Source organism: Pseudomonas sp. R1-6 (assembly GCF_051132115.1).
In the GTDB taxonomy this organism is placed as follows: Bacteria; Pseudomonadota; Gammaproteobacteria; order Pseudomonadales; family Pseudomonadaceae; genus Aquipseudomonas.
The window spans coordinates 5,051,773-5,109,443 of sequence record NZ_CP071662.1 but is presented as its reverse complement, the minus strand read 5'-3'; the positions used below and the strand labels follow the sequence as shown (position 1 = coordinate 5,109,443).

50 protein-coding genes (2 of these 50 only partly in view) are annotated in these 57,671 nt (G+C 62.3%); 18 read left to right on the top strand and 32 right to left on the bottom strand.

Annotated elements, in window-relative coordinates; genetic code table 11:
* A protein-coding gene (locus tag J3P81_RS22910; RefSeq protein ID WP_434561078.1) for a primosomal protein N' crosses the window boundary here: on the bottom strand, positions 1-1,718 show its 5' portion. Its footprint begins 502 nt before the window's first position; only the first 1,718 of its 2,220 coding nucleotides appear in the window; the start codon lies at positions 1,716-1,718; its stop codon lies off the left edge, out of view.
* 272 nt (positions 1,719-1,990) lie between these two features.
* Here J3P81_RS22910 and rpmE point away from each other — a divergent pair, with 272 nt between their 5' ends.
* The 3 genes from rpmE (at position 1,991) to J3P81_RS22895 (ending at position 4,493) form a co-directional block, all read left to right on the top strand.
* On the top strand, positions 1,991-2,215 hold the full coding sequence (rpmE, locus tag J3P81_RS22905) for a 50S ribosomal protein L31 (protein WP_305497356.1): 225 nt from the start codon (positions 1,991-1,993) through the stop codon (positions 2,213-2,215).
* A 41-nt stretch (positions 2,216-2,256) separates the two neighbouring features.
* The gene (locus J3P81_RS22900; protein WP_420767037.1) at positions 2,257-3,039 is read left to right on the top strand and encodes a thermonuclease family protein; all 783 of its coding nucleotides are present in this window, start codon (positions 2,257-2,259) and stop codon (positions 3,037-3,039) included.
* 185 nt (positions 3,040-3,224) lie between these two features.
* On the top strand, positions 3,225-4,493 hold the full coding sequence (locus J3P81_RS22895; protein ID WP_420767038.1) for a malic enzyme-like NAD(P)-binding protein: 1,269 nt from the start codon (positions 3,225-3,227) through the stop codon (positions 4,491-4,493).
* 662 nt (positions 4,494-5,155) lie between these two features.
* On the opposite strand, the gene J3P81_RS22890 is transcribed toward J3P81_RS22895, so the two are convergent.
* Positions 5,156-7,600, bottom strand: a complete 2,445-nt coding sequence (locus J3P81_RS22890; RefSeq protein ID WP_434564161.1) for a penicillin-binding protein 1A — start codon at positions 7,598-7,600, stop codon at positions 5,156-5,158.
* A 207-nt stretch (positions 7,601-7,807) separates the two neighbouring features.
* Here J3P81_RS22890 and J3P81_RS22885 point away from each other — a divergent pair, with 207 nt between their 5' ends.
* The 11 genes from J3P81_RS22885 (at position 7,808) to hemE (ending at position 23,604) form a co-directional block, all read left to right on the top strand.
* Entirely contained in the window at positions 7,808-8,872 is a 1,065-nt protein-coding gene (locus J3P81_RS22885) for a pilus assembly protein PilM (protein WP_420767039.1), read from the top strand.
* Positions 8,872-9,438, top strand: coding sequence for a PilN domain-containing protein (locus tag J3P81_RS22880; RefSeq protein WP_434561076.1), 567 nt, complete (start codon positions 8,872-8,874; stop codon positions 9,436-9,438). The genes J3P81_RS22885 and J3P81_RS22880 overlap by 1 nt, the downstream gene beginning before the upstream one ends.
* Positions 9,435-10,058, top strand: coding sequence for a type 4a pilus biogenesis protein PilO (gene pilO / locus J3P81_RS22875; protein ID WP_434561074.1), 624 nt, complete (start codon positions 9,435-9,437; stop codon positions 10,056-10,058). Before J3P81_RS22880 ends, pilO begins: the two co-directional genes overlap by 4 nt.
* Positions 10,055-10,582, top strand: a complete 528-nt coding sequence (locus tag J3P81_RS22870; RefSeq protein WP_434561072.1) for a pilus assembly protein PilP — start codon at positions 10,055-10,057, stop codon at positions 10,580-10,582. Before pilO ends, J3P81_RS22870 begins: the two co-directional genes overlap by 4 nt.
* A 13-nt stretch (positions 10,583-10,595) precedes the next feature.
* Positions 10,596-12,668: a type IV pilus secretin PilQ gene (gene pilQ / locus J3P81_RS22865; protein WP_434561070.1), complete on the top strand. Its 2,073-nt coding sequence runs from the start codon at positions 10,596-10,598 to the stop codon at positions 12,666-12,668.
* A gap of 4 nt (positions 12,669-12,672) precedes the next feature.
* Positions 12,673-13,191, top strand: coding sequence for a shikimate kinase AroK (aroK, locus tag J3P81_RS22860; RefSeq protein WP_420767043.1), 519 nt, complete (start codon positions 12,673-12,675; stop codon positions 13,189-13,191).
* 147 nt (positions 13,192-13,338) lie between these two features.
* Positions 13,339-14,439: a 3-dehydroquinate synthase gene (gene aroB, locus J3P81_RS22855; protein WP_420767044.1), complete on the top strand. Its 1,101-nt coding sequence runs from the start codon at positions 13,339-13,341 to the stop codon at positions 14,437-14,439.
* A gap of 10 nt (positions 14,440-14,449) precedes the next feature.
* Complete coding sequence (locus J3P81_RS22850) at positions 14,450-16,033, top strand: AAA family ATPase (RefSeq protein WP_434561068.1); 1,584 nt, start codon at positions 14,450-14,452, stop codon at positions 16,031-16,033.
* 350 nt (positions 16,034-16,383) lie between these two features.
* On the top strand, positions 16,384-20,832 hold the full coding sequence (gltB, locus tag J3P81_RS22845; protein ID WP_434561066.1) for a glutamate synthase large subunit: 4,449 nt from the start codon (positions 16,384-16,386) through the stop codon (positions 20,830-20,832).
* Between the two features lie 33 nt (positions 20,833-20,865).
* Positions 20,866-22,284: an FAD-dependent oxidoreductase gene (locus tag J3P81_RS22840; protein ID WP_003196992.1), complete on the top strand. Its 1,419-nt coding sequence runs from the start codon at positions 20,866-20,868 to the stop codon at positions 22,282-22,284.
* Between the two features lie 252 nt (positions 22,285-22,536).
* Entirely contained in the window at positions 22,537-23,604 is a 1,068-nt protein-coding gene (gene hemE, locus J3P81_RS22835) for a uroporphyrinogen decarboxylase (protein WP_434561064.1), read from the top strand.
* Between the two features lie 49 nt (positions 23,605-23,653).
* Here hemE and J3P81_RS22830 read toward each other — a convergent pair whose 3' ends face one another.
* Positions 23,654-24,925 (bottom strand): MFS transporter, encoded by a 1,272-nt coding sequence (locus J3P81_RS22830; RefSeq protein ID WP_434564160.1) that lies wholly within the window; start codon positions 24,923-24,925, stop codon positions 23,654-23,656.
* Positions 24,926-25,063: 138 nt separating this feature from the next.
* Here J3P81_RS22830 and J3P81_RS22825 point away from each other — a divergent pair, with 138 nt between their 5' ends.
* The gene (locus J3P81_RS22825) at positions 25,064-25,966 is read left to right on the top strand and encodes a LysR family transcriptional regulator (protein WP_420767060.1); all 903 of its coding nucleotides are present in this window, start codon (positions 25,064-25,066) and stop codon (positions 25,964-25,966) included.
* A 50-nt stretch (positions 25,967-26,016) separates the two neighbouring features.
* On the opposite strand, the gene J3P81_RS22820 is transcribed toward J3P81_RS22825, so the two are convergent.
* The 25 genes from J3P81_RS22820 to J3P81_RS22700 all read right to left on the bottom strand — a co-directional run bounded on the left by J3P81_RS22820 (position 26,017) and on the right by J3P81_RS22700 (position 49,659).
* Positions 26,017-26,682, bottom strand: coding sequence for a hypothetical protein (locus tag J3P81_RS22820; RefSeq protein WP_434561062.1), 666 nt, complete (start codon positions 26,680-26,682; stop codon positions 26,017-26,019).
* Between the two features lie 41 nt (positions 26,683-26,723).
* Complete coding sequence (locus tag J3P81_RS22815) at positions 26,724-29,012, bottom strand: dermonecrotic toxin domain-containing protein (RefSeq protein ID WP_434564159.1); 2,289 nt, start codon at positions 29,010-29,012, stop codon at positions 26,724-26,726.
* Positions 29,013-29,062: 50 nt separating this feature from the next.
* Entirely contained in the window at positions 29,063-29,416 is a 354-nt protein-coding gene (locus tag J3P81_RS22810) for a hypothetical protein (RefSeq protein WP_434561060.1), read from the bottom strand.
* A 144-nt stretch (positions 29,417-29,560) separates the two neighbouring features.
* Positions 29,561-30,511 carry an alpha/beta fold hydrolase gene (locus J3P81_RS22805; RefSeq protein ID WP_434561058.1) on the bottom strand — a complete coding sequence of 317 codons (951 nt, stop codon included), beginning with the start codon at positions 30,509-30,511 and terminating at the stop codon, positions 29,561-29,563.
* Positions 30,512-31,055: 544 nt separating this feature from the next.
* On the bottom strand, positions 31,056-31,502 hold the full coding sequence (locus J3P81_RS22800) for an excinuclease (RefSeq protein ID WP_434561056.1): 447 nt from the start codon (positions 31,500-31,502) through the stop codon (positions 31,056-31,058).
* 32 nt (positions 31,503-31,534) lie between these two features.
* The gene (locus tag J3P81_RS22795) at positions 31,535-32,761 is read right to left on the bottom strand and encodes a beta-ketoacyl-ACP synthase (RefSeq protein ID WP_420767068.1); all 1,227 of its coding nucleotides are present in this window, start codon (positions 32,759-32,761) and stop codon (positions 31,535-31,537) included.
* Complete coding sequence (gene fabG / locus J3P81_RS22790) at positions 32,761-33,489, bottom strand: 3-oxoacyl-ACP reductase FabG (RefSeq protein WP_434561054.1); 729 nt, start codon at positions 33,487-33,489, stop codon at positions 32,761-32,763. Before fabG ends, J3P81_RS22795 begins: the two co-directional genes overlap by 1 nt.
* Complete coding sequence (locus tag J3P81_RS22785) at positions 33,486-33,953, bottom strand: hotdog family protein (RefSeq protein ID WP_434561052.1); 468 nt, start codon at positions 33,951-33,953, stop codon at positions 33,486-33,488. The genes fabG and J3P81_RS22785 overlap by 4 nt, the downstream gene beginning before the upstream one ends.
* Entirely contained in the window at positions 33,950-35,146 is a 1,197-nt protein-coding gene (locus J3P81_RS22780; protein ID WP_420767071.1) for a beta-ketoacyl-[acyl-carrier-protein] synthase family protein, read from the bottom strand. Before J3P81_RS22780 ends, J3P81_RS22785 begins: the two co-directional genes overlap by 4 nt.
* Entirely contained in the window at positions 35,143-35,625 is a 483-nt protein-coding gene (locus tag J3P81_RS22775; protein WP_434561050.1) for a DUF3261 domain-containing protein, read from the bottom strand. The genes J3P81_RS22780 and J3P81_RS22775 overlap by 4 nt, the downstream gene beginning before the upstream one ends.
* A complete protein-coding gene (locus J3P81_RS22770; protein WP_420767073.1) occupies positions 35,622-36,350 on the bottom strand; it encodes a class I SAM-dependent methyltransferase in 729 nt (242 codons plus the stop codon). Before J3P81_RS22770 ends, J3P81_RS22775 begins: the two co-directional genes overlap by 4 nt.
* 10 nt (positions 36,351-36,360) lie before the next feature.
* A complete protein-coding gene (locus J3P81_RS22765; protein ID WP_434561048.1) occupies positions 36,361-37,608 on the bottom strand; it encodes an NAD(P)/FAD-dependent oxidoreductase in 1,248 nt (415 codons plus the stop codon).
* Positions 37,595-38,752 carry a sodium:proton antiporter gene (locus J3P81_RS22760; RefSeq protein WP_434561046.1) on the bottom strand — a complete coding sequence of 386 codons (1,158 nt, stop codon included), beginning with the start codon at positions 38,750-38,752 and terminating at the stop codon, positions 37,595-37,597. Before J3P81_RS22760 ends, J3P81_RS22765 begins: the two co-directional genes overlap by 14 nt.
* Complete coding sequence (locus J3P81_RS22755; protein WP_434561044.1) at positions 38,749-41,088, bottom strand: MMPL family transporter; 2,340 nt, start codon at positions 41,086-41,088, stop codon at positions 38,749-38,751. The genes J3P81_RS22760 and J3P81_RS22755 overlap by 4 nt, the downstream gene beginning before the upstream one ends.
* Positions 41,072-41,665, bottom strand: a complete 594-nt coding sequence (locus J3P81_RS22750) for an outer membrane lipoprotein carrier protein LolA (protein WP_434561042.1) — start codon at positions 41,663-41,665, stop codon at positions 41,072-41,074. Before J3P81_RS22750 ends, J3P81_RS22755 begins: the two co-directional genes overlap by 17 nt.
* Positions 41,662-42,087 carry an acyl-CoA thioesterase gene (locus J3P81_RS22745; protein WP_030140957.1) on the bottom strand — a complete coding sequence of 142 codons (426 nt, stop codon included), beginning with the start codon at positions 42,085-42,087 and terminating at the stop codon, positions 41,662-41,664. The genes J3P81_RS22750 and J3P81_RS22745 overlap by 4 nt, the downstream gene beginning before the upstream one ends.
* A complete protein-coding gene (locus J3P81_RS22740) occupies positions 42,080-43,624 on the bottom strand; it encodes an HAL/PAL/TAL family ammonia-lyase (protein WP_434561040.1) in 1,545 nt (514 codons plus the stop codon). The genes J3P81_RS22745 and J3P81_RS22740 overlap by 8 nt, the downstream gene beginning before the upstream one ends.
* Positions 43,605-44,543 (bottom strand): glycosyl transferase, encoded by a 939-nt coding sequence (locus tag J3P81_RS22735; protein ID WP_420767080.1) that lies wholly within the window; start codon positions 44,541-44,543, stop codon positions 43,605-43,607. Before J3P81_RS22735 ends, J3P81_RS22740 begins: the two co-directional genes overlap by 20 nt.
* The gene (locus tag J3P81_RS22730) at positions 44,540-45,274 is read right to left on the bottom strand and encodes a glycosyltransferase family 2 protein (RefSeq protein WP_434561038.1); all 735 of its coding nucleotides are present in this window, start codon (positions 45,272-45,274) and stop codon (positions 44,540-44,542) included. Before J3P81_RS22730 ends, J3P81_RS22735 begins: the two co-directional genes overlap by 4 nt.
* 158 nt (positions 45,275-45,432) lie before the next feature.
* Positions 45,433-47,115: an AMP-binding protein gene (locus tag J3P81_RS22725; RefSeq protein WP_434561036.1), complete on the bottom strand. Its 1,683-nt coding sequence runs from the start codon at positions 47,113-47,115 to the stop codon at positions 45,433-45,435.
* On the bottom strand, positions 47,112-47,657 hold the full coding sequence (locus tag J3P81_RS22720) for a hypothetical protein (protein ID WP_434561034.1): 546 nt from the start codon (positions 47,655-47,657) through the stop codon (positions 47,112-47,114). Before J3P81_RS22720 ends, J3P81_RS22725 begins: the two co-directional genes overlap by 4 nt.
* Positions 47,654-47,908: an acyl carrier protein gene (locus tag J3P81_RS22715; RefSeq protein WP_264427453.1), complete on the bottom strand. Its 255-nt coding sequence runs from the start codon at positions 47,906-47,908 to the stop codon at positions 47,654-47,656. Before J3P81_RS22715 ends, J3P81_RS22720 begins: the two co-directional genes overlap by 4 nt.
* 8 nt (positions 47,909-47,916) lie before the next feature.
* The gene (locus J3P81_RS22710; protein ID WP_420767084.1) at positions 47,917-48,174 is read right to left on the bottom strand and encodes a phosphopantetheine-binding protein; all 258 of its coding nucleotides are present in this window, start codon (positions 48,172-48,174) and stop codon (positions 47,917-47,919) included.
* Positions 48,155-48,964, bottom strand: a complete 810-nt coding sequence (locus tag J3P81_RS22705; RefSeq protein WP_420767085.1) for a lysophospholipid acyltransferase family protein — start codon at positions 48,962-48,964, stop codon at positions 48,155-48,157. The genes J3P81_RS22710 and J3P81_RS22705 overlap by 20 nt, the downstream gene beginning before the upstream one ends.
* Positions 48,940-49,659 (bottom strand): beta-ketoacyl synthase chain length factor, encoded by a 720-nt coding sequence (locus tag J3P81_RS22700; protein ID WP_420767086.1) that lies wholly within the window; start codon positions 49,657-49,659, stop codon positions 48,940-48,942. The genes J3P81_RS22705 and J3P81_RS22700 overlap by 25 nt, the downstream gene beginning before the upstream one ends.
* Before the next feature lie 355 nt (positions 49,660-50,014).
* Here J3P81_RS22700 and J3P81_RS22695 point away from each other — a divergent pair, with 355 nt between their 5' ends.
* Positions 50,015-50,785 carry a ParA family protein gene (locus J3P81_RS22695; protein ID WP_434561032.1) on the top strand — a complete coding sequence of 257 codons (771 nt, stop codon included), beginning with the start codon at positions 50,015-50,017 and terminating at the stop codon, positions 50,783-50,785.
* A 1-nt stretch (position 50,786) separates the two neighbouring features.
* Here the strand turns inward: J3P81_RS22695 and trxC are convergent, their stop codons facing one another.
* Both trxC and ycaC read right to left on the bottom strand, forming a co-directional pair.
* Positions 50,787-51,209, bottom strand: coding sequence for a thioredoxin TrxC (gene trxC, locus J3P81_RS22690; protein ID WP_420767088.1), 423 nt, complete (start codon positions 51,207-51,209; stop codon positions 50,787-50,789).
* Positions 51,210-51,376: 167 nt separating this feature from the next.
* Complete coding sequence (gene ycaC, locus J3P81_RS22685; RefSeq protein WP_420767089.1) at positions 51,377-52,003, bottom strand: isochorismate family cysteine hydrolase YcaC; 627 nt, start codon at positions 52,001-52,003, stop codon at positions 51,377-51,379.
* A gap of 203 nt (positions 52,004-52,206) precedes the next feature.
* Here ycaC and J3P81_RS22680 point away from each other — a divergent pair, with 203 nt between their 5' ends.
* A complete protein-coding gene (locus J3P81_RS22680) occupies positions 52,207-53,112 on the top strand; it encodes a LysR family transcriptional regulator (protein WP_434564158.1) in 906 nt (301 codons plus the stop codon).
* Between the two features lie 92 nt (positions 53,113-53,204).
* Entirely contained in the window at positions 53,205-53,471 is a 267-nt protein-coding gene (locus J3P81_RS22675; RefSeq protein ID WP_420767090.1) for a hypothetical protein, read from the top strand.
* 194 nt (positions 53,472-53,665) lie between these two features.
* Here the strand turns inward: J3P81_RS22675 and selO are convergent, their stop codons facing one another.
* Positions 53,666-55,129: a protein adenylyltransferase SelO gene (gene selO / locus J3P81_RS22670; RefSeq protein WP_434561030.1), complete on the bottom strand. Its 1,464-nt coding sequence runs from the start codon at positions 55,127-55,129 to the stop codon at positions 53,666-53,668.
* A 37-nt stretch (positions 55,130-55,166) separates the two neighbouring features.
* A protein-coding gene (mscK, locus tag J3P81_RS22665; RefSeq protein ID WP_420767092.1) for a mechanosensitive channel MscK crosses the window boundary here: on the bottom strand, positions 55,167-57,671 show its 3' portion. 858 nt of this gene lie beyond the right edge of the window; the window shows 2,505 of its 3,363 coding nt (coding positions 859-3,363); its start codon lies off the right edge, out of view; the stop codon is at positions 55,167-55,169.

Sequence of the window (57,671 nt, the reverse complement as noted above, 5' to 3'; positions counted from 1 at the left end):
CGGAAATCGCCGGAAAACAGCCCGCCATCGGCATCCAGGATCGACACCAGCGTGACGCGGGGGAAGTGATGCCCCTTGGCGAGCATCTGCGTGCCCACCAGGATGCAGGGCTGGCCCTTTTGGATGGTGGCGAACAGATTGTTCATCGCATCCTTTCGGGAAGTGCTGTCGCGATCCACGCGTAGCACCGGATAGTCGGGAAACAAAATGCCCAGCCGCTCTTCGGCGCGCTCGGTGCCGGCGCCCACGGGACGCAAGTCGACTTTCCCGCATTGCGGGCAGTTCCTCGGCACACGCTCGGAGTGCCCGCAGTGGTGGCAGCGCAGTTCGCCGTAGCGTTGATGGACGGTCATTCGTGCATCACAGCGCTCGCAACCGGACATCCAGCCGCAATCATGGCACAGCAGGGTCGGGGCGAACCCCCTGCGGTTGAGGAAGACCAGGACCTGTTGCCCGGCTGCCAGGGTCTGGCCGATGGCTTGCTGCATCGGTCCGGAAATGCCGCTGTCCAGTGGACGACTTTTCACATCCAGGCGCAGGAAGCGTGGTTGCTTGGCGCCGCCGGCTCGTTCGTTGAGGCGCAGCAGGCCGTAGCGACCGGTGTAGGCGTTGTGCAGGCTTTCCAGCGAGGGCGTGGCCGAGCCAAGGACGATGGGAATGTTTTCCTGACGGGCGCGCACCAGCGCCAGATCTCGCGCGTGATAGCGCAGGCCTTCCTGCTGTTTATAAGAACCGTCGTGCTCTTCGTCGATGATGATCAGGCCGGGATTTTTCATCGGTGTGAACAGCGCCGAGCGGGTGCCGATGATGATATCTGCCTCGCCGTCCCGGGCGGCGAGCCAGGCTTCCAGTCGCTCGCGATCGTTGACCGCCGAGTGCACCAGGGCGATTCGCGCATTGAAGCGTTGTTCGAAGCGCGCCAGGGTTTGTGGGCCGAGGTTGATCTCCGGGATCAGCACCAGGGCTTGTTTGCCGGCTTCGAGGGTCTGGCGGATCAGTTGCAGGTAGACCTCGGTCTTGCCGCTGCCGGTGACGCCCGCCAACAGAAAGGCGTGGTAGCTGTCGAAGCCCGCGCGAATGGCCTCGCAAGCGGCCCGTTGCTCAGCGTTGAGTGGCAGTTCCGGCTGGGCCAGCCAGTGTTCATGGCGTGCGCTCGGAGCATGCCGGCGGACTTCCACCTGGACCAGGTCCTTGGCCAACAACAGGTCGAGGCTGTCCTTACTGAGCATCAACTTGCTCAATAACGGGTGCGCCACGCCATGGGGATGCTGGGCCAGGGTCGCCAGGGCTTCGCGCTGGCGCGGTGCGCGGGCAATACGCGGATCGTCCAGCGAGGCGCCCGGTGCCGCCGACCAGAACCGCTCCTGGCGCGCCTCGGCCGGTTCGCCCTGGCGCAACAGCGCCGGCAGGGCCCAACTCAGGGTGTCACCCAGGCTGTGCTGATAATACTGGGCGGTCCACAGGCATAATTTGAGCAGCGTCGCCGGCAGCGGTGGCGTCGCATCGAGTAGGGCCAGGGCTGGCTTGAGCTTATCGACCGGCACTTCGCTTTGATCGCTGACTTCCACCAGGATGCCGATCATTTCCCGCCGGCCGAACGGCACGCGCAGACGCATGCCCGGTTGCAACTGGGCACGCGGCACTCCAGCCGGGGCGCGGTAATCGAACAGGCGGCGCAGGGGCGATGGCAAGGCGAGGCGCAGGATGGCGTCGGGCACGCGGGGATCTCGGTAAACGGACAAATTCGCAAGTCAATGTGGGAGCGAGCTTGCTCGCGATGGCGGCCTGTCAGTCAACATGCATGTGGCAGATCCACCGCTATCGCGAGCAAGCTTGCTCCCACAGGGGTGTGGTGGGGGCGAGCCTAGCAGACGGTTGGTACAAGGCATAGCTTGCGTGAACGACGATGTCTGGTAGAATCCGCGGCCTAATTACGTGCGGTATTCAACAATAGTGTTGGGTGGCGGCACGCTAGCCTGAGGAAAACACCATGAAAACCGATATCCATCCAGACTACCCAGTTGTTGCAGTCACCTGCAGCTGCGGCAACAAGTTCGAAACCCGTTCGACCTACGGCAAAGCCCTGGCGATCGACGTTTGCAACGAATGCCACCCGTTCTACACCGGTAAGCAAAAGACTCTGGATACCGGCGGTCGCGTTCAGAAGTTCGCCGATCGTTTCGGTGCTTTCGGCAAAGTTACTCCGAAAGCCTGAGGCTAATCATTTTGGAAAGTCTTTCGGGCTATTCCAGACTGATGAAAAAGGCGTCCCTTGCGGGCGCCTTTTTTGTGTCCGCGATTTGGCTTTGTGGTGCTCAGGCGTCCTGCCCTTCGCCGGGTGAGCTGCCCGAAGTGGCCGTTCAGCGGGTCGTGGACGGCGACACCGTTTACCTTGAGGACGGTCGTCGCATCCGCATGATCGGCCTCAACAGCCCGGAGCTGGGCAAGCGCGGGCGTGCAGACGAACCGTTCGCCGTGGCGGCGCACCAGCGACTCGAGGCCTTGGTGGCCGCCAGCGCCGGCCGGGTCAAGGTATTGCCGGGTCGGGACGACCGCGATGATTACGGGCGCACGCTTGCTCATGTCTACGACCGCCAGGGCCGAAACCTGGAAGAACAGTTGATTGCCGAGGGGCTGGGTTTCCTGGTGGCAGTCGCGCCGAACGTTGAGTTGGTGGAGTGTCAGCAGGCGGCGGAACGCCAGGCGCGGCAAGCAAGGCTCGGGATCTGGAAGAAATCCCCTGTCACGCGAGCCGAGCAAATCAAGGCGCCCGGCTTTGCGTTGGTCAGCGGCCGTGTAGACAGCGTGCAACGCAATCGCGGCGGTATCTGGATCGAACTGCAAGGCGCGGTTGTCCTGCACATCGCTCCCAACCTGCAGCGCAATTTCGATGCGTCGATGTTGAAACGCCTGCAAGGCCGGACAGTCGAGGCGCGCGGTTGGGTCATCGATCGCTCTCGACGTGGAGCTACCAAGCAGGGGCAGGCGCGATGGATGTTGCCGCTGACCGATCCGGCAATGTTGCAGCCGGTGCTCTGAGAAAATAATTGTAGACATTTCTCTGCTCGATTGTATGCATCAAGCCCTTGTGTTTCGCTGCTCTTGGCCCAAAGTCGTAGGGCAGGGCGCTTGACAGGAGTGACTGGTCAGTCTTGTAGGGACTTTGCGAGGCGCGTATCCTCGGCGGTCCGTCTGTCCAACACAGTAAAAAGCGGAATGCCCACATGTCTGATCTGAAAACTGCCGCTCTCGAATATCACGCTAATCCTCGTCCAGGAAAGCTGAGTGTCGAGCTCACCAAGGCCACCGCTACTGCCCGCGACTTGTCGCTGGCCTACAGCCCCGGCGTAGCCGAACCAGTGCGTGAAATCGCTCGCGACCCTGAGCTGGCCTACAAATACACCGGCAAGGGCAACCTGGTTGCAGTCATTTCCGATGGCACCGCGATTCTCGGCCTGGGTGACCTCGGCCCGCTGGCTTCCAAGCCAGTCATGGAAGGCAAGGGAGTCCTGTTCAAGCGCTTCGCCGGCATCGATGTGTTCGACATCGAAGTCGATTCCGAAAGCCCGCAAGCCTTCATCGACACCGTCAAGCGCATCTCCATCACCTTCGGCGGCATCAACCTGGAAGACATCAAGGCACCTGAGTGCTTCGAGATCGAGCGCGCCCTGATCGAACAGTGCGACATCCCGGTTTTCCATGATGACCAGCACGGTACTGCGATCGTGACCGCAGCCGGCATGATCAACGCCCTGGAAATCGCTGGCAAAACCCTGCCGGAAGCCAAGATCGTCTGCCTGGGCGCGGGCGCTGCGGCCATCTCCTGCATGAAATTGCTGGTGAGCATGGGCGCCAAGATCGAAAACATTTTCATGATCGACCGTACCGGCGTGATCCACTCCGGCCGTGACGACCTGAACCAATACAAGGCCGTGTTCGCCCACGCGACCGACAAGCGCTCCCTGGCGGACGCGCTGGACGGTGCGGACGTGTTTGTCGGCCTGTCGGGCCCGAACCTGCTGACCCCGGAAAACCTGCTGCGCATGGCGCCGAACCCAATCGTGTTTGCCTGCTCGAACCCGGACCCGGAGATCTCCCCGGAGCTGGCTCACGCGACTCGCAGCGACGTGATCATGGCCACTGGCCGTTCGGACTACCCGAACCAGGTCAACAACGTGCTGGGCTTCCCGTTCATCTTCCGTGGTGCCCTAGACGTTCGCGCCAAGCGCATCAACGAAGAAATGAAAGTCGCGGCCGCCAACGCCCTGCGCGAACTGGCCAAGCTGCCGGTGCCTCAGGAAGTGTGCGACGCCTACGGCGGCATCAAGCTGGAATTCGGTCGTGAGTACATCATCCCGAAACCCATGGACGCCCGCCTGATCACCCTGATCTCCGACGCCGTGGCCAAGGCCGCCATCGAGACGGGCGTGGCCACGCTGCCGTACCCGAAGAACTACCCGCTCAAGAGCGTGGATGACGTGTTCAACGGCTAAGTCGTTGTAGCGCTTCAACAAAAAGCCCAGGCTCTATGATGAGTCGGGGCTTTTTTGTGCGTGCCGGTTTTGTATGGCCACCAAAAATCCCTCTGTGGGAGCGAGCTTGCTCGCGATGACGATTTTCAATTAAACCGAGGTCTCCCAAGCCCAGCGCTTGAACCCCAATCCAACCCCTGTGGCGAGGGAGCTTGCTCCCGCTCGGCTGCGCAGCAGTCGCAAGCCGGGCAATGCGGTCGGTCTATAAACATGCAGGGCCTGCTGCGCAGGCCAGCGGGAGCAAGCTCCCTCACCACGGGTTTTGGGTGGCCTGGGCTGCCGCCATCGCGAGCAAGCTCGCTCCCACATTGGTTCGGTGTTGGACATTGATTGTGCGACCGCTACAAATCCCCCTGTGGGAGCGAGCTTGCTCGCGATGACGATCTTCAATTCACCCCAGGCCTCTCAGCCCAACGCTCAAGTCTCAATCCAACCCTGTGGCGAGGGAGCTTGCTCCCGCTCGGCTGCGCAGCCGTCGCAAACCGGGCAATGCGGTCGGTCTATAGGCATGCAGGGGCCTGCTGCGCAGGCCAGCGGGAGCAAGCTCCCTCGCCACGGGTTTTGGGTTGCCTGGGCCGCCGCCATCGCGAGCAAGCTCGGCTCCCACAGGGAGGTGGGGTCGGTCAGAACAGATCGATCGGCGCCGCCTCGTCTGCCGGCAACGGGCTGCCCGGCGCTACGCCGTTGCCCAGCTCGTTGACCGACGGCGGGGTGTCTTCGCTCTTGAACAGTTCGAAGTACGCACCCGGCGTACCTGGCGTGGCCGCGCGGCCGCTGACCGGGTCGACTCGCAGGCTGAGGATGCCTTCCGGTTCAGGCTGGGTGTGGGGCGGCTTGTCCTTGAGGGCGGCGCCCATGTAGCTCATCCAGATCGGCAGCGCCACGGTGCCACCGAACTCTCGCCGACCCAGGCTTTCGGGCTGGTCGAAACCGGTCCAGACGGTGGTCACGTAATCGGCGTTATAGCCGGAGAACCAGGCGTCCTTGGATTCGTTGGTGGTACCGGTCTTGCCCGCCAGGTCGGTGCGGCCCAAGGCGAGGGCTCGACGGCCGGTGCCGAGCTTGATCACGTCCTGCAGCATGCTGTTGAGAATGTAGGTGGTGCGTCCGTCAACGATGCGTTCGGCGATTGCCGGCGCTTGTGGTACGGCAGGGGCGGTGGTGGCTTCGCCGCCTGTTGCGTTCACCGTGAAGGTCTCAGTGGCAGGCGCGGCGACGCCGTTGCTGGCCTCTTCGCCCGTGGGGACCCGTGGCGGGTTGGCAAGGAACAGCGTTTCGCCGTTGCGGCTTTCTATCTTATCGATGATATACGGAGTGATCTTGTACCCGCCGTTGGCAAATGTGCTCCAGCCCGTGGCGATCTCCATCGGCGTCAGCGTCGCGGTGCCCAGGGCCAGGGACAGGTTGCGCGGCAAGTCCTGCTTGTTGAAGCCGAACTTGCTGATGTAGTCGATGGTGCGGTCCACGCCCAGGGCCTGCAGCAGGCGAATCGATACAAGGTTGCGGGACTTGTACAAGGCTTCGCGCAGGCGAATCGGGCCAAGGAAGGTATTGGTGTCGTTCTTGGGGCGCCAGACCTTGTCCAGGTATTCGTCGACAAAGACGATCGGCGCATCGTTCACCAGGCTGGCGGCGGTGTAGCCGTTATCCAGCGCGGCGCTATAGACGAATGGCTTGAAGCTCGAACCCGGCTGGCGCTTGGCCTGCAAGGCACGGTTGTAGTTGCTCTGCTCGAATGCGAAGCCACCCACCAGCGAACGGATCGCGCCGTTTTGCGGGTCCAGGGAAACCAGCGCGCCCTGGGCGGCCGGGATCTGGCTGAACTTGAGGGAATTGTCCGGCTGGCGCTGCACCCGGACGAGGTCGCCGACCTGCGCCACGTCCGATGGCTGGCGAGGATTGGCCCCCATGCTGTTGGTATTGAGGAACGGACGGGCCCATTTCATGGTGTCCCATGCCACGTGCTCTTCCGAATCGCCATTGCGTGTCAGGACCTTGATGCCGTCCTTGTCCACCTGGGTGACGATCGCCGGTTCCAGGCTGCTGATGGTGCGTTGCTTGGTCAATTCCTGGGCCCAGGCTTCCTTGGTCTTGCCTGGCAGGCGCGATTCAGGGCCCCGGTAGCCATGGCGCTGGTCATAGGTCATCAAGCCTTCGTGCAGCGCGGTATTGGCCATTTCCTGCAGATCGCTCGGCACCGTGGTGGTGACGCGGAAACCTTCGGTGTAGGCGTCGCTGCCATAGCGACCGACCATCTCGGCACGGGCCATCTCGGCGATGTACGGGGCGTTCACTTCTGGAGTCGGGACGTGGTAGCTGGCGTTCAGCGGCTCATTGACCGCGGCGGTGTAGTCCGCTTCGCTGATCTTGCCGAGCTTGTACATGCGCCCCAGGATCCAGTCGCGACGTTCCTTGCTGCGCGCCGGATTGGCCAGCGGATTGAAGCGCGACGGCGCCTTGGGCAGGCCGGCGATCATCGCCATCTGCGCCAGGCTCACATCGCGGATCGACTTGCCGTAATACACCTGGGCTGCCGCCTCGATGCCGTAGGCGCGGTTGCCCAGGTAAATCTTGTTCACGTACAGCTCGAGGATCTCGTCCTTGGTCAGCTGCCGCTCGATTTGCAGGGCGAGGAGGATCTCGGTGGTCTTGCGCGAGAAGCTGCGCTCGCTGGTCAGGAAGAAGTTCTTCGCCACCTGCATGGTGATGGTGCTGCCACCGGACTGGATGTGGCCGCTCTTGATCAGCTGGCTGGCGGCGCGCATCAGGCTGCCGGGATCGACGCCGTAGTGGTTGGCGAAATTGTCGTCTTCAGCACTTAGTAACGCATTGATGAAATTGGGCGGAATGTCGGCGAAACGGATCGGCGTGCGGCGCATTTCACCAAATTCGGCGATCAACTTGTTGTCGCTGCTGTACACCCGCAGGGGAATCTGCAACTGAATACTTCTCAGCGCCTCCACGGACGGCAATCCCGGACTAAGGTAAAGAAACGCACCGCTCAGGCCCAAGAGCAGTCCGCAGAAAACGGCGACGATGGACCATCCGAAAAATTTCAGCAGACGAATCAAGGCTTTTGGATATCCAGGCAAAGAATGAAAAGGCGCCAGGTGCAGGGAAGAACCCGTGCTTGCAACAAAGCGAAAAAAAACGCTGGGCATTATAAGCATTTTTTTTCGTCGGGAACGCCATCCGGACGTTCGTCGGACCGGGGGGATTGAACGCAACGCTTATTAGAGAGTCCGTAACTCACGGATAGTCATAGGGAATTGGTAGTGCTACGACTCTTCAATAAAAAAGCCCATGCGCTTCTGGGAATCGACATCAGCTCGACGTCGGTGAAGCTGCTCGAATTGAGTCGCCAGGGTGATCGTTATCGCGTCGAGTCGTATGCGGTCGAGCCTCTGCCGGCCAATGCCGTGATCGAAAAGAACATTGCCGAGCTCGAAGGCGTGGGGCAGGCGCTGTCGCGGGTGCTCGCCAAGGCCAGGACGCCCTTGCGCAACGTGGCGGTGGCTGTCGCGGGTTCGGCGGTCATCACCAAGACCATCGAGATGGATGCCGGGCTGTCCGATGACGAAATGGAAAACCAGCTCAAGATCGAAGCCGACCAGTACATTCCTTACCCCCTGGATGAGGTAGCGATCGATTTCGAAGTTATTGGCGTTTCGCCCCGCAGCACCGAGCGGGTCGAGGTGCTGCTGGCCGCGTGTCGCAAGGAAAATGTCGAGGTCCGCGAGGCCGCGCTGGCGCTCGCTGGGTTGACGGCCCGCGTGGTCGACGTGGAGGCCTACGCGCTGGAGCGTGCCTTTGGTCTGCTCGCGACCCAGTTGGCGGCGACTCAGGAGCGGTTGACGGTGGCGGTCGTCGACATCGGTGCCACGATGACCACCCTCAGCGTGTTGCACAACGGGCGCATCATCTATACCCGCGAGCAGTTGTTCGGTGGCCGCCAACTGACCGAGGAAATCCAGCGCCGCTACGGCCTGACGCCGGAGCAGGCCGGCCTGGCAAAAAAGCAGGGTGGGTTGCCGGACGACTATCTCAGCGAGGTGCTGCAGCCGTTTCGCGAAGCATTGGTCCAGCAGGTATCGCGCTCGCTGCAATTTTTCTTTGCCTCCGGCCAGTACAGCGCGGTCGATCACATCCTGTTGGCCGGCGGCACGGCTTCGGTGGCGGGGCTGGATCGGCTGATCGAGCAGCGCCTGGGCACACCCACCCAGGTGGCCAATCCGTTCGCCAACATGGCCCTGAGCAGCAAGGTCAACGCGGGCGCCCTGGCCAGTGACGCGCCCGCGCTGATGATCGCCTGCGGGTTGGCCCTCAGGAGTTTCGACTGATGGCGCGGATCAACCTTCTACCCTGGCGCGAAGAGCTGCGCGAAGAGCGCCGCAAACGCTTTCTGCTGGCATTGGTCGGCGCGCTGGTCGGTGCGGTGGGCCTGACCTTGATCGCGGTGCAATATCTGAACAGTGCCATCGACTATCAAACAGCGCGCAACAGCCACCTGCGCGAGCAGATTGCCGTCCTGGACGAGCGCATCGAGCAGATCAGCGAGTTGAAGGCACGGCGGCAACAATTGCTGGAGCGCATGCGCATCATCCAGGACCTGCAGGGCAATCGGCCGGTCAGCGCGCGGATTTTCGATCAGTTGGCGCGGACCCTGCCCGACGGTGTGTATTTCACTGACGTCAAGATGGAAGAGGGCACCTTGTCCATCACAGGGGCCGCGGAGTCGAACAACCGCGTCTCTGACCTGATGCGCAACCTGGACTCATCGGACTTGTTCGATGCTCCGAGCCTGACGGAAGTGAAGGCTACTACCGCGGGCCAGCTCGACCAGGCGAACGTCTTTAAGCTGACGGTTCGCCAGACCCGCCCGGCCGATGCGGAGGACGCCCAATGAAGCCTGGAGAATGGCTGGACGCACTGCGCAAGATCGACCTCAGCGACTTGGACACCAACAATATTGGTTCGTGGCCGGCACCGATCAAATGGCTGGCTGGCATTGTGCTGGTGATGCTGGTTCTGGGGCTGGGCTATAAATTCGCCTTGAGTGACCTGCAGACTCAGTTGCAGCAAGTGCAGGAAGAGGAGAACACCCTCAAGGCGCAATTTGCGGGCAAGGCTCACATGGCGGCGAACCTGGAGCGCTACACCGAGCAGATGAAGCAGATGGAGACCTCGTTCGGCGTGTTGCTGCGGCAGTTGCCCAGCGACACCGAAGTGCCAGGCCTGTTGGAAGACATCACCCGCACCGGCCTGGGCAGTGGCCTGGAGTTCGAGGAAATCAAACTGCTGCCGGAAGTCACCCAGCCGTTCTACATCGAGCTGCCGATCCAGATCACCGTGACGGGCGGCTACCATGACCTGGCGACATTCGTCAGCGGCGTGGCCGGGTTGCCGCGAATCGTGACTCTGCACGACTTCGAGATCGCCCCGATGGAGCCCGAGGAGGGGACGAAGCTGCGCATGAGCATCCAGGCCAAGACCTACCGGTACAACGAGCAGGAGGCGCAGCCATGATGTCGGCCTGGCGTATGAGCCTGCTGGCCGGGTTGGTCGCGTTGGCCGGCTGTAACAGCGACGACGGCTTCAGTGACCTGGATGCCTACATGAACGAGGTGCGCCTGCGCCCACCTGGCAAGATCGAGCCAACGCCGACCTTCAAGCCCAACGAAACCTTCACCTACAGCGCCGCGAACCTGCGCAGCCCTTTCTCCAGGCAAGTGCGCATGGACCAGGCGGGTCGGCCGCAGGGCTCGCGCAACGTGCGGCCCGATCCCAACCGGGTCAAGCAGTACCTGGAAGGCTTTAATATCGAGCAGTTCGAGATGGTCGGGACGATCTCCAATGCCAGCGGTTCCTTTGCACTGGTACGAGGCGCGGGCGGCGTACATCGGCTGAAGGTGGGGGACTACCTGGGACGCAATGATGGGCGGGTCGTCGCGATCAGCGCCACGCAGGTCGATGTGGTCGAAATCGTTCCCGATGGCGAGGGCGCCTGGCTGGAGCGGCCGCGGACCATTCCTTTGAAAGAGCACTCATAGTGGAATTCGAACAATGAACAGGATTTTTCCAGCCCTCGGTATTTCGCTATGGATAGCGCTGTTGTCACCGATGGTACAGGGGGCCAGCCTGAAGACGCTCGATGTCGCGGCGTTGCCGGGGGACCGTGTCGAGCTGAAGCTCAGCTTCGATGGTCCGCCGCCCCCACCTCGGGGCTATACCACCGAACAACCGGCGCGAATCGCGCTGGACCTGCCCGGCGTGACCAATCGATTGGCCAGCAAAAGCCATGACCTGGGCGGCGGCAACGCACGCAGCGCCACCGTGGTCGAGGCGGGGGACCGCACGCGGCTGATCATCGGCCTTACCCAGCTGGCGCCCTATGACACGCGGATCGAGGGCAACAACCTCTTCGTAGTGGTTGGCAAGGGCGCGACCGCCAGGGCCGCGGCGCAGGCACCGCGCCCTGCCGGAGCCGTACCGTCCCTCACCAGGGCCAGCGCTCCGGCAGGCAAGGCCATCCGGGGCGTGGACTTCCAGCGTGGGACCCAAGGGGAAGGCAATGTGGTCATTGACTTGTCCGACCCTTCCATTGCGCCTGATATCCAGGAGCGCGAAGGCAGGATCATCCTCGACTTCCCCAGGACCCAGTTGCCCGAACCCCTGCGGGTGCGCCTGGACGTCAAGGATTTCGCCACCCCGGTGCAGTTCGTCAATGCCAGCGCGGGTTCCGCCCGCGCCACCATCAGCATCGAACCCAGCGGCACCTTCGACTACTCGACCTACCAGACCGACAACAAGCTGACCGTGAGCGTCCGGCCAATGACGGTCGAAGACTTGCAGAAACGCAACAGCGACCGTGCCGCCTACAACGGGGAAAAGCTGTCACTCAACTTCCAGGACATTGAAGTGCGCTCGGTGCTGCAGTTGATCGCCGACTTCACCAACCTGAACCTGGTGGCCAGCGACACCGTGCAAGGCGGTATCACCCTGCGGTTGCAGAACGTGCCGTGGGACCAGGCGCTGGATCTGGTGCTCAAGACCAAGGGGCTCGACAAGCGCAAGGTCGGTAATGTCCTGTTGGTGGCGCCCGCCGACGAGATTGCGGCACGCGAGCGCCAGGAGCTTGAATCCCAGAAGCAGATTGCCGACCTGGCACCGCTGCGGCGTGAGCTGCTGCAGGTCAACTATGCCAAGGCGGCCGACATCGCCAAACTGTTCCAGTCGGTCACCAGTGCCGAGGCGAAGGCCGACGAGCGGGGCACGATCACGGTCGATGAACGCACCAACAACATCATCGCCTACCAGACCCAGGACCGGCTCGACGAGCTGCGCCGGATCGTCGCGCAACTGGACATACCCGTGCGTCAAGTGATGATCGAGGCGCGAATCGTCGAGGCCAACGTCGATTACGACAAGAGCCTGGGCGTGCGCTGGGGGGGCTCGATACAGAACAAGGGCAACTGGAATTCTTCCGGCGTCACCACGGGAGACTCCACGACCATCGGCACGCCGGGCAGTACCGGCACCAACCAACCATTCGTCGACCTCGGGGCTTCAGGCAACACCTCAGGGATTGGTATCGCGTTCATCACGGACAACGTGCTGCTGGACCTGGAACTGACCGCCATGGAAAAAACCGGCAACGGCGAAATTGTTTCCCAGCCCAAGGTGGTGACCTCCGACAAGGAGACCGCGAAAATCCTCAAGGGCACGGAAATTCCCTACCAGGAAGCCAGCTCCAGCGGCGCCACCTCGGTGTCGTTCAAGGAAGCATCGTTGTCGCTGGAGGTCACGCCGCAGATCACCCCGGACAACCGCATCATCATGGAAGTCAAGGTCACCAAGGATGAGCCGGATTATCTGAACAAAGTGCAGGATGTCCCGCCGATCAAGAAGAATGAGGTCAACGCCAAGGTGCTGGTCAATGACGGCGAGACCATTGTTATTGGTGGCGTTTTCTCAAATACTCAGAGCAAGGTTGTAGATAAGGTGCCATTTCTTGGCGATGTGCCGTATCTTGGCCGCCTTTTCCGGCGTGATGTAGTCTCGGAGAAAAAATCCGAGCTGCTGGTGTTTCTCACTCCGCGTATCATGAACAACCAGGCGATTGCTGTGAGTCGTTGATTCTGTGCGAAATTTGATTCTTGTTGGGCCGATGGGGGCTGGAAAAAGCACCATCGGTCGTTTGCTGGCCAAAGAGCTGCGCCTGCCATTCAAAGATTCCGACAAGGAAATTGAATTGCGCACGGGTGCCAATATCCCATGGATCTTCGATAAGGAAGGCGAGCCGGGCTTTCGGGACCGCGAGCAGGCGATGATTGCCGAGCTGTGCGATTTTGAAGGCGTGGTGTTGGCCACCGGCGGCGGCGCGGTCATGCGCGAAGCCAATCGTCGGGCGCTGCATGCCGGAGGGCGAGTGGTCTATCTGCATGCTTCCGTCGAACAGCAGGTTGGCCGTACCGCCCGCGATCGCAACCGGCCGCTGCTGCGTACGGCCGACCCGGCCAAGACCTTACGGGACCTGCTGGAAGTGCGTGACCCTCTGTATCGGGAAATCGCCGACCTGGTCATCGAAACCGACGAGCGGCCGCCACGGATGGTGGTACTGGAAATCCTCGATCGCCTGCAACAATTGCCCCCCCGTTAATGCGCGGCGCGAAATGCGCTATCCTCGGCGTCCCGCCTTGGCCCGTCTGGGGCGTGGCGGATGGCCATTAACTGGCGCCACAGCGGGCACCGTGTAATTTCGTCAATGCAGGCAGGACGCCTGATTTCATCTTCACTGTGGGGACACATGCAGACACTTAAGGTCGACCTGGGCGAGCGCAGCTACCCGATTCATATTGGCGAAGGCTTGCTGGACCAGCCCGAATTGCTGGCGCCGCACATCGCCGGGCGGCAAGTCGCGATCATCTCCAACGAAACCGTCGGCCCTTTGTATCTGGAACGCCTGGCACGCAGTCTGTCTGCCTATTCGGTCATTTCCGTCGTGTTGCCCGACGGCGAGGCCTTCAAGAACTGGGAAACCCTGCAACTGATTTTCGACGGCCTGCTGACTGCCCGGCATGACCGCCGCACCACCGTGGTTGCCTTGGGTGGCGGTGTGATCGGCGACATGGCCGGTTTTGCGGCGGCTTGCTATCAGCGCGGTGTCGATTTCATCCAGATCCCCACTACGCTGCTTTCCCAGGTCGACTCGTCGGTAGGTGGCAAGACCGGCATCAATCATCCGCTGGGCAAGAACATGGTGGGCGCGTTCTACCAGCCCAACGTGGTGCTGATCGACACGGCAACGCTCAAGACCCTGCCGCCCCGTGAGTTGTCCGCGGGCTTGGCCGAGGTCATCAAGTACGGACTGATCTGCGACGAGCCTTTCCTCGGCTGGCTCGAAGACAACGTCGACCGCCTGCGCGCGCTGGACCAGGCGGCGCTGACTTACGCCATCGAGCGCTCCTGTGCCGCCAAGGCCGCGGTGGTCGGCGCCGATGAACGTGAATCGGGCGTGCGCGCCACGCTGAACCTGGGCCATACCTTCGGCCATGCCATTGAAACCCACATGGGCTATGGCGTCTGGCTGCATGGCGAGGCGGTTGCCGCGGGTACGGTCATGGCCCTGGAAATGTCCATGCGCCTGGGCTGGATCAGCGAGCAGGAGCGTGATCGTGGGATCCGTCTGTTCCAGCGTGCCGGGCTGCCGGTGGTGCCGCCCGAGGAAATGAGCGAGGCGGATTTCCTTGAACACATGGCAATCGACAAGAAAGTGATCGACGGTCGTCTGCGTCTGGTGCTGCTGCGCCGCATGGGCGAAGCGGTGGTGACCGACGATTATCCGAAAGAGGTTCTACAGGCCACGCTGGGAGCGGACTACCGCGCCCTGGCTCAGCTTAAAGGTTAAAAAGATTCCGATGACTAGTTTGCATGCCGACGAGGCTTTCCTCGGCCATTTCCAGTTGAGTCACGACCCTTTCGCCCCACGGGTCCCGGGTTTCAAATTCTTTCCCGCCCAGCGCAAGCCGGTGCTGGGCCAGTTGCATCATCTGGCACGCTACAGCCAGTTGCTGTTGGTCGTCACCGGCCCCCAGGGCAGCGGCAAGACCTTGCTGCGCCAGGCCCTGGTGGCCAGCACCAACAAACAGTCGGTGCAAAGCGTCGTGATATCGGCCCGTGGTGCCGGCGACGCAGCTGGCGTGCTGCGTCAGGTCGCCCAGGCACTGAATGTCGAGCAGGCGGAAATCGGCGCGATTCTCGGCCAGATCGTGCAACTGGCGTTGACGGGGCAGGAAGTCTATCTGCTGGTGGACGATGCCGAGCAACTCGACGAATCCGCCCTGGAAGCCCTGTTGGCCCTGGCTGCCGGCGCGCCGGAGGGTCGTCCTCATGTGTTCCTGTTTGGCGAGTCGTCGTTGATCGCTGAACTCGAGCAACTGGACCTTGAGGAAGAGCGTTTCCACGTTATCGAACTGGCGCCCTACACCGAGGAAGAAACCCGTGAATATCTGGCCCAGCGTCTCGAAGGCGCCGGCCGGGGTATCGAACTTTTCACCGCGGATCAGATCTCTGAGATTCACGAAAGCTCCGACGGCTGGCCAGGGAATATCAACCAGGTAGCCCGAGATGCTCTGATCGAAATCATGATCGCCAGCCGCTCAGCGGTGAAGCGTCCAAGTATGGGGTTCAACATGCCGAAGAAACACGTATTGGCGATTTCCGCCGTGGTCGTGGTCGCGGTGGCTGCCGCCTGGCTGATGCCGGGTCGCAGCAAAGCACCGACCACCGGCGCACCTGCCAACGAACAGGCACAGCTGCCTCTCGGTCAGGGCACGCCACAACCCAACGGCGGTGCCCCGGCGGTGGAATTCGCCGGCAATACCCAGCCAATGCCACTGCCGCTGGTCGGCCAGTCGCAGCCGGTCATGCGCGGTCCGTTGGCTGAAGCCGCCGGTGGAATCACCGAGGGTGACGACGGAGCGCCGCCTCCGATCGAAGACACCAGCGACGTGCCACCTACTGTGACCACCACCGCGCCGCCTGCGGGCGTACCGGCCGGCCCTGCGCCGACGCCATCGCCGGCTCCGGCCGCCAAGCCGACCCCTGCGCCTACTCAGGTCGCCACCGCCAAGCCTGCTCCTGCACCTGCGCCAGCGGCCAAACCGGCGGCGCCAGCACCCGCGGCCAAGCCTGCTGCCCCGGCCAAGGCCGCGGGCGGTAGCTGGTACGCCGGTCAGGCTCCGGGCAACTATGTGGTGCAGATCCTTGGCACCAGCTCTGAAACCGCCGCGCAGAACTTCGTCAAGGAGCAAGGCGGCGAGTACCGTTATTTCAAGAAAGTACTCAACGGCAAGCCGCTGTATGTCATCACTTATGGCAGCTTTGCCAACCGTGACGCAGCCGTTTCCGCCATCAAGGCCTTGCCAGCGAAGGTTCAGGCTGGTAAACCTTGGCCTCGCACTGTCGCCAGCGTCCAACAGGAACTGGCAGCAACTCGCTGATGATTCGGCGGCCTTACCCAGGCCGCCTCTCCCGGCAACCTCAAAATTTCCGCAAGGGCGGGCGGCCTTTCAGGCCGCGCGCCTTGTGGTGTCTGCGTCACAGTAGTGTTTGAGTCGTAGCGGTCGAACCCAAAAAAGTTTTGACTAGCACAGCATATAGCTTTAAACCTTTCACAAATGCGACATGGATTTGCGACAGTTCGTCGTCAAATTTGTGGGCCTCTGTGTCGGTGTGTACAATGACCTCCCTTTTGCCCCCGCAAAGCTGGCGTACGTTCGGCGCGGTATGCAACTGGTTGAATTGAAAAGAAATTTGCCTCGCTAAGAGGCAGCCTGGTGAGAAAGTGTCTATGAAAGCAGGTCTGTACCAACCAGATGAATTCAAGGATAACTGCGGTTTCGGCCTGATAGCCCATATGCAGGGCGAGCCCAGTCATACCCTTTTGCAAACGGCCATTGAGGCCCTGACCTGCATGACCCACCGTGGTGGGATCAACGCCGACGGCAAGACCGGTGACGGTTGTGGCTTGCTGATTCAAAAGCCAGACGAGTTCCTGCGTGCCATTGCCCAGGAAACGTTTGGCGTGACTCTGCCCAAGCAGTACGCCGTGGGCATGGTGTTTTTCAATCAGGACCCGGTCAAGGCCCAGGCCGCTCGCGAGAACATGAACCGCGAGATCCTGGCCGCCGGCCTGCAACTCGTCGGCTGGCGCAAAGTGCCGATCGACTCCAGCGTCCTCGGCCGCCTGGCCCTCGAGCGCCTGCCGCTGATCGAACAGGTGTTCATTGCCGGTGAAGGCCTGAGCGACCAGGAAATGGCGATCAAGCTGTTCAGCTCCCGTCGTCGTTCGTCCGTGGCCAACGCCGCCGACACCGATCACTACATCTGCAGCTTTTCCCACAAGACCATTATCTATAAGGGCCTGATGATGCCGGCGGACCTCACCGCCTTCTATCCGGACCTGAGCGACGAGCGCCTGAAAACCGCGATCTGCGTGTTTCACCAGCGCTTCTCCACCAACACCCTGCCGAAATGGCCACTGGCCCAGCCATTCCGCTTCCTCGCCCACAACGGCGAGATCAACACCATCACCGGCAACCGCAACTGGGCCCTGGCCCGTCGCACCAAGTTCGCCAACGATTTGATGCCGGACCTCGAAGAGCTTGGCCCGCTGGTCAACCGCGTCGGTTCGGACTCCTCGAGCATGGACAACATGCTGGAGCTGATGGTCACCGGCGGCATCGACCTGTTCCGTGGCGTGCGCATGCTCGTGCCGCCTGCCTGGCAGAACGTCGAGACCATGGACCCGGACCTGCGGGCCTTCTACGAATACAACTCCATGCACATGGAGCCGTGGGACGGCCCGGCCGGTATCGTCATGACCGACGGTCGCTATGCGGTGTGCCTGCTGGACCGTAACGGCCTGCGCCCGGCGCGCTGGGTCACCACGACCAATGGTTTCATCACCCTGGCCTCGGAAATCGGTGTCTGGAACTACCAGCCCGAAGACGTCATCGCCAAAGGCCGCGTAGGCCCTGGGCAGATCTTTGCCGTGGACACCGAGACCGGCCAGATCCTCGACACCGACGCCATCGACAACCGTCTCAAGTCCCGTCATCCATACAAGCAATGGCTGCGCAAGAATGCCCTGCGCATTCAGGCGACCATGGAAGACAACGACCACGGTTCGGCCTTTTATGACGTCGACCAGCTCAAGCAGTACATGAAGATGTACCAGGTGACGTTCGAAGAACGTGACCAGGTGCTTCGTCCGCTGGGCGAGCAGGGCTACGAAGCGGTCGGCTCCATGGGCGACGACACGCCGATGGCGGTACTGTCCCAGCGCGTGCGCACGCCGTACGACTACTTCCGCCAGCAGTTCGCCCAGGTGACCAACCCGCCGATCGACCCGCTGCGCGAAGCGATCGTGATGTCCCTGGAAATCTGCCTGGGCGCCGAGCGCAACATTTTCCAGGAATCGCCAGAGCATGCCTCGCGGGTGATCCTCAGCTCGCCGGTCATTTCGCCGGCCAAGTGGCGCTCGTTGACCAACCTCGAACGCCCTGGCTTCGAGCGTCAGGTCATCGACCTGAACTATGACGAAAGCGTCGGCCTGGAAGCAGCGATCCGCAACATCGCCGACCAGGCTGAAGAAGCCGCGCGCGCCGGCCGTACCCAGATCGTGCTGACCGACCGTCACATCGCCCCGGGCAAGCTGCCGATCCACGCCTCCCTGGCCACTGGCGCGGTGCACCATCGCCTGACCGAGAAAGGCCTGCGCTGCGATTCCAACATCCTGGTGGAAACCGCTACCGCACGTGACCCGCATCACTTTGCGGTGCTGATCGGCTTCGGCGCTTCGGCGGTCTATCCGTTCCTGGCCTACGAAGTGCTGGGCGACCTGATCCGTACCGGTGAAGTGCTGGGCGACCTCTACGAGGTATTCAAGAACTACCGCAAAGGCATCACCAAGGGCCTGCTCAAGATCCTGTCGAAGATGGGCATCTCGACCATCGCTTCGTACCGTGGCGCGCAATTGTTCGAAGCCATCGGTCTCTCGGAAGAAGTTTGCGAACTGAGCTTCCGTGGCGTACCGAGCCGCATCAAGGGTGCGCGTTTCGTCGATATCGAAGCCGAGCAGAAAGCCCTGGCGGCCGAAGCCTGGAGCCCGCGCAAGCCGATCCAGCAAGGCGGCCTGTTGAAGTTCGTCCACGGTGGCGAATACCACGCCTACAACCCGGACGTGGTCAACACCCTGCAAGCGGCCGTGCAACAAGGCGACTACAGCAAGTTCAAGGAATACACCGCGCTGGTGGACAACCGTCCGGTGTCGATGATCCGCGACCTGCTCAAGGTCAAGACCCTCGACACGCCGCTGGACATCAGTGAAGTGGAACCGCTGGAATCGGTGCTCAAGCGCTTCGATTCGGCCGGTATCTCCCTGGGCGCGTTGTCCCCGGAAGCCCACGAAGCCCTGGCCGAAGCCATGAACCGCCTCGGTGCGCGTTCCAACTCCGGTGAAGGTGGTGAAGACCCGGCGCGCTACGGCACCATCAAGAGTTCGAAAATCAAGCAAGTGGCGACCGGCCGCTTCGGCGTTACGCCGGAATACCTGGTCAACGCCGAAGTGCTGCAGATCAAGGTTGCCCAAGGCGCCAAGCCCGGCGAAGGCGGCCAACTGCCTGGTGGCAAGGTCAACGGCCTTATCGCCAAGCTGCGTTATGCGGTGCCTGGTGTGACCCTGATCTCGCCACCGCCGCACCATGACATCTACTCGATCGAAGACTTGTCGCAACTGATCTTCGACCTCAAGCAGGTGAACCCGAAGGCCCTGGTCTCGGTGAAACTGGTGGCGGAAGCGGGCGTTGGCACCATTGCCGCCGGCGTGGCGAAAGCCTATGCCGACCTGATCACCATCTCCGGCTATGACGGCGGCACCGGCGCATCGCCGCTGACTTCCATCAAATACGCTGGCGCGCCGTGGGAACTGGGCCTGGCCGAAACCCACCAGACCCTGCGCGGCAACGATTTGCGCGGCAAGGTCCGGGTGCAGACCGACGGTGGCCTGAAGACCGGCCTGGACGTGATCAAGGCCGCCATCCTCGGCGCCGAGAGCTTCGGTTTCGGCACCGCGCCGATGATCGCCCTGGGCTGCAAATACCTGCGCATCTGCCACCTGAACAACTGCGCCACCGGCGTGGCGACCCAGAACGACAAGCTGCGCAAGGACCACTACATCGGTACCGTCGACATGGTGGTGAATTTCTTCACCTACGTGGCCGAAGAGACCCGCGAGTGGCTGGCAAAGCTGGGCGTACGTTCGCTGGAAGAGCTGATCGGCCGTACCGATCTGCTGGAAGTGATCGAGGGCCAGACCGCCAAGCAGCATCACTTGGACCTGACCCCGTTGCTGGGCAGTGATCTGATTCCGGCGGACAAGCCACAGTTCTGCCATGTCGATCGCAACCCGCCGTTCGACAAGGGTGAGCTGGCCGAGAAGATGGTCGACATGGCCGCTGCGGCGATCAACGACCTGAGCGGTGCCGAATTCGAACTGGACATCTGCAACTGCGACCGTTCCATCGGCGCGCGGATCTCCGGGGAAATCGCTCGCAAACACGGCAACCAGGGCATGGCCCATGCGCCGATCACCTTCCGCTTCACGGGCACGGCCGGGCAAAGCTTCGGCGTCTGGAACGCTGGCGGCCTGAACATGTACCTGGAAGGTGATGCAAACGACTACGTGGGCAAGGGCATGACCGGTGGCAAGCTGGTCATCGTTCCGCCCAAGGGCAGCGTCTACAAGACCCAGGACAGTGCGATCATCGGCAACACCTGCCTGTACGGCGCCACGGGCGGCAAGTTGTTTGCCGCCGGCACCGCAGGCGAGCGTTTCGCCGTGCGTAACTCCGGCGCCCACACCGTGGTGGAAGGCACCGGGGATCACTGCTGCGAGTACATGACCGGTGGTTTCGTCTGCGTATTGGGCAAGACCGGTTACAACTTCGGCTCTGGCATGACCGGCGGTTTCGCCTACGTGCTTGACCAGGACAACACGTTCGTTGACCGGGTCAATCACGAACTGGTGGAAATCCAGCGCATCAGCGGCGAGGCGATGGAAGCCTACCGTAGCCACCTGCAACGCGTGCTGAACGAGTACGTTGAGGAAACCAACAGCGAGTGGGGTCGTGAACTCGCCGAGAACCTCGATGACTACGTGCGTCGTTTCTGGCTGGTCAAGCCGAAGGCGGCCAACCTGAAATCGTTGCTTTCCAGCACCCGTGCCAACCCGCAGTGATATGCGCCTGAAGAGTTTGATGAGGTTTTAACAATGGCTGAACGTCTGAATAACGACTTCCAGTTCATCGATGTCGGGCGCAAGGATCCGAAGAAGAAACTGTTGCGTCAACGCAAGAAAGAGTTCGTGGAAATCTACGAGCCTTTCAAACCCCAGCAGTCGGCCGACCAGGCCCACCGTTGCCTGGGTTGTGGTAACCCGTACTGCGAATGGAAGTGCCCGGTGCACAACTTCATTCCCAACTGGCTGAAGTTGGTGGCTGAGGGCAACATCCTCCAGGCCGCCGAGCTGTCCCACCAGACCAACACCCTGCCGGAAGTCTGCGGCCGGGTGTGCCCGCAGGATCGTCTGTGCGAAGGTGCCTGCACCCTCAACGACGGTTTCGGCGCGGTGACCATCGGTTCGGTGGAGAAGTACATCACCGATACCGCGTTTGCCATGGGCTGGCGCCCGGACATGTCCAAGGTCAAGCCGACCGGCAAGCGCGTGGCGATCATCGGCGCGGGCCCGGCGGGCCTTGGCTGTGCCGACGTGTTGGTACGTGGCGGCGTGACCCCGGTGGTGTTCGACAAAAACCCAGAAATTGGTGGCCTGCTGACCTTCGGCATCCCCGAGTTCAAGCTGGAAAAGACCGTGCTGAGCAATCGTCGCGAAGTCTTCACCGGCATGGGCATCGAGTTCCGCCTGAACACCGAGGTGGGCAAGGACGTGACCATGGAGCAACTGCTCGAAGAGTACGATGCGGTCTTCATGGGCATGGGCACCTACACCTACATGAAGGGCGGTTTTGCCGGTGAGGACCTGCCGGGCGTCTACGACGCGCTGGACTTCCTGATCGCCAACGTCAACCGCAACCTGGGCTTTGAAAAGTCGCCGGAAGATTTCGTCGACATGAAGGGCAAGAAGGTCGTGGTGCTCGGCGGTGGCGACACGGCGATGGACTGCAACCGCACGTCGATTCGCCAGGGCGCCAAGTCGGTGACCTGCGCCTATCGTCGTGACGAAGCGAACATGCCAGGCTCGCGCAAAGAGGTGAAGAACGCCAAGGAAGAAGGCGTGAAGTTCCTCTACAACCGCCAGCCGATCGCCATTGTCGGTGAGGACAAGGTCGAAGGCGTGAAGGTGGTCGAGACCCGTCTCGGCGAGCCGGACGCCCGCGGTCGCCGCAGCCCCGAGCCGATCCCCGGTTCCGAAGAGATCATCCCGGCGGACGCCGTGGTCATCGCCTTCGGCTTCCGCCCGAGCCCGGCGCCATGGTTCGAGCAGTTCAGCATCCAGACCGACAGCCAGGGCCGCGTCGTTGCCCCGGAGCAGGGTCAGTACAAGCACCAGACCAGCAACCCGAAGATCTTCGCCGGCGGCGACATGGTCCGGGGTTCCGACCTGGTGGTGACGGCGATCTTCGAAGGCCGCAATGCGGCGGAAGGGATCCTGGATTACCTGCAAGTCTGAGCCGCGTCCAGACCTGAAATGGGGTAACCCTGTGGGAGCGAGCTTGCTCGCGATGGCGGTAGATCAGTCGCCAGATGCGTTGGCTGACATGCCGCCATCGCGAGCAAGTCGGGGCGCCGAATCGTCGCTCCCACAGTTGTTTGTGGTGTTTTGGAAGACTGCGTTGCCCCGATAGATAAAAGGCACGGCTCTTGCCGTGCCTTTTACGTCGCGCTCTGAGAAAATGCCCGCACTTTTTTTCCGGATGCCGACATGACTGCCCTGAAGAACGACCGCTTCCTTCGCGCCCTGCTCAAGCAACCCGTAGACGTCACACCTGTGTGGATGATGCGTCAGGCCGGTCGCTATTTGCCGGAGTACCGCGCCAGCCGCGCCAAGGCCGGTGACTTCATGAGCCTGTGCATGAATCCGCAGTTCGCCTGCGAAGTCACGATGCAGCCGCTGGACCGCTACCCGCAACTGGACGCGGCGATCCTGTTTTCCGACATCCTCACCATCCCCGACGCCATGGGCCAAGGCCTGTACTTTGAAACCGGCGAAGGCCCGCGCTTCAAGAAAGTCGTCAGCACCCTGGCCGACATCGAGGCCCTGCCGATCCCCGATCCGCAGAAGGACCTGGGCTACGTCATGGACGCGGTCAGCACCATCCGCCGTGAACTCAACGGTCGCGTCCCGTTGATCGGCTTTTCGGGCAGCCCTTGGACGCTGGCGACGTACATGGTCGAAGGCGGCTCGTCGAAGGATTTCCGCAAGACCAAGGCGATGCTCTACGACAATCCGCAAGCCATGCATCTGCTGTTGGACAAGCTGGCGCAGTCGGTCACGTCGTACCTCAACGGCCAGATCATGGCCGGTGCCCAGGCGGTGCAGATCTTCGATACGTGGGGCGGCAACCTGTCGGCGGCGGCGTACCAGGAGTTCTCCCTGGCCTACATGCGCAAGATCGTCAGCGGCCTGATCCGCGAGCACGAAGGTCGCAAGGTCCCGGTGATCCTGTTCACCAAGAATGGTGGGCTGTGGTTGGAGAGTATCGCCGATGCCGGCGCCGATGCCTTGGGCCTGGACTGGACCTGCGACATCGGCAACGCCCGCCAGCGTGTCGGTCACAAGGTCGCGCTGCAAGGCAACATGGACCCGACCGTGCTGTATGCCAAGCCTGAAGCCATCCGTGCCGAAGTCGGACGCATCCTCGCCAGCTATGGCAAGGGCAGTGGCCACGTGTTCAATCTCGGCCACGGCATCACGCCGGAAGTCGACCCGGAACACGCCGGCGCTTTCCTGCGCGCGGTGCATGAGTTGTCGGGCCAATATCACGACTGATTTCAGCCCTGTCCTACCCGCCTGTCCGGCCCCTACCGGACGGGCTTTTTTATGTCTGGCTGTTTATGTGTTGCTCATTTCCCGGCAGCAGCGGCAGTTTCGCCAGTTTCACCGCCACTAACAATGCAATCACCAGCAACGTCCCGATGAACACGCCGACACCGTTCCAGCCTCCCAGGTGCCACGCCACGCCGCCCGCGGTGCCCGCGACGCTGGAGCCGGCGTAGTAGCTGAACAGATAAAGCGACGACGCCTGCCCCTTCGCCTTGAGGGCGCGACGGCCAATCCAGCTGCTGGCGACCGAGTGCGCCCCGAAGAAACCGAAGGTGAACACCAGCATGCCGATGATCACCAGCCATAGCGGTGTGAACAAGGTCAGGACGAGGCCCGCCAACATCAGGGCGATGGTCGCCCAGAGCATCTTGCGACGCCCGAGCTTGTCGGCCATGGCGCCCACCTTCGCCGAGCTGTAGATGCCGGAGAGGTACACCACTGAAAGCAGCCCGACGAATGCCTGGTCCAGGTGATAAGGCGCGGCCAGCAGGCGGTAGCCAATGTAGTTGAACAGCGTCACGAACGCACCCATCAACACGAAGGCTTCAAGAAACAGCAGCGGCAGGCCGGCGTCGCGAAAGTGCATGATGAAACCGTCCAGCAGACTGCGTGGATGCAGCGACCGGGGGCGGAAATTGCGCGATTCAGGAAGAATCCGCCAAAACACCGCCGCCGCGATCAGGGCCAGGCCGCCGATTACCAGCATTGCGGTGTGCCAGCTGACGAAGTCGATCAACACGCCGGCGATCAGGCGCCCGCTCATGCCGCCAATCGCGTTGCCGGCGATATACAGCCCCATTGCCAGGCCGATGTGCTTGGGATGAATTTCTTCGCTCAGGTACGTCATCGCCACCGCGGCCAAGCCACTGAGCGACAACCCCACCAAGGCGCGCAGGACAAGGACGCCTTGCCAAGTGGGCATCATGGCACTGGCGATTGTGCAGAGCGCCGCGGCAAACAGCGCCGCCACCATGACCGATTTACGACCGATACGGTCGGAAATCGGGCCGGTGATCAACAGGCCGATGGCAAGCAGGCCGGTCGCCACCGACAGGATCAAGCTGCTCTGGGCGGCGTTGATTGAAAACTCCAGGGACAGCAGCGGCATCATCGGCTGCACGCAATACAGCAGGGCGAACGTCGCGAAGCCGCCACAGAACAAGGCGAGCACCGTACGCATGAACATCGGCGTGCCTTTTTCAATGAAGATGTCTTTGAGTTCGGCGCCGACGTTCTCCTCTGTGCGAGACGGGGCTTCATGGGCCAGTGGAGCGGTAGCAGTTTTCACGGTGGACCTCGGGAGCACGACCAGGCAGGCGTTGAAAAAAGCATATAGCCGGCTAATGTTTCTATCCAATATATTATTCGACCTGTTTAAGACGTTTTGCGACCTATTGGATTGCCCATGGAATTGCGCCACCTGCGTTACTTCATCGCCGTTGCCGAAGAATTGCATTTCGGCCGCGCCGCGCTGGCCCTGGGCATCTCTCAACCGCCCTTGAGCCAGCAGATCCAGGCGCTGGAAGAAGAAATCGGCGCGCGGTTGTTCGAGCGCACCAATCGTCGGGTCGAACTGAGCGAGGCCGGGCGGCTGTTCCTGGAAGAAGCCAGACGCGTGCTGGCGCAAGTCGACAAGGCGGCCGACGTAGCGCGCCGTGCCCAATTGGGAGAATTGGGCGAGCTGAAAATCGGTTTCACGTCCTCGGCACCGTTCAATTCGACCATTCCCCAAGCGATCTTCAACTTTCGCCAACGCTTCCCGGCCGTCCACCTCAACCTGCGAGAGATGAGTAGCACCCAAGTTTCCGATGCGTTGGTGGATGAAACCATCGAGGTGGGCATCATGCGGCCGTTGCCGTTGCCCGATTCACTGGTGGAAATCGAGCTCAGCCGCGAGCCCTTGGTGGCCGTGCTTGGCGCCAAGCACCCGCTTGCCCAGGGCAGCGACGAAGGCTTGTACCTGTCGGCGCTGGCCCACGAGCCTTTCGTATTTTTCCCACGAAGCTACGGCAGCGGCCTTTACGCCCAGCTATTGAATCTGGCCCGCGACGCCGGTTTCAGTCCGCACTTCGCCCAGGAAGCAGGGGAGGCCATGACCATCATCGGCCTGGTGGCGGCTGGCCTCGGGGTCTCGGTTTTGCCGGCGTCTTACCAACGCATGCGTATCGACGGCGTGGTCTATCGGCCGCTGCTAGACCCGGCGGCGGTTTCGGCGGTGTGGCTGGTTCAGCGCAAGGACCAGCGTTCGCCGATGGCCGCGGCGTTTGTGGCGTTGTTGACCGACGGAGCGGATTCACCCGGATCCTAGGCTCTGTACGCAATGTATCCGCCGTCCACGGGCTGACCTGGCGCTCTTGCTCAATCCCCCCAGACCGTAGCGTTTCGGGTCGCGTGATAGTCGTAAAAACCTTGGAGAGTCCAGGTATCGCCGTGACGTTCGAACGCGGCGCGCCATGCGCCTCTTCCTCCGCCAAAACCCAACTGGGCCATGTCGTACCAGTAATATCGGTTGATTTTTTTTGTGGTGATCCTGCCGGCACGGAGGTCATCCATGATCTCCATGACTTTCACCCTGGCGGTTCCCGGGAAATTGTCATATGACATCTGCGCCTCAGCCAATGGGCTGATCGTCACCGTGTACCTGGGAATAACGGTGGGAGCCTGCGGCGTGATAGCGGCTGGAGCAGAAGCGGAGGACTGTCCGGTGACCTTGTTGGAGGCGGCTTGGGTGACCAGCTCGATATCGAAAGGGCTGTAGTTTTCAAGGGTTCTGGTGAAATTGTTGATGTCTTCTTCAGTGGTGAAAAATGCGCTTCGCTGGGTCTTGCCTCGGTTGACGATAATGTAGGGGATCTTGAAATTCCTGATCTCGGTGAGTAACCCGGGTCTGTGTCGACGGGCCCTTTCTTTCCTGAATTCGTCGATGATCTTGGCCTGATACTCCGGCGAATCCAGGTACGCTTGCCTTGCGGCCGCCACAGCTGGCCCGTCCCCGGTAAACATCGTGTCCAACTTGGCGTCCATGGAGTTTTCCACGTACTTCACCGTGTCGGTAATATCCTTGGCTAACCCTGTCCCTGCACATCCCTATAGAGGCTGCGCCCCTCGGGCAGCAGCCCCTTGCCATCGAAGCCTTTGAGCTGGAACGGCTTTAGCTGCGGGTCCGGCATGCGAGGCAGCGATGCCAAGGCCGGATGGGCCTTGCCCCGACGCCGTGTCGCGCGGGCCATGATCAAGTCTTGCCCGCCCTCGGCCAGCACCTCACCCAGCCCACGGATGAAATCGCTCGTCCACTGGCCGACGCTGCCGTCTTCATCCTGTATCGCCGAGACGGCGGCACCGCCTGCCAGGGTCGGCAAGATCGCTCGTCCCAATATCCCACCCAAGCGGCCCACCGGAACCATGGACATAGCCCCGGTCAACAGGGCTACACCGTTGCGACGCCCTTCCCGAGCCGCTGCGCTGTCGCGTTCGGCGTTGCTCACTGTCAGGGTCCGTACCGTTTTGAGGACATGGGTTATCTGCGTTTCATGCAACGCCTTCAACAGGTCTCCCTCGACCACGGGCGAAGTGACTTTGAAGGCGAAATCGTTTCGAGTCCTGTCCCTTGTCCATTTGAAAACCGATTGCGTGACCTTTTTTATTTTCGCTTGGACGGTCAGGTCATCTTCTGCCGGCAACATGCCTGCGACCTGAGCGGCTTGCTCCGGCAACGGAAGATGGGAGATCAGCCAGCGGGTCATCTCCGGGGTGGCCGTGAGGGTCTGCGCCAACGCTGTTTGCAACGCCCGTCCGCTGCCTGATGCATCCACGTCCCTGAAGGTTTTTCCGTCCGGCGCACCCGGCGTATACAAGGTCAACGAAGGACGGCTGGCGAATGACTTCACTCCGAACGCAAGCAGGTCCTTCAACACGCTGTCGCCCCAATGCAATTGCCGGACGACCACTTCATGCCCGTTGACCTTGCCACGTTCCGCCGATCCAGGGCGGTCCAGTGCCGCCAGGACCAGCTTCAAGCCGGTGTTGTCCTTGTCGTGTCGCAGGTCTCCAGAGATATGGGCCGCCCACACCTGGGCCCGCATGTGCTTTGCTTTCACACCCATCCATTGAGTCTGTCGCTCCCGTGCCTTGCGTTGCAGCACAGCCGGAAGGCGCGCACCCACGTCGGCCCGCTCGATGACATCGACAATCTGTGCAAAGCTCAACGGGCCAAAGACGGTGTGGTGGGCTGCCTGGCGCTCATCATCCGTCAGGTTGGACATCGCCCAGTCCGTCAGCAAGCGCGTGTCGTCCTGGAACGCTTTGGCACTGCCCATTGAGACCCCAGACCCGAACGGTGAATGGCCCGTCGGCGCGTGCGGATCAAGTGTCTCTTTTCGGATACTCAAGGTTATGTCGTCAGGATCTGCCGCTGGGTACTTCGCTTTGATGAAGCCGGCCAGCAGTGTGCGAGCCTGGTCCCGAATGGCCTGCGCAGTGCCCATTGAAACCGGGTCCGGCGGCGCCGCCATATCGGTGAGGGTTTCTTGTAAGGCCTGCGTCGCCTGCCACCACGCCAGACGGTCGCTGCCGATGATATGGGTGCTGGCGTGCAGCCAATGATGCAGGCTCTTGAGCTTCAGCCGAAACTCACGTTCGTCCAGGGCGCCTGCCAGATCCAATCGCATTCCAAGGTCCGCTGCGGCGTCCAGCCGATGCATCCAACCGGAGATGTTTTCCCCGTCGACAACATCGCTCGACAAGGCATCGCGGATGGCGGCTTTTTGCGTTGTCCGCACGTCCGTGACCAGACGCGTCAGGAAGTTGTGCTCCAAGGGCACGAGTTCCACCTCATCTGCGGTGCTGTCGCCTATGAAGGAGATCTTCAGTTGCTTTGAATCTTCGTAGACCTCCAACGGCCTACCGGGACGGTACAGCACGGCACCGCCCCAATCCACGTCCGCGTCATGTCGCGACAGGACAGCGGCGCTGGTTACCGGAACGGACAATCCCCAATCATTGAAAGCGGCGATCAGGCTGTACACCCCGGGCCTGGTACCCTCCGCCAGCTGGCTACGAGACGCCGCGTCCGGCGCCGACAGCGAATCCATTATCGCCTTATGCATCGGCGGGCTCAGCGTTTTGTCATGCAGATGAAGGTTCGCCAGTGCCGTGAGTTGCGCAGCGAGTTCGTTCGCCAACCAGTCACTGACGTTTCGTCCCTGGCTGAACGCGGCCGGCGTATCCCAGAAGTCATCCAGCGCTGTCATGAGCAGCTGTTCATAAGCGACTGGCGTGGTACCGAGCAGTCGCTGGAATTGTTTTTTCGCCGCGGGACTGTTCAGGGCGGTGGGCACTCGCTTGGAGCCGTCCATTTCCACGACTATTTCAAGGCTGTCCAGATCAGCAAAGCTATCTCTGATATCTACCTGGCCGGCAATGGCGCGCCAGAAAAAATGTTCAAGGCCGGCAATATCTTCTTTTTTTGTCTGGAGCTCTGCCCGTTGGGTTCACGTTCCGATTGAGAGAGCCGGGCCTTCTGCGATGTGCGCACGAAAAGCTGATCGACCGCCATATCGCCCGCGACGGTGGGGAAGGTTCGCTTGAACCAATATTCCAAGTGTTGCCTGGTGACCCGGCAAGGACGTGGCGCGGCCTCGCTCAGGTTTATCATTTGCCGCTGCGAGGCGCTGACCTGGCGTGTCGATTCGGCACTGGGATCGCTGGCGCCATTGCCCTGTGGGATGTTGGGCTGGGGCGGTGAGTCGTTATCCAACATGGGCTCTTCCTGGGAAAGTTTCGGAAGAGGCAAGCTATTGGAGAACGCCGACGCAGGAGCGGTAAATAAATACCGCACGATGGGAAGGGCGACGGTGCAGTCGTCAACTTCGGGTTACGAATTTCGGGGATGTGGATATTCCTTTTATTGCAGGAATGCCAGAATTGCGTCGCGAGTAGCTTGCGGTTGCTCTTCAAGGAGCCAGTGCCCGGTATTTTTCAATATCAGCGAGTGTGGTTGTGCGGCAATGCAAGCGGCCTGCTCGGTCAGCGTCCGCCCCCGGGAATGATCGCCGCCGATGGTGAGTACCGGACCCGTCAGCTTGTTCCTGGAAAACTCCAGGTTGTCCTTGGCGTCATGTTCCACCCAGGCTGAGTAAAGTTTGAATGCGGCCTCCATTCGGCCAGGCCGGGCGTAGTCCGTTACCAGGGCCTGGCGCACTTCATCCGGCACTTTGTCGTTGCCTTCGAAGACAAAGTCATCGAAGAACATGTCCAGGTAGGTTCTTTCCTGCCCCTTGATCAAGGTGATAGCTGTTTTGCCAAAAAACCGGAAATGCCATTTGCTCGCGATGCCGGTTGACGGGTCGCCGTTGTAGGCACTTTCCCAGCCGGGAATACCGGGAAGGAATCCGTCCATCAATATCAGGTGCTTGGTGTCATCTGGATAAAGCGCGGCGTAGGCGTAGGCAATGATCAACCCCATATCGTGGCCAATGATATCGACTTGCTTGAGCTTCAGATGCATCACCAATTCGTGCAGGTCATGGGCCAGGTTTTTCTTGTCATACCCAGCGCTGGAAATATCCGTTTCACCCGCGCCGCGATAGTCAGGAACGATGGGGGTAAAACCCGCCCGCACCAACGGCCCGATCAACGGCTCCCAGTTGCGCCAACTGCCCGGAAACCCATGCACCAGCAGGACCGGCTGCTCACCATCGCCGCAGATCACATAGTGCAGGCATATTCCATTCACATGTGCGTAAGCGTGCGTCAGCTTCACATCGTCAACCACCACGTTCTGTTCCCCGGCCGTGGTTGCGCTGTGGGGTGAGGAAGACGTGGAGACGACGCCCGACCAGGTTATCGTGTCCATCAGTTTCTTATCCATCGGCGGGCCGTAGTTGTTAGAGATCAACATACGAGTGGTGGCTCGAAGGGCGAACAGCCGGCCGAACGTTGACCTAAAACATCCTTGGGGTTGAGGAATGTTTTTCGTGTTTCGAGTCTGGAACCGCTTTGAAGCTTTTGGATACTGTCAGAGTTGACAGGTCCGACGGGCGGTGAATTCATGGCGAGATTTGGATTTTTGGCTGGTGGTCGGGAACGTGACCCTAGCGCGAGGTTCAAGGGTTTTGTTGTGGGAAGTTTCGGAAATTATGTACTCCGGTTTCTGATCTTCGGCAGGCCCGGTGCGAATGTGTCGGAGAAGGAGTTTGAAAGGGGGGCCAGTTAGTCTGCTGGGGGCCGCTGCGCAGCCCAGCGGGAGCAAGCTCCCTCGCCACAAGGGCGCGTCTGGGTAGAGGCCTGTGGGAGCGAGCTTGCTCGCGATGACGTCAGTAGATCCGGCATCACCGGTACTGATTCACCGCTAAGCTCGCTGCCACAGTGGATTTAGCTATGTAAGCCCCAAATCCTGACTACTGCACCTTCGCCAGATCCCCTTTCAACGCAACCCCGGCCATGATTGCCCCAGCGTGGCATTCATAGGTCGTGGGGTCCTTGCGCTCGTTGCGCTTGTAGAAGCTGACGATGTTGGTGACGGCGTTGGCGCCCGCGTTTTTCGCGGCCTCGTGCAGGCTGATCAGGGCTGATTGCAGTACCCATTCGCAGGCCGCTTCGTCGGACTTGTTGAACGCGTTGGTTTTCTTGTTGGTGACCGCTCCCGGGCTGACCACGGATACGTTGCCGGCCGGTTTGTGGCCGGCCAGGTAGAACTTCACGCTGCCGTCGATCTTGCCGGTGCGGATGGCTTCGGCGACCACTTTGTCGAATGGCAGGTACAACGCGGTATCACGGGCCTGGCTGAGGCTTGGCAAGGCGCCGAGCAACAGGGCGGCGGTTACAGCGATTTTCTTCAACGGCATCATGGTCTCCTTGACCAGAGGATTGATGGGAATCAATGCCAGCGACGGAAAATCAGCGAGGTATTGACCCCGCCGAAGGCAAAATTGTTATTCATCACGTATTCGTTGCTCATCGCGCGAAACTCACTGCGCAAGTAGTCGAGTGTGCCGCATTCGGGGTCGACTTCATCGAGGTTGAGCGTGTGTACATACAGGTCGCGGTTGAGCATCTCGATGCTGAACCAGGACTCCAGCGCACCGCAGGCGCCCAGGGTGTGGCCCAAAAAGCTTTTTTGCGAGCTGATGGGCATGTGTTCGCCGAACAGGCTGCTGGTGGCCAGGGTCTCGGCGACGTCGCCCTGCTCGGTGGCCGTGCCGTGCCCGTTGACGTAGCCAATGGCGGACGGTTCGAGGCCGGCATCCTCCAGGGCCAGTTCCATGGCCCGGCGCATGGTGCTCAACTCGGGACGGGTGGCGTGCTGGCCGTCGGCGTTGCTGCCAAAGCCGACGATTTCGGCATGGATCCGTGCGCCACGGGCCAACGCATGTTCCAGTTCTTCGAGCACCAGCATGCCGGCGCCTTCGCCGATCACCAGGCCATCGCGGCCCTTGTCGTAGGGGCGCGGGCTGGTCTGCGGGGCATCGTTTTTCAGGCTGGTGGCGTAGAGCGCATCGAAGACCATCGCTTCGGTCGGGCACAGTTCTTCCGCGCCGCCGGCGAGCATCAGCGGCAAGCGGCCGAACTTGATTGCCTCGTAGGCATAGCCGATGCCGTGGCTGCCGCTGGTGCAGGCACTGGACGTTGGGATCAACCGTCCGGTCAGGCCGAAGAAGATGCTGATGTTGGCCGCCGTGGTGTGGGGCATCATCCGCACATAGGAGTTGGCGTTCAGCCCTTCGGCCACGCTGTTGAGCAGCATGTTGCCGAAGGCCTTGATCTCATCGGTGCTGCCGGTGGACGAGCCGCAGGACACGCCCATGCGCCCGTCCTTGATCGACGGGTCGCCCAGCAGGCCAGCGTCGGCCAGGGCCTGCTCAGCCGAGGCCACCGCCAGGCGTGAGACCCGGCCCATGCTGCGCAACTGCTTGCGCGTCCAATGGGCCGGGACCTGGAAATCGTCGATGGGCCCGGCCAGGCGAGTGTTCAGTTCGGTGAAACGGTCCCACTCATCCATGCGCCGGATGCCGCTGCGGTTGGCGGCGAAGTTGGCGGCGATGGTCTCCCAGTCGCTGCCGATGGAGGTGATGCCGGCCATGCCGGTGACGACGACGCGCTTCATCAGCACAAGCCTCCGTTGACGGCCAGGACTTGCCGAGTGATGTATCCAGCTTCGGCGGACATCAGGAAGTTCACCGCGCCGGCGACTTCTTCCGGGGTGCCCATGCGCTGGGCGGGGATCATCTTCATCAATTCTTCCACGGGTACGTTTTCATCGAGCATGGCGGTGTCGATCAACCCCGGCGCGACGCAGTTGACCGTGATCTTGCGCTTGCCCAGTTCGATGGCCAACGCCTTGGCCGCGCCGATCAAGCCGGCTTTCGAGGCGCTGTAGTTGACCTGGCCACGGTTGCCGATCAGGCCGGACACTGACGTGATACAGACAATTCGTCCCGCGGCGCGGCGCCGGATCATCGGCATCATCACCGGGTGCAGCACGTTATAGAAACCGTCGAGGTTGGTGCGCAGCACGCTGTCCCAGTCGTCTTCGCTGAGGGCCACAAAGGCGCCGTCGCGGGTCAGGCCGGCGTTGAGCACTACGCCGTAATAGGCGCCGTGGGTTTCGACGTCGGCTTCGAGGGCCGCCTTGCAGGCGGCGCGGTCGGACACGTCGAATTGCAGGACGCGGGCGTTGCGGCCCAGGGCTTGGATGTCTGCCAGGACCGCTTCGGCTTCGGCGCGGCCGCTGCGGCAATGCAAGACGATATCGTGCCCGGCCTGGGCCAGGCGCAAGGCGATGGCGCGGCCGATGCCACGGCTGGAGCCGGTGACCAGTACGGATTCAGTCATGGCTGGGTTCCTGTTGCGGAAGTTTCATTGAGGTACTGGGCAGCATGGGGCGGACGAAATACGTTCAGTCGCGCCGTGGCATGGATGCCCGGCGCGTGGATGTGGCATTCGAACACACCCATGCCGTTGTCGTCTTCCAGGGAGCGCACGCCATGGATGGCCAGTTCAGTGTCGAGAGGGAAATGCTCGACGTTGCATTCGAACTTGCGGGTCCCGAGCAAAAAGCCCAGCTCCACTGCATCGCCGCGCTGGCGAGCGTGGCAACCGGCGAACGCCGCGACGCTCTGGGCCATCAATTCGATGCCGACCCAGGCCGGCAGCGCGCCGTCTTCACGGTTGAACAAGCCGCCGGGCTTGACCGTAGCGAGTGCATGGATCTGTTCGTCATCGAAGGACACGACCCGGTCGATGAGAATCATGTCGCCCGCATGGGGCATCAATTCGGCGAGCGGCCAGTCGATCATTGGGCGTCTCCGATAATGAGGCTGACGTTGTTGCCGCCGAAGGCAAACGAGTTGCTCATCAGGCGTCGGGGGAAGGTCGGGTTCAGGCGGGCACGGCTATCTATCCAGTCCAGCGCCGGCAGCTCGGGGTCCGCCTGGCCGTCCCAAAGGTGGGGTGGCAAGGCCTGGGCGACGTTGTCAGGGCTCAGGGTCAGCCAGCAGAAAGCCGCTTCCAACGCGCCCGCCGCCCCAAGCGTGTGGCCAGTCATGGGCTTGGTGGACGAGCAGGGCACGCCCGCCGGAAACAATCCAGCCACCGCATGGCTTTCCATGGCGTCGTTATGTTGCGTGGCGGTGCCGTGCAGGTTCAGGTAGTCGATCTGGCTGGCGTCCAGGCCGGCACAGCGCAGGGCTTTTTCCATCGCCTGGCGGGCGCCGCGACCGCTGGGTTCCGGCGCGGAAATGTGGTGCGCGTCAGAACTGGCGCCATCCCCGAGCAGGGCGATCGAATGGCCGTCGCCTGGCGTCTTGCTCATGAGAAACAGCACAGCCGCCTCGCCAATGTTGATACCGCTGCGGTTCACCGAAAACGGGTTGCAGCGCTCGTTCGACACCGCTTCCAGCGCAGAGAAACCGTTCAAGGTCAGCTTGCACAAACTGTCCACGCCACCGCACAGCACCGCATCGCACAAGCCCAGGTCCAGGAGGCGACGGGCGCTCATCAAGGCCCGCGCGCTGGAGGTGCAGGCGGTGGAGATCACATAGGAGGGCCCGCTCAAGCCAAGCCAGTCGGAAAGGAAATTGGCCGGCGCGCTGAGTTCCTGTTGCTGGTAATCGTAGCCTTCGGGGAACCGCTGCTCGCGCAGGTAATGGGCAATGCCCTGGCTGGCCTCGTCGATGCCCGAGGTGCTGGTGCCCAGAACGATACCGATGCGCGCGGGGCCGTACGCCTCGATGGCCTGATCGATGTCGGCACGAATCTGCAACCCGGCTTCGAGCAGCAGTTGATTGTTGCGGCTGCGTTGCGCCGCCAGTGCCCCGGGAATGGGGGCCAGTTCTCCCCTTACCGCAGCCACCGGCAATGCCCGCTCGGCCACCCAGCCGGCTTCGACGCGCACGCCCGAGCAATCGCCGGCAAACAGGTTGCGCGCGACGTTTTGTTTGTCCCGGCCCAAGGAGCAGATGACCCCGAGGGCGTTCAGATAAGCGGTCATGGTGCGCTCTCGGTCAGCGGTGTGATGCGGTAGTGCGGGCCTTGGGGCAGGCGCAGCTCAAAATCCAGGGGCCGTTTGTAGCGCACCTGCCAACGCGCATCGAGGGCTCGTTCGACACCGTGTTGCCGGGCGACGGGGTAGCGATCGGCAAGCTCGGTTTCCGGGGTCAAGGCGAACAATAGCGCAGCGAACAATTCCCGCGCCTCGGCATTGGGCGGCAGCAGACCGTCGGCTTGCCATTGGTTGTCCACCAGGCGCTGGCGCGCCAGGGGAATGCCCAGCGGGTCCATCATCGACCAGCGTATGCCGGTGTTTTCACGCTGGATCACCAACAGCCAATCCTGGCGCTGGCCGTCCAGTTGCCGCTCGATGTGCAATTGCAGTGGCAGCGCCAGGGTTGGCATGCGCTCGGGCAGCGGCGCGTGGCTGGCGCAGGCACAGAGCAGCAGCAGGCAACCGATCAACAGGCAGCGGATCATGTGGCGGTCCCTTCGAGCGGCTTGCGTGCCACCACGTTGACCAAGGTTTCTTCGCGCTCGCCGAACGGCTTGGGCCGGCGCAGGCCCCAACGCTCCAGGAGGCCAAAGTCCTTGGCGCGGCTCCACCACAGGTACGGATAGGACACGTTGCGGTCCTCGAACTGGAAGCCTTGGTTGCGGATCATCGCCAAGTATTGCGCGGCGCTTTTCTGCACGTGCATGGGATGGCGGAACAGCCAGCGGATCACCCAGGTATCGATGTAGGCTTCGGTGGATTCGGCAAACAGCAGGTAGCCGCCGGGCTTGAGCACCCGATAGAACTCGGCGAGGGCTTTTTCCTGCTCCACCAGGTGGTGAAAGGTCTGGTGGCAGAACAGCAGGTCGACGCTGGCATCGGGCACGGCCAAGGTCGCGCAATCGCTGCCGATCAGTTCCACGGCCATGCCCTGGCGAGCGGCTTCTTGGGCGCTCAGGTCCAGGCTGTGGGGGTCGGCGTCCACGCCAATCAGGCGTTGCGGCGCGAATGCCTGGCGCAGGTACTGGAACGACTTGCCCTGGCCGCAACCGGCATCCAGCAGCACCGGATTGGAAGGCGGCGCGGTATTGAACAGACCGCGCAGATCCTCGACCGCCACGCGCAGCACATGATGCTGCCAGGTGTGGCTGCGCAGGAACCAGAAGCCGAAGCGGGTTTCTTGGACGTAGTTATCGCTCAGGTAGCTCATGGTTGTTTGCTCATGGCGCTGGGCTCGCGCAGATTTCCGAGAGCACGCGCAGGCGCCGCTTGGGTTCGCTGACGAACGGGTTGCGTTGATCCCAGGCATAGCCGGCGAGGATCGAACTGATCATCCGGCGGATGTCGGCGGAGCCTTCGGTGTAGTAGATCACGTCCTGGAACGTGCCGGCATACCAGCCTTCGACGTAGCAGCGGAACGTGTCGACGCCGCGTTTCAGTGGCTCGGCGAATTCGCCCTGCCAATCCACCTGCTCGCCTTGCAACTGACGATGCAGCACGCCGGCGGCCATGCTCGCCGAGCGCATGGCGATGGTCACGCCGGAAGAAAACACCGGATCGAGGAATTCCGCGGCGTTGCCCAGCAGGGCAAAGCCAGGGCCGTGCAGGGTCTTCACGTTGGCCGAGTAGCCACCGATGGTCCGCGCCGGAGTGTCCCACGCAGCATTGGCCAGCACGCCGGACAGGCTTGGGGTCTCGTCGATAAAGCCGCGCAGGCAGGCATCGAGGTCATTGGTGCGGCCCGCGAAATGTTCCGCTGCCGCGACCACGCCCACCGAGCAACGCCCATCGCTGAAGGGGATGGTCCAGAACCACACGTCGCGTTTCGTCGGATGGGTGGTGATGAGGATCTTCTCGCGGTCGAATACCGGGCTGTCGATGCGGTCCTCGATGTGAGTGAACACGGCCTGGCGCACCGGGAAATTGGACGGCGCCTCAAGGTCCAGCAGGCGCGGCAGGACCCGGCCATAGCCGCTGGCGTCAAGGACGAAATCCGCCTCGACCCGGTACTCGCTGCCATCCTCGCGCTGCACGCCCAGTTGCGGCCTGGCGAGGCTGAAATCAACGTTGGCAATGGCCTGGCCGTAGCGAATTTCCACCCCTTGCAGGGCCGCCTGGTCGGCCAGCAACTTGTCGAAGTCGGCGCGCTGGACCTGGAACGTAGTGGGCTTGCCCTCGCTGAAAGTGTCGCCGAAATCGAAGGCGCTGTAGCGCTCGCCCCAGGCGAATGCAGCGCCGTTCTTGCGCTGGAACCCAGCGGCATTGACCGCGTCGAGCATGCCGGCTTCTTCGACAAAATCCAGACAGTGGGACAACAGGCTCTCGCCGATGGAGAACCGCGGGAAATGCTGGCGCTCGATGACCAGCACATCATGCCCCTTGCGCTTGAGCAGCGCGGCGGCGATGGCGCCGGAAGGGCCTGCGCCAATGATGACGACCTGTCGACGTTCCATTTCAACTGTTGACACTGGGGCTCCTGGCCGGGACGGCATGCGAAGGAATACGGTGAAAACCGGCCAGGGCCGGCAGCAAAGTCGCGATCAAACCCATCAGCATCAGCGCGAAGTACAGCGCGTGGCTGATGAGTTGTTGTTGCAGCAGCAGATTGAGGAAGACGATTTCACTCAAGCCGCGAATATTCAGCAAGATACTTTCCCGCACGCGGCTGGCGCCGGCGAAGGACGCCCCGGCCCAGCCGAGCCCAAGCCAGTTGCCCAGCAGTTTGCTGGCAATGGGCAACAGCAGCAACGCCCCCAGCTGGGCCCAGCCGAGGCTGTCCATCACGCTGTGCACGTTGATCTGCACGATACCGAACGTCAGGATCAACGGGATGGCCAGGTAGGTCTGCAACCTGTTCATCCACTCGGCGCCGAGGGGCAATACCAGCGGCACCTTGAGCGCGGCCATGCACAGCAGGTAGCCGATGCCGACGATGAGCGCATTGAGTCGGTAATGTTCGGCCACCACCAGCAGGGCGAAGAACAGGCCGCTGTGCAGCAACGGTTGGCGCAGGCCCACCAATCGCAGCAGCATCGGCAGGCAGGCACCGGCCAGCGGCAGCAACAGGTTGCCCAGGTGCAGGCTGCCCTGGGCCAGGGCGAACAGGCTCCAGCAGATCAGGTCGATCAGGATGGCCGTCTGTACCAATCGGCGAGTGGCGGCGGGCGGGTAGGCGATATGGCGCAGGTACAGGTACAGCACCGGTATCGCCGTGATCGCGAACAGCAGCCCCACCGCCAGCGAGCTGATCCAGGGCTGGGGTGGCAGCAGCCAGAACGCGGTCGCCAAGCCACAGGCAAACGGTACGCCAAAGCTTGGCAGGGCAATCTTCACGCTCTGGCGGTCCAGGCGCAGGTCGATCACATCGCTGAGGATATGCCCCAGCAACAGGGCGAAGGCGAGGCTGTAGAGATTCTTCAACCACACGGGCGAAACCAGTTGCGCACCGCTGAGGTGCCATCCCGGCTCGATCCAGCCATACATCAACAAGGGCAGGCCGAACGTCGCCAGCAGCAATTGGCTGACGATGGGGATCAGCCCGAAGCGTCGCCCGGCCAGCGTCGCCATGGCGAACAGCGCCAGGGCCATGACCCAGAACAGCGCCGTCATCATTGGACCGGCTCCGCAGTGCTGGGCCCATGGGGTTGGCGCCCGGCCCACGGTGCAAGCAGGAAGCTGAACGCCAATCCGAGGCTTACCGCCAGACCGAAATTACTCACCGCCGGTGTGCTGGAAAGCGCCAGCAGGCCGAACGACAGCCAGGTGGTGATCGCCGCCAGCAGCGTACCCAGCAGGCTCACGGCGGCTCCGCCAATCTGCTCACGCATCAGGATCGCGTAGTCGACGCCGATGGCGGTCACCAGCAACAGGCCGAACAGGCTGAACAGCGTCAGCGGCTGTCCCAGCCAGCCGAGGCTCGCCAGGCTGCACAGCGCGGCCAGGAGCGGCAGGGCGACAACGCGCAACGCGCCGCCAGCCCCGAACGGCCAGATCAGCACCAGGACGATCAGCACGCAGGAGGCCAGTTTCAATTCGGCGGCGCTGACCTGCGTGGCGGCAAAGACGCGATTGAGGTCACCCAGGCGATCGACCAATTGCACGCCGGGCAAGTCAACCGCCTGCACCCGCAGCAACGCGGCATCGTTCAAGCCTTGCAGGCTGACCACCGCCGCCACGCCCTGCGCTGTCGGGCCGAGCCAGAGGGTGCGATAGGGTTCTGCGAGCGGGCCGGTCAGCGCGGCGTCGATGTCGGTCACTGGCAGGGCCTGCAATTGCTGCAACTGCGCTTGCAACGCGGCAACCGGCACGCCGACGTCCAGCAATGGCTGCCAGAACGCCGGCAACCGGGCCAGGGCCTCACGGATTTTTTGTTGCTCGGCGGGCGGGCTGACCAGTTGATTGAGGGACAGGTAGCCCTGGAGTTTTTCCAGGCCGATCAACTGGTCCAGCCGCTCGTTGAGGGCGGTCTGGCGCTCCAGCAGTTGCGCTTGGTCGTCGGCACGGATCAGGAAAAATTGGCTGGTGGGCTGGAAACCGGTGATGCGAGCCACATCGCGGGCTTCGTCGGTCAGGTGCTGGGGCGTGCCGATCCACTGGCGGATGTCGTTCTTGCTGCTCAGTTGCCATAGGCCACCGCCACAGAAGGCCAACAGCAACGCCAACAGGACGGGTGTGCGCACCCGGGCCAGCAGCGCTTCTCGGCACTGGAGCATGGCTTCGCACACCCGCAGCGGCCACTGTGCGGGGCGCAAGTCCGCCCGCTTGAGCAACGCCGGCAACAGGCAGACCGCCGTCAGGTAGGCGCCGACCAGGCCTGCGGCGGAGAAGATCGCGATCTGGGTCAGGGCCGGGAAAGGTGTCCAGGCCAGTGCGAGGTAGCCGATGCAGGTGGTCGCCAGGCTCAGGCTCAGGCCCGGCAGGGTCAAGCGCAGCGCCGGCCAGCTGCGCCACGGCTTGAGGCTCCAGCTCTTGGACAGATAATGCAGTGGGTAATCCACGGCGACGCCGATCAAGCTCGAACCCAAGACCAGGGTCATCACGTGCATGCGACCGAACACCGCCACGCAGGCCACCGCGCCGAACAACATGCCCACCAGCACCGGCACGAACGCCAGCCACACGGCAAAGCGGCGGAAGGCCAGCAACAACAACAACAGGATGCCCACCGTTGCGCCGCCGCCGACCCAAGTGATTTCCCGCGAGGCCTGTTGCTGTCCGCTGGCGGCGTAAAGCAGGCCGCTGGCCGCCAAAAGATTGCCCTGGGCCTGGCTCGCGTGCTCGCGGCTGCGTTGCAGCAGATCGGCCACTTGCAGGGGCAGGTTCATGTCGAAGGCATTGCCCTGGGTGCGCGCCCGCAACATGACCCAATGCTTGCCGTCGGCTTCGGCAACCAGCGCACCGCTGCCGACGTCCAGCTCGATGGCGCCGCGCTGGGGCTGGCTGTTCTGGATGCGCCCGGTCAGGCCTAGCCAGTCGTCCTGGCTCGGCACCAGGCTGAAGCCACTGAACGGGTCGAACAGCGCTTGCACCCGTTGCTGGATAAAGGCCTCGGGCTGGTCGATCAACTGTTGCCGATCAGTTGCCGACAGCATGGCCAGCCGGCCGTCGAGCAATTGCCTGCGCAGCGCAGGCAGGTCGGCTTCAAGCGTCCACTGGACCTTGTCGAACAGGCCGCTGGCCTGCCATTGCTCGCCCAGGCTGCGGGCCAGGGCGATGGCTTGCTGGCGGTCGGCGTGGCCGACGAGCACCAACACTTCGCGGTTCAGTGGTTCCTGCATGCGTTGTTCAGCGATCAGCTCCAGCGCATCCGGCGATGTGCCCGGCACCAGTTCCATCAGGTTCGCCGACAACGGCGCACCGTTGCGCCATTGCCAACCGGCGAGCGCCAGCACTGCCAGCAGCAGGATCAAGAACAGCCACGGCAGCCTCCGTTCACTCGGCAAGGTCATGTTGCTCCGCTTCGCTCAAGGGTTGCGTGCTGGTGCTCTCGCGCATAAGCAGGACGGTACTGTCGCCTTGGGCTTCCAGCAGTTCAATGCGCTGGACCAATTGGCCGCCGTCAATGTTGATCTGGTTGAAGACCTGCTTGAGCAGCGCCGAGCGTGGGGTCAGGGTGAGTCTCCATTGTTGCGGCTCCCCCGACAGGTTCAGCTCAAAGTCACGCTGCAAGCCACTGCTGTCGCCCTGCAACACCGCCAGGAACAACCGGTTCTGCTGGGCGCCGGCGCTTTTGTTCGGCAGTATCTGCCAGGTGCTGCCGTCCCGCCGGGCTATGCCTTTGGCGGTGATGCGATAGTCCTGTTGCAGCGGCGTTTGCAGCAGCCACAGCAGACCCTGGTTTTTCGCCAGCACGAAGCGGCCCTTGCTGACGAGGGGCTGGGGCAGGGCGCGCAGGTGTTTTTCCTGGATGAACTGGCCGTGGATCACGTCCGGGCGCGCCAGTTGATCGCTCAATTGCTGCAGGTCGAACGCCTGGGCCAGCGGCGACAGGCTGCACAGCAGCAGCCAGGTGAGCAGGCGCTTCATGACAGTTTCCTCTCGACCGCTTCGACAAACACCCGAGGCGAGGCCAGCAGCATCTCGCGAGTGGCCATGTCCACGGCCACTTGCACGGAACTGGCGCGGGTGAAGCGTTCGCCGGTTGCGGCGTCACTGATCAGGTAGTTGATCTTCAGCCGGTTTTCCCACTCCACCAGACTGGCGCGCACGGTCAGGGTCTGGCCGAACACGGCACCGCGTACGTAGCGCAACTGCAGGTCGATCACCGGCCACGCATGCCCCGATTCGAGCATGTCGTTGTAGTTGTGGCCGATCAGGTCGAGCAGGGCACAGCGGGCCACTTCCAGGTATTTGACGTAGTGGCCGTGCCAGACCACGTTCATCGAGTCGACGTCAAAAAACGGCACCACGATCTGGGTGTCGACGTGCAGAACGCCTTGGCTACGCATGCAGCCTCCAGTGTTGTTCGGCAATGCGTTGCAGGCACAGGCGCAGTTCGCCTTCCAGGGCGCGGTCTTCAATGACCGGCGGGAAATCCTCGGTCAGTTGCTCGTGCATCGTGGCCAGGGCCGGTGGCAGCGGTCGTGCGTCTTCGGCGCGGCTGCGCAACCAGACGCCCTGGTTGGCGGCCAACAAGGTGGCGGCGGCGACCTGTTCGGTCAGCTCCAGCACGCGGATCGCGTCTCGGGCAGCGATGGTGCCCATGCTCACCTTGTCTTGGTTGTGGCACTCGGTAGAGCGCGAGAACACGCTGGCCGGCATCGTGTTTTTCAGGGCTTCGGCGGTCCAGGCGCTGGTGCCGATCTGCACGGCCTTGAAGCCGTGGTTGAGCATCGCCCGCTCGGCGCTGGCGCCGGACAGGTTGCTAGGCAGGCCATGGTTGTATCGCTCGTCCACCAGCAGGGCGAGCTGGCGATCCAGCAGATCGGCGACGTTGGCCACCAGATTCTTCAGGCTGTCCATGGCGAAGGCGATGTGCCCACCGTAGAAGTGCCCGCCGTGGAGCACGCGCTCGGCTTCGGCGTCGATGATCGGATTGTCGTTGGCGCTGTTGAGTTCGGTTTCGATGAACCCGCGCAGCCAGCCCAGGCTGTCGGCCAATACCCCGAGCACATGCGGGGCGCAGCGCAGGGAGTAGCGATCTTGCAGACGATGCAACGGCGCGGTCGGGGCGTCGATGGCCAGGTCCTTGCGCAGCCACGCGGCGACTTGCATCTGCCCCGGGTGCGGCTTGGCGGCGAAGAGGCGTTCATCGAAGTGTTCCGGATTGCCTTGCAGGGCGACCACGTTCAGCGCGGTGATGCGGGTCGCCAGTTGCAGCAGGTAGTCGGCGCGGGCAAAGGCCAGGCAGGCCAGGCCGGTCATCACGGCGGTGCCGTTCATCAGCGCCAAGGCTTCCTTGGGCCGCAGCACCAGCGGCGTCCAGCCCAGCTCGCGGTGCACGTCGGCGGCCAGGCGGCGTTCGCCACGGAACATGACTTCCCGTTCACCGGATAACGTAGCGGCGACGTAGGACAGCGGAGTCAAATCGCCACTGGCGCCCACCGAGCCTTCCTCCGGGATCAGCGGCAGGATGTCGTGTTCAAGAAACGCCTGGAGGCGCTCCAACAGCTCCACGCGCACCCCCGACACACCGTGGCACAGCGACTGCAAACGGGCCGCCAGCACGGCACGAGTGGCTTGGGCATCGAGCAGTTTGCCCAGGCCGCAGCCGTGGAAGGTGTAAAGGTGACGGGGCAGGGCCTCGACGTGGTGCAACGGCACGGCCACCACGCAAGAGTCGCCGTAGCCGGTGGTCACGCCATAGATGACGCCTTCCTTGTCCAGCAGGGAATCGAGGAACTGCGCACCCTTGGCAATGCGCTGGCGGAACGTCGGATCATCCTGCAATTGCGTCGGCGCCTGACGGTTGGCCAGGGCCAGCACATCTTCAATGCGCAGGGGGCGTTCGCCGAAGGTTACCGGCTCAAGAGTGGGCATCGTCATCGGTCTTCCAGAAAGGGTAAAAGTTGAACCACTGTTGTGGCCCCTGGAGGCAGTATTGCGCCAGGCGTTCGGCGTACAAGCCGGCCCAATGGGCAATCACGTGGTCGCGTTCGTTGCGCTTCCACACCACGGCATCGGCGAACGGTTCGAGGGTGACGCGATAGTGTCCTTCGTGCTTGAGACACATCAGCAGGTTGACCGGGCATTTCAGCAGGCCGGCCAACAGCCAGGGGCCTTGCGGGAATGCCGCCGGATAACCCATGAAGTCCACCGTCACGCTGCGCCCGCCATGCAGCGGTACGCGATCGCCAGCGATCGCCAGCCACTCGCCGCGCTCCAGGCGTTCGCTCAGTTGCAGCATGATCACCGGGTTTAGCTCGCTGACCTGGATCAGCCGCAAGTGCGTGGCGCCGGCTTCGCCCAGCAAGCGATTGAATTGCTCGGCGTGCTTGGTATGCACCAGCACGTTCATGGTGACCTTTTCACCCAGTTCGGCCAGGGCTCGGCACATTTCCAGGTTGCCCAGGTGTGCGCCGACCAACATCTGCCCTCGCGTGTCGCGCAAATGGTTGCGCAGCAGCGCCGGGTCGACGATTTCGATCTGCTCGATGCTTAGCTTGCCGTTCCAGACGTCGAGCTTGTCCAGCAGGGAGTCGGCGAAGGCCATGAATTGCCCAAAGACTCGACGGTGGGTCGGGCGCAACTCGGGGCGGCCGCTCCAGTCGGCGAGGCGCTGCTGATACTGCCAGGCCGCCTGCCGGGCGCTGCGACCAAAAACGAAGAAGTACAGGACGATGCCGTACAGCACCGGTGTCAGCAGCCGACGGCCCAACACCTTGGCGGCAAACGCGGTGAGTTTCATCAGCCAGAAACTACCGCGCTCCTGGCGATCCGCCCAGTGCTGTTGGTCAGTGTTCATGGGCGCCACCGTTGCCAGAGAATCACCGGCAAGCGCACCAGCATGCCGAAGAACAGCCGGGTGTGCATGCGAGAAATCAGCACATTGTCGTGGAACAGGCGAAAGTGCGAGACCCCGTCCAGAGGGTAATGGACCCGCGTGCGCAGCCAGCGCATCGGCTGGTTGCGCCAGGACAGGCGCACGAGGATGTCCGAGTCGAAATCCATGCGCTTGCCGATGTTTGCCGAGTCGATCAGTGCCAGGGTCGGTGCCAGGGGATAGACCCGGAAACCGCACATCGAATCGCGGATCTGCAGGGACAGGCTGTTGATCCAGACCATTACGTGGGTCAGGTAGCGTGCGTAAAGGCGGCCTTTCGGCACGCTGGCGTCGTACAGGGGGTAACCGCAGATCAGCGCGTCGGGATGAGCGCTGGATTGTTCGATGAAGGTGCGTACGTCGCCTAGGTCGTGCTGCCCGTCGGCGTCGACCTGCAAGGCGTGACTGAAACCCAGGCGCGCGGCCTCCCGCAGCCCGGTCATCACCGCGCCGCCCTTGCCCTGATTGACGGCCAGCCGCACCAGGTGAACCCGTTCGTTTTCAGCCAATTGTTCGAGCACCGCCGCGCAAGCCGCGCTACTGGCATCGTCCACCAGCACGCAGGGCAAGCCGTTGCCGAGCAATGCCTGGACCACCGTTGCGATGGCGGTTTCGTGGTTGTAGACCGGGATGACGGCGCAGGGGTTATGCATGGGCTCTGCACCTGTGCCAAAGGAATTCTTTGTGGCGGGGGAGCTTGCTCCCGCTCGGTTGCGTAGCAACCGCAAAAAAAGCGAGGGCGGCTGCGCCGCAAGCGTCGCACCGACCCTGCGGGAGCAAGCTCCCTCGCCACAGTGTTCTATGCAGGTGCCTAGGCATTGTTTTCCCCCAACACAATCCGCCCACTCGAACAGGCCGCCGTGTCATTGCGGTAAGCGAAGTACAACTTGCCGCGCTCACGATCGAAGCGCAGGTGCAGCTGGATTTCATCACCGGGTCGCACCAGTTGCTGGAATTTCAGCACCTCCATGCCGACGAACCGGGGCGGCAAGTCCAGCAATCGACGGCCCAGGTTCAAGGCCCAATCGACTTGCACCACCCCCGGAAGGACGGGCGCGGTGGGAAAATGGCCGCTGAAGTATGCAAGGTCGGGGGGCACCGCCAGGCGCAGGCTCCATTCGCCGTCGGTTTCAATTTGCTCAAGCATCTCAGGGGCTTTTGGACGCGGCGCCATCAACACGGCTTCGACTTCGGCCTGGGGCAGCTTGCCCTGAGCGTTTAACGGCAGTTGCCGCAGCCAGCGCCAGCGCCGGGGCAGCGCCAAGGTTTCACAGTGCCCGCTCAAGTGCTGGCGCAGGGCTTGGGTCACGGCCCGCCGGCCCAGATTGCGCAGGGCCAGCAAGCCGGCTTCGCTGAGCGCCAGCAGGGCACCGAGGGAGGCTCGGTTCTCCTGCACGACGCCCAGCCGTGCATCGCTGACCCATTCGTGGGCCGTCAACGCCTGTTCCAGCATGGGCAGCGAGATGCGCTTTTCTTCGAGCTTGACGATGCGGTCCAAGCGGCCTAGCAATTGGAAGCGCCCATCCGCCGCGATCCGCGCCGCGTCGGCGGTGTGTTCCACATGACCGGCCGGCAAATAAGGCGAGGCAATCAGCAAGGCGCCGTCACTGTCCTGGCTCAGCTCGACACCGGCGAACGGTTGCCACAAGTCGCCGCCCTGGCGCCAGGCAATGCCGCCGGTTTCCGAGCTGCCGAAAATTTCCGTCGGCCATTGTCCCAGGCGTTGTTCGAGACTCTGGGCCGCGTCGGCAGGCAAGGCGCCCCCAGAGGAAAACACTCGGCGCACGCTGCCCAAGGCTGGCCAGTCGAGGTTATCGCCCATGCGCTTGAGCAGCGCCGGGCTCGCGACCCAGGCAAACGCCGGATGCTCGCGACTGGCGCGCTGCATATCCTCCGGGAAGGCCAGTTGCCGACGAACGAAGGTGCGCCCGGCGCACAGCGGCCACAGCACCCGGAACAGCAAGCCGTAGATATGCTGGGCGGCGACGCTGCCAATCATGCAGGCGTCCGGGCCAAGGTCGGCGCCCCACAACTGCTCCAGCGCCTGGACTTCATTGCTCAGCTGGCGCAGGGTTTTTTCGATGCGTTTGGGCTCGCCACTGGAACCGGAGGTGCACAGGGCCAGCCAGCATTGATCGAGATCCAGCTCAGCGGCTTCCAGCGGAGTCTGTCGCAGGTCATTGGGTTGGGTGTCGCCGGGCAGGTCGGTCAGCCACAAGTCGACATCGGCCGACCAGCGCTGGCGGGTCTGCGGTTGCAGGTCAGCGGGCAGCAGCACGCGCGCGCCGGCGCGCCAGGCGCCGAGCAGGGCAACCGCCAGGTCCGCTGCATCATCCAGATGCACGGCCAGGCGCCGGATGCCCCGGGCTTGCAATCCGGCGGCCAGGCTGAGCGCGTCTGTGCGCAGTTGCGCGTGGTCCAGTCCCGGCCCGACCGCTACCGCGCGGCCTGGCTGGGCCTCGAGCAGTATCTGCTCAAGTGTTATCCAATTCATGGGCGGCCTCTTACCCGTTGTCGTATGAGCCATTCAATGGCAAACAGCAGCCCCATCAATCCGTAGGAAATCAGGCCGGTGTACAACATCCACCAGCTCAGCGGCGCCCAAAGGGTCAGGGCGGCGGCGAGCAAACCGTTACACAGGAAAAACACACTCCAGGCCACCGTGACCTGGCGGGTATAAACCACCGCCTTGGCCGGCAACCGTGGTTCGCGCAGGCGGGCCAGACGCTCGATGATCGGCGGGCCGTACTTCAGGCTCAGCGTGAACAGCGCGAGCATGAACGCGCTGATCAACACCGGATACCAGCGCAGCAAGAGCGGGCTGTCGAATACCGCGAGCAACACGCAAAAAAAGATCGCCGTGACCGCCATCCAGCGTTTGCCGGGCCCGGCCTTGCCGAGGAGCGCCCGGGCCAGCCACAGGCAGCCCAATAGAAGCCCGAACTGCCAGGGGGCGAAGTGCTCCATGCCGAAATACACCGCAAAAGGGTATAGCAGGCCCGCCAGCAGCAGGCCGAGGCCAATCAGCCGGCTCATGCGGCCGGCTGGACCAGTCGATAGACCGCCTCGACTACATCGTTGACGGTGCGCACCGATTTGAATTCTTCAGCGGCGATTTTCTTGCCGGTCTGGCGCTTGATGTGGTCGATCAGGTCGACTGCATCGATGCTGTCGATTTCCAGATCCTGATACAGGTTCGACTCCAGCGTTACACGCTCAGGGTCCAGCTCGAAGAGCTCGACCAGGGCATTGCGCAGGGTGTTGAAAATATCGTCACGAGTTTGCATGGTCTGTCTCAGGCGCTTTTTGCAGTGACGAAGGCCGCAAGGCTTGCCACGTTGCTGAAATGGTTACGGGTGTCCTTGGCATCGGCGTCGATCTTGATGCCATATTTTTTCTGGATCGCCAGGCCAAGCTCCAAGGCATCCACCGAGTCCAGGCCCAGGCCGTCGCCGAACAGGATCTGATCGTCGCCGATGTCGTCGATACCGATGTCCTCCAGGCCGAGGGCCTCGATGATCAGTTGTTTGATGTCACGGTGCAGATCGCTCATCTTCGGCGAGCTCCTTGATGAAATAGTGATGCAAATAATCGTTGAGCCGGCGTGAAGCCTGTGGCGCGGGGCCCAGCGCGGCGAAAGCCTGTGGGTCTATATCGGCACCGACGCGAAAACTGAAGTGCACGCGGCGCAGGGGGATGCGGTACCAGGGCTCGGCCTTGGTCAAGGTCGTGGGGCTGACCTTGATCGTCACCGGTGTGAGGATTTTCGCACCCCGCAGGGCAATGGCGGCGGCGCCTCGATGAAAGGCCGGCGCTTGGCCCGGCTGGGTGCGCGTGCCTTCGGGAAAGACAATCAGGCATTGGCCATCCTGCAGGGCGTTGCTGGCGGCATCGAGCATGTCCATGCTGCCGTCGTTGCTGATGTATTGGGTCGAACGCAGTGGGCCACGGGTGAAAGGGTTGTCCCACAGGCTTTGCTTGACCACGCAGTTGGCGTCGCGCACCAGCCCGATCAGGAACACCACGTCGATCAGCGACGGGTGGTTGGCGATGATCATCTGCCCCGGGCGGCCGAGTTTCTCCGCGCCATCGATCTGATAGGTGAGCACACCGGTGCGGGCCATGAATCGAATGAAGAACCAGAACAGGCGCCCGACTGTTCTACGGGCTCGCTGCCGATGGGTCTGCGAGTCGCCGGGCAGCGCGTTGAGCAACGGAAACACCAGCAACCGCAGGCACAGCCCACCCAGCCCGAAGAGAGCGAAGCTTGCGGCGGTCGCGAACAAGCGCCAGTAGTAGGCGTCGCGATGTTTACCGGTCACCGGTTGCGTTGCCAGGTCCATAGACGATTCTTCCAGGCATGTTGGCAGGTGAGTTGGTTGCCCAGCAGCGTACGCAACAGATCCAGGGCATGGGGCCAGTCGCTGACCGGCAGCGGGGCCGGCGGATTGGCTAATTGCAGTTGCCAGTCGTCGCCACGGGTCAGCAACAGCCCCACTGCGTAGGGAAACGGTACGTCGTCGACCCAAGGCGCGTAGACGCTGGGCGGTTGCTCTTCGGTGATGACCAGCAACACCGCTGGCGTGCCCTCGTCGAGCAAGGCGGCGGCCTCCAGCATGCCGTGTTCAAGGCCATCGCCCGTCGCGGCCAGGGCCGTCATCTCGCTGGTTTCGCCGCGCATGATCGACCACAAGCCAATCACCGCGTTGTGCACCGACAGGCTGAACTGGGTAGGAGACAGCGGTTGATCCCCGGCCAGGTCCTTGAGAATCTCAAAAGTGCGCGGGGTTTCGCCATGGCGGGAAATAAAGACCAACGGTAGGTCCGGTCGCCCCTCGGCCAGCGGCCAGGCGACACTGAAGGCCATGCGGGCCAGGCGGCTGAGGCGTCGGCGTTGCATGGCTGGCAGGAACGACACGTCAGGGGCCGCATCGCTGACGGGCGGCACGACCGGTTGTCGGCTCCATGCCTGCCAATCGTCCACGCTTTCGAGCCCAGGGGCCCACGCGCGCCATTGGGCGATATTGAAATTGATCACAGACTCATCCCACCCCTGCGGGCTTTTATTGTCACGGTTCAGTGGTTTGACCCGCGTCCAACCCTGCATGGCCTTGCGACCCAAGTGGCGCGCATTATCCCGGTGCGGTTGGCTTGTAGCAAATACTGGTTACATTTCGTCCAGGCAAAATCATCAAGGAACCAGACCCAACACGGGACCGCCATTGTGACGGTTAAAAAGTGATTGTCTGTCAGGCGCTTCCTTCATATACAGGCGAATTGACGCTCGGTTGTCTGAAAAAGCCACCGACGCCGTAATCCGATCATGGGGAAGGTAGCGAAGCGGTGTGTTGCGCTACTACACTCGGGAATCTTTGATACACGGAGGTTTTGTCATGCGGCGTGTGGTGTTCAATCAGAAAGGTGGCGTAGGCAAGTCCAGCATCGCCTGTAATCTGGCGGCGGTCAGCGCCAGCGAGGGGTATCGCACGCTATTGGTCGACCTGGATGCGCAGGCCAACTCCACTCAATACCTGACCGGCTTGACCGGCGATGACATTCCCGTGGGCATCGCGGATTTCTTCAAGCAGACCCTGTCGTCGGGGCCTTTCTCGAAAAAGAACAGGGTCGATATCTACGAAACGCCCTTCGACAACCTGCACGTCATCACGGCCACCGCAGAACTGACCGATCTGCAGCCCAAGCTCGAGGCAAAACACAAGATCAACAAGCTACGCAAGCTGCTCGAAGAGCTGGACGAGGATTACGACCGGATCTATCTGGATACTCCGCCGGCCCTCAACTTCTACGCGGTTTCAGCGTTGATCGCGGCAGATCGGGTATTGATTCCTTTCGACTGTGACAGTTTCTCCCGCCAGGCACTGTATGGCCTGCTGTCGGAAATCGCCGAGCTCAAGGACGATCACAATGAAGAACTGGAAATCGAAGGCATTGTCGTCAACCAGTTCCAGGCCCGCGCCAGCCTGCCCCAGCAGATACTCGACGAATTGATCGCCGAAGGCTTGCCGGTGCTGCCCGTTTACCTGAGCAGCTCCGTGCGCATGCGTGAGTCTCACCAGGCGAGCCTGCCACTGATCCACCTGGACCCACGGCATAAACTGACCCAGCAGTTCGTGGAGTTGCATGGGTTGCTGGAAAACGCCTGATTCAAATCCCCTGGCCGCGTAGCCAGCTCATCAACTGCGGCAAGGGGAACGCGCCGCTTTGGCGTGCTACTTCTCGGCCGTCCTTGAACAGGATCAGGCTGGGTATCGAGCGAATCCCCAACTGCGCTGACAATTGTTGATTGGCTTCGCTGTCGAGCTTGGCCAACCGGCACTTGCCGGCCAGCTGCGCGGCGGCCTGTTCGAACACTGGCGCGAAGGATTTGCACGGGCCGCACCAATCCGCCCAGACATCTATCAATAACGGCAGGTCGCCCTTGATCTGGCTGGCGTAGTCGCCTTGCTTGAGTTCGAAGGGTTTGCTCGATAACACCTGGGCCTTGCAGCGCCCGCACTTGGGCTGGTCGCCCAGGCGTTCGGCGGGTATGCGGTTGAGCCCGTTGCAATGGGGGCACGGGATGAGCATCGGGTCGTCTCCTGGAATTTGGTTACTCAGGTTGGACACTATATAGAACCAACACAAAAACCTGTGGGAGTGAGCCTGCTCGCGATGACGGTGTGCAGTCAGGAATCCTGGACTGGCAGACCGCTATCGCGAGCAGGCTCGCTCCCACAGGGTATCGGTGTTGCTGATTATTTGGCCTGGGTCAGCGTGTTGTAGCTGGTCATCAGGTTGCGGTAATCCGGGATGTGGTTGGAGAACAGGGTCGCCAGGCCTTCCACGTCGTTGCGCCAGTCGCGGTGCAGTTCACAGGCCAGGCCGAACCAGGTCATCAATTGCGCACCCGAGGAGGACATGCGGTCCCAGGCCGATTGGCGGGTCAGTTCGTTGAACGTGCCGGAGGCATCGGTGACCACGAACACATCGAAACCTTCGGCCAGCGCGGACAGTGCTGGGAAAGCTACGCAAACTTCAGTCACTACGCCGGCGATGATCAGTTGCTTCTTGCCGGTGGCCTTGATTGCCTTGACGAAGTCTTCGTTGTCCCAGGCGTTGATCTGGCCAGGGCGGGCAATGTACGGCGCGTCCGGGAACAGTGCCTTGAGCTCGGGTACCAGCGGGCCGTTGGGGCCGGTTTCGAAGCTTGTGGTCAGGATGGTCGGCAGTTCGAAGTACTTGGCCAGGTCCGCCAGGGCCAGCACGTTGTTCTTGAAACGGTCCGGGTCGATGTCGCGTACCAGCGACAGCAGGCCAGCCTGGTGGTCCACCAGCAGAACGGCGGCGTTATCTTTGTCGAGACGGTTGTAGGAAGTGGTCATGGCGTAGCCCTCATTAAGTTTTGGTTGCCGAAGGTTCGGCGTGATTAAGGTTTTTAATGTCGGTACAGCGTTTATTCGGGATTCATCTGGCCGAAGCGCCGGCTTCAATCCGTATTGCGTTTCGATGTGTGTAGATTAAAACTGGCACCTTTGACGCGCTAGACTGCAAAAATCAGCCTTAGCGTTCTATTTGGAGAACGATCATCGAAGACCTCAACACGCTGTACTACTTCACCCAGGTGGTTGAGCACCGTGGATTCGCCGCAGCGGGCCGAGCGCTGGACATACCCAAGTCAAAGCTCAGCCGGCGTATCGCCCAGTTGGAAGAGCGGCTAGGGGTGCGCTTGCTCCATCGCACCAGCCGGCATTGCACGTTGACGGAGATCGGCCAGGCCTATTACCAGCGCTGCCTGGCGATGCGTGTCGAGGCCGAGAGCGCCGCCGAGGTGATCGAGCGCAACCGCTCCGAGCCCCAGGGCCTGGTGCGCATCAGTTGCCCGACGGCGCTGCTCAACAGCTGGGTCGGGCCGATGCTGACCCGCTACATGCTCAAATATCCGCGGGTGGAGTTGTTCATCGAGAGCACCAACCGCCGAGTCGACCTGATCCACGAGGGGTTCGATATAGCGCTGCGGGTGCGCTTTCCGCCGCTGGAAAACACCGACATGGTCATGAAGGTACTGAGCAACAGCACCCAATGCCTGGTGGGCAGCCCTGCATTTGTAGAGCGATTGTCTTCGCCGGCTTCACCGGCGGACCTTAACGGCCTGCCCAGCGTGCATTGGGGCGGTGCGCAACGGGAGTATCAGTGGGAGTTGTTCGGGCCGGACGGCACCCGAGCGTTGATCCGACATGAGCCGCGCATGGTCACCGATGACCTGCTGGCCCTGCGGCACGCGGTGCTGGCTGGCATTGGTGTCGCCCACCTGCCGACCGTGGTGGTGCGCGAAGACATCGCCGCCGGGCGTCTGGTGGAGTTGGTCCCCGGCTGGACGCCGAAATGCGGGATCGTTCATGCAATCTTTGCGTCGCGGCGTGGGTTGCTACCGTCGGTGCGCACGTTGATCGATTTCCTGGCCGAGGAATTCAGCCACAGTGATATGGCTTAGTGCATAGGCCTCGGGTTGCCATTCATCAGGTGCGCCGCACTGACGGCGCGCCGTGCCCTCAAAACCATACCTGTTCACAACCAGGAGGTCCCATGAGCACCCCTCAAGACCCAACCACCCCCAAGACACTGGACAACCCCAACGATGATGGCTTCGTCCTGGGCACCGCTGGCCGCGACGAAGACCCCAACGCCGCCCCGGCCTATGCCGTTGACAGTCGTCACGATCGGGACGAATTGACCCCGGAAGACGCGCATGGAATGCCCGGCTATCCGGAGGAAAAACCGGCAGCGCCGGCTGGGGAAGAGCCAGAATCAGGCATCGAGACGCCCGAACAGGGGAACGATAAGGCGGGATGAGCAGGCTGCGTTGACCTTCGCCCAGCCAATCTTTCACCCGTGGCGAGGGAGCTTGCTCCCGCTCGGCGGCGCAGCCGTCGTAAAACCGGTTGACGCGGTCAGTCTGAAAAAGCGCGTCAGTCCATTCTGGGGCCGCTTCGCAGCCCAGCGGGAGCAAGCTCCCTCGCCACGGGTATTGATGCGTTGTGAGCGCGTTACGACGAGCAACTGATCTCCAGATGCTTGCCCCATTCCGGCGGCCGCTCGGCGTAGCTGCCCATCCCCGATTGTTCTTCAAAAGGATTGCTCAGCACGCTGTGCAGGCGGCGGACTTCTTCGTAATCGCCTGACTCGGCGGCGTCGATGGCTTTCTGGGCCAGGTAGTTGCGCAGCACGTAGAGCGGATTGACGGCGTGCATGCGAACGCGGCGCTGGTCCTGGTCGACCGGGCCCTCGCGGTTGACGCGGGCGACGTACAGCTCGGCCCAGGCATCGAAACCCTTGAGATCGACGAAGTCGTCGCGCAAGGCGGCAACGGCTTGTTCCGGAGCCTGGTCGCCCAGCCGGCGGAAGAACAGGCTGTAGTCGACGCCGCTGTTCTGCATCAGTTGCAGCAGGCGCTCCACCAGTTTCTGGTCCTCTTCTTCGGCGACGGTCAGGCCGAGGCGGCGGCGCATCAGGTCCAGGTAGTGGGCCTGGTACAGGGGAAGGTACAAGCCAAGGGTCTCGCGCAGGGCATCGACGCTGATAAAAGGCGTCAGGGCTTGGGCGAGGGCGCTGAGGTTCCACTGGCCGATGGGCACCTGGTTGCTGAACGAGTAACGGCCCTGGTCATCGGAATGGTTGCAGATGAAGTTGGCGTCGAAGTCATCGAGGAAGGCGAACGGCCCGAAATCGAAGGTGATGCCCAGGATCGACATGTTGTCTGTGTTCATCACGCCATGGCAGAAACCATAGGCCTGCCATTTCGCAATCAGTTCGGCGTTGCGCTCGACGATCTCGCGGTACATCGCCAGGTAGGGCTCGGGCTGCTCCCGGCATTGCGGAAAATGCAGGTTCAGCACGTGCTCGGCCAAGGCGGCATGCAGCTCCGGCTTCTTGGTGTAGTAGAAATATTCGAAGTGTCCGAAGCGCACATGGCTGGGGGCCAGGCGCAGCACCATGGCGGCGCGCTCCTGCTTTTCGCGCCACACCGGGGTGTCGGAGCCGATCACGCACAACGCGCGGGTGGTGGGGATGCCCAAGGCGTGCAGGGCCTCGGAGGCGAGGAATTCGCGAATCGAAGAGCGCAGCACCGCGCGCCCATCGCCCATCCGGGAGAACGGCGTCTGGCCGGCGCCCTTGAGGTGCAGGTCCCAGTGCTCGCCGGCCTCGTTGTACACCTCGCCCAGCAGCAACCCGCGGCCGTCGCCCAGTTGCGGGTTGTAGTGACCGAATTGATGCCCTGAGTACACCATCGCCCGGGGCTCGGTTTCGGCCCACAGCTTGTGGCCGCCAAAGATCTCGGCGAACAGCGGTGTCTCGGCTTCTGCCGGCTCCAGGTCCAGCAGCGCCATGGCCGCCGGGCTGGCAACCACCAGCCGCGGGTTGTCGATGGGCTCGGGCAGCACATGGGCCGAGAAACCGTCGCCCAGGCGGGCGAAGCGGTTATCGAAGGTCAGCGTTTCCAGCGTTTTCATGGCCGTCTCCGACGGGCCGCCCGCAGGCAACCCGCTGTCAGTCGAGGGTGCCTTGCGGAGGCTCGGGCATCGGCTTGATGCTGGCGACCGTTGAAGGCACGGGCGTGATGGTCTTTTTGTCAGGCTCGGCAGGCACCAGCTTGTATTCCTGGCCTTGCAGGTTCTTCAAGTAGATTTCCATCTGCCGGAAGGAGATGTTGATGTGCTCCTTCTTGAATTCCCGGTTGATGAACCGGTTGATCTCGTCCAGCACCGGGTTTCGATCACCGAGGTCGCGCACGTGCATGCGCAGCTCATGGTCCAGGGTGCTTTCACCGAAGTTCAGGAAGTACACGATCGGCTCCGGTTCCTTCAGCACGCGGGGGTTATCGCGAGCGGCCTTGAGCAGCAATTCGCGCACCCGGTCCAGGTCCGAGCCGTAGTCCACGCCCAATTTCAGGGTCACCCGGGTGACGGTGTCGGTCAACGACCAGTTGATCAACTGCCCGGTGATGAACGTCTTGTTCGGGACGATGATGTCCTTGCGGTCGAAATCGGTGATGGTGGTCGCGCGAATGCGGATCTTGCTCACGGTGCCCGACAGGTTACCGATGGTGATGGTGTCGCCGATGCGCACCGGGCGCTCGAACAGGATCATGATGCCGGAGATGAAGTTGGCGAAGATCTCTTGCATGCCGAAGCCCAAGCCTACCGACAGCGCCGCCACCAGCCATTGCAGCTTGTCCCAGCTCACACCCAGGGTGGACAGCGTCGTGACGAAGCCGACGCCGGCGATCACGTAGGACAGCAAGGTCGTGGTGGCATACGCGCTGCCCTGGGCCAGGTTCAGCTTCGACAGCACGAACACTTCCAACAGGCCCGGCAGGTTGCGGGCCAACGCGAAGGTGATACCGATGATGATCAGTGCCCCAAGCATGTCGCCGATGCTGATGGGCACCATGCTCATGTTGGCGCCGGTGCCGCTGGTGTATTCGTAGAGGGTGATGTTGTCCAGGTAGGAGAACACACTGATCAGGTCCGACCAGACCCAGTACAGCGCGGCCATGAAACCGCCCAGCAGGGCCAGGCGGATCAGGCGCAGGGACTGTTCGTTGACCTTTTCGATGTCCAGGGTCGGTTCCTCGACCACCGCTTCGCCGTCGCCGACCTCCTTGGCCGCCTGGCGCTTGGCCAGGGCACGCTGGTAGGCCAGGCGCCGCGCCGCGACCGAGAGGCCACGCACGAAGGTGGCCTCGATCACCAGCCAGAACATCAGTAGGTACAGCGTGTTGATCAAGCGGTCGCTGAGTTTCAGCGCGGTGTAGTAGTAGCCGAAGCAGACGGCGACGAACAGCGCGATCGGCAATGCGGTGAACAGCACGCCGACGGCCTTGCGGAACAGCGATGTGTTCTTGTGCGTCGGACTGCTGAGCAACAGCCGGCTGAGCAGCCAGGCCATCGAGGCGTAGCAGGTCAGCACCACCGGCATGCCGAGCACGTCATCGGCCAGGGCTGACGGCTGCAACTCCGCCACGGCCACCACGGCCACCAAGGCCAATACCACCAGCCCGAGCCGACGGATCCAGCCCTGGAGAAATTCGACCTGGGGTTTTTCCCAGCGGAAATGCAGCTCGGCAACGCCGCCTGGCGAGAGGATTCGATAGGCTGTGTAAAACACCAGCCAGGCCTGCCCGATCTGTAGCAAGGCCGCGCCGAGGTTGGTGTTCTGGCCGCGGGCGTCGATCTGCAAGGCGTAGCCGCACAAGGCAAGCGCCAGCGCCACCGGCATGGCCAAAAGGATGTTGATCAGAATCGCCTGGGGTGTGTGCCACTGGCTGTCGCGCTTGAAGTGGCCGACATCCTGGTGAACCTTGTTCAGGCGCGCATAAAGATTCTTGCGGCGCCACAGCAGCGCGCCGATCAACAGCGCCAGGGGCAGGAACAGCAGCGGCCGCTGGGTCAGGCCGTCAGCCAGTTCGCTGAGGCTCGAAGCCCAGGGCAGCGAATCGACTTGTTTTTCCAGGCGGGCCGGCACGCCACGCATCCACTCGAAATCCAGCGGTTTGTTGCTGGGAATCCAGAACATCTGTTCTTCAAGGGTGGCCCGCAGATTCTGTGCGGTGCTGAGCAGTTGTTTCTGGTTGAGCTGCAGCGTGATGGACTCGTTGAGCACCGCGCTCAATTCACGGTTCAGGCGGTCCAGCAGGTCGACCCGGGTCAGGGCCAGTTCAAGCAGGGTCTTGCGCAGCTGTGGGGTGACCTGCTCGGAGGGCTGGGACGCCAGCAGGTTGTCGACGTAGGCTGCGGGATTGTTCAGCAATTCACGTTGCTGGCTGACTTCGAACTGATACAGGCGGATGTCGGCGATCTGGTCGGCCAGGTTCTGGTCCAGCTTCAGGCGCGGCAAGGTCTGGCGCTGCTTGTAAAGAATCTTGGAGAGCAGCAGGCTGCCCTTGAGCACGCTGATCTGCTCGTCCAGGGCGGCATCGGTCTGGGTGACACTGTCCAGCAGTTGCTTGGTCTGCAGGTTCTGCTGGGTGACCTCGTTGAGGCGGTCGGTGCT

Excerpts from the sequence above, each read along its gene's own strand:
- hemE (WP_434561064.1), top strand. The coding sequence starts at position 22,537 with ATGACTGCCCTGAAGAACGACCGCTTCCTTCGCGCCCTGCTCAAGCAA.
- J3P81_RS22900 (WP_420767037.1), top strand. The coding sequence starts at position 2,257 with ATGAAAAAGGCGTCCCTTGCGGGCGCCTTTTTTGTGTCCGCGATTTGG.
- J3P81_RS22780 (WP_420767071.1), bottom strand. The coding sequence starts at position 35,146 with ATGACCGCTTATCTGAACGCCCTCGGGGTCATCTGCTCCTTGGGCCGG.
- gltB (WP_434561066.1), top strand. The coding sequence starts at position 16,384 with ATGAAAGCAGGTCTGTACCAACCAGATGAATTCAAGGATAACTGCGGT.
- J3P81_RS22850 (WP_434561068.1), top strand. The coding sequence starts at position 14,450 with ATGACTAGTTTGCATGCCGACGAGGCTTTCCTCGGCCATTTCCAGTTG.
- J3P81_RS22755 (WP_434561044.1), bottom strand. The coding sequence starts at position 41,088 with ATGACCTTGCCGAGTGAACGGAGGCTGCCGTGGCTGTTCTTGATCCTG.
- J3P81_RS22730 (WP_434561038.1), bottom strand. The coding sequence starts at position 45,274 with ATGCATAACCCCTGCGCCGTCATCCCGGTCTACAACCACGAAACCGCC.
- J3P81_RS22675 (WP_420767090.1), top strand. The coding sequence starts at position 53,205 with ATGAGCACCCCTCAAGACCCAACCACCCCCAAGACACTGGACAACCCC.
- J3P81_RS22720 (WP_434561034.1), bottom strand. The coding sequence starts at position 47,657 with ATGAGCCGGCTGATTGGCCTCGGCCTGCTGCTGGCGGGCCTGCTATAC.
- J3P81_RS22795 (WP_420767068.1), bottom strand. The coding sequence starts at position 32,761 with ATGAAGCGCGTCGTCGTCACCGGCATGGCCGGCATCACCTCCATCGGC.
- J3P81_RS22800 (WP_434561056.1), bottom strand. The coding sequence starts at position 31,502 with ATGCCGTTGAAGAAAATCGCTGTAACCGCCGCCCTGTTGCTCGGCGCC.
- aroB (WP_420767044.1), top strand. The coding sequence starts at position 13,339 with ATGCAGACACTTAAGGTCGACCTGGGCGAGCGCAGCTACCCGATTCAT.
- J3P81_RS22820 (WP_434561062.1), bottom strand. The coding sequence starts at position 26,682 with ATGGACGCCAAGTTGGACACGATGTTTACCGGGGACGGGCCAGCTGTG.
- J3P81_RS22870 (WP_434561072.1), top strand. The coding sequence starts at position 10,055 with ATGATGTCGGCCTGGCGTATGAGCCTGCTGGCCGGGTTGGTCGCGTTG.
- J3P81_RS22745 (WP_030140957.1), bottom strand. The coding sequence starts at position 42,087 with ATGCGTAGCCAAGGCGTTCTGCACGTCGACACCCAGATCGTGGTGCCG.
- ycaC (WP_420767089.1), bottom strand. The coding sequence starts at position 52,003 with ATGACCACTTCCTACAACCGTCTCGACAAAGATAACGCCGCCGTTCTG.
- J3P81_RS22705 (WP_420767085.1), bottom strand. The coding sequence starts at position 48,964 with ATGGACCTGGCAACGCAACCGGTGACCGGTAAACATCGCGACGCCTAC.
- J3P81_RS22805 (WP_434561058.1), bottom strand. The coding sequence starts at position 30,511 with ATGGACACGATAACCTGGTCGGGCGTCGTCTCCACGTCTTCCTCACCC.
- J3P81_RS22815 (WP_434564159.1), bottom strand. The coding sequence starts at position 29,012 with ATGGACGGCTCCAAGCGAGTGCCCACCGCCCTGAACAGTCCCGCGGCG.
- J3P81_RS22775 (WP_434561050.1), bottom strand. The coding sequence starts at position 35,625 with ATGATCCGCTGCCTGTTGATCGGTTGCCTGCTGCTGCTCTGTGCCTGC.
- J3P81_RS22735 (WP_420767080.1), bottom strand. The coding sequence starts at position 44,543 with ATGAACACTGACCAACAGCACTGGGCGGATCGCCAGGAGCGCGGTAGT.
- J3P81_RS22895 (WP_420767038.1), top strand. The coding sequence starts at position 3,225 with ATGTCTGATCTGAAAACTGCCGCTCTCGAATATCACGCTAATCCTCGT.
- J3P81_RS22770 (WP_420767073.1), bottom strand. The coding sequence starts at position 36,350 with ATGAGCTACCTGAGCGATAACTACGTCCAAGAAACCCGCTTCGGCTTC.
- J3P81_RS22880 (WP_434561076.1), top strand. The coding sequence starts at position 8,872 with ATGGCGCGGATCAACCTTCTACCCTGGCGCGAAGAGCTGCGCGAAGAG.
- J3P81_RS22760 (WP_434561046.1), bottom strand. The coding sequence starts at position 38,752 with ATGATGACGGCGCTGTTCTGGGTCATGGCCCTGGCGCTGTTCGCCATG.
- pilQ (WP_434561070.1), top strand. The coding sequence starts at position 10,596 with ATGAACAGGATTTTTCCAGCCCTCGGTATTTCGCTATGGATAGCGCTG.
- J3P81_RS22840 (WP_003196992.1), top strand. The coding sequence starts at position 20,866 with ATGGCTGAACGTCTGAATAACGACTTCCAGTTCATCGATGTCGGGCGC.
- J3P81_RS22715 (WP_264427453.1), bottom strand. The coding sequence starts at position 47,908 with ATGCAAACTCGTGACGATATTTTCAACACCCTGCGCAATGCCCTGGTC.
- J3P81_RS22725 (WP_434561036.1), bottom strand. The coding sequence starts at position 47,115 with ATGAATTGGATAACACTTGAGCAGATACTGCTCGAGGCCCAGCCAGGC.
- J3P81_RS22810 (WP_434561060.1), bottom strand. The coding sequence starts at position 29,416 with ATGTTGGATAACGACTCACCGCCCCAGCCCAACATCCCACAGGGCAAT.
- J3P81_RS22740 (WP_434561040.1), bottom strand. The coding sequence starts at position 43,624 with ATGACGATGCCCACTCTTGAGCCGGTAACCTTCGGCGAACGCCCCCTG.
- J3P81_RS22785 (WP_434561052.1), bottom strand. The coding sequence starts at position 33,953 with ATGATCGACTGGCCGCTCGCCGAATTGATGCCCCATGCGGGCGACATG.
- rpmE (WP_305497356.1), top strand. The coding sequence starts at position 1,991 with ATGAAAACCGATATCCATCCAGACTACCCAGTTGTTGCAGTCACCTGC.
- trxC (WP_420767088.1), bottom strand. The coding sequence starts at position 51,209 with ATGCTCATCCCGTGCCCCCATTGCAACGGGCTCAACCGCATACCCGCC.
- J3P81_RS22825 (WP_420767060.1), top strand. The coding sequence starts at position 25,064 with ATGGAATTGCGCCACCTGCGTTACTTCATCGCCGTTGCCGAAGAATTG.
- J3P81_RS22750 (WP_434561042.1), bottom strand. The coding sequence starts at position 41,665 with ATGAAGCGCCTGCTCACCTGGCTGCTGCTGTGCAGCCTGTCGCCGCTG.
- fabG (WP_434561054.1), bottom strand. The coding sequence starts at position 33,489 with ATGACTGAATCCGTACTGGTCACCGGCTCCAGCCGTGGCATCGGCCGC.
- pilO (WP_434561074.1), top strand. The coding sequence starts at position 9,435 with ATGAAGCCTGGAGAATGGCTGGACGCACTGCGCAAGATCGACCTCAGC.
- selO (WP_434561030.1), bottom strand. The coding sequence starts at position 55,129 with ATGAAAACGCTGGAAACGCTGACCTTCGATAACCGCTTCGCCCGCCTG.
- J3P81_RS22695 (WP_434561032.1), top strand. The coding sequence starts at position 50,015 with ATGCGGCGTGTGGTGTTCAATCAGAAAGGTGGCGTAGGCAAGTCCAGC.
- J3P81_RS22710 (WP_420767084.1), bottom strand. The coding sequence starts at position 48,174 with ATGAGCGATCTGCACCGTGACATCAAACAACTGATCATCGAGGCCCTC.